The following is a 56243-nucleotide window of genomic DNA, read 5'->3' as shown; positions in this document are numbered from 1 at the left end:
GTGTGGGCGTCGGTGACGACGCTCTGCATCTCGTCGGCCCAGGGCTCGTGGCGCCAGGGGGCGACCAGATGGCCGACCTCTTCGAAGTACGGCGCGAAGCCGAGGCGCTTGTGCGCCACGTTCACGATCCGTACCGCGCCGTCGAACACGGCGCAATCCACGCTGATTTCGGGTCCGGTCAGATACTCCTCCACGATCACCCCGGCCAGCCCGTGGATGCCGGGGAAGGAGGAGCCCAGCGCCTGCTCGTAGGCGTGGGAGACGTGTGCGGGGTCGCCGGCGAGGGTGACGCCGATGCTCCCGGCGAGCGCCCGGGGTTTGACCACGACCGGCAGGCCGAGCGACTCGGCCGCGGCCAGCGCCTCCTCGCGGGTGTGGACCTCGCGGAATCGCGCCGAGGGCACCCGGGCGGCGGCGAGCAGCCGACGGGTGGCGAGCTTGTCGCGGCAGCGGCGGGCGGCCTCGGGGCTCATATGGGGCAGGCCCAGTCGGCGGGCGACCTCCGCGGTGGTCTCCAGGAGCGTCTCGTCCCAGGTCAGTACGGCACCCGGGCCGGGCTGCCCGGCGAGCAGCGCGGCGACGGCGTGGGTGGCGGCGGCGGCGTCCGTGGTGTCCGCGATGCGGAACCGGTCGGCCACGTAAGGGCGTTGCCAGTCGATGTCCGAGCCCTGGACGAGCGCGGTGGTGACCCGGTCGGCGAGGGAGGCCAGCGCATAGGCGCGGTAGGGCGGATTGCCGCAGCCCACGACGACGAGCCTGCCGGGGGCGTGGGGGTCGAGGGGGGTGCTCTCCAGCGTGGCGTCGCGCATGGTGCGGCGGACGGCGGCCTCGACCTCGGCGCTGTCCGACCCGCGGAAGCGGAATCTCGCCCCGGCGTGCTCGTATCCGCCGCCGCTGAGCACGGCGCCGGGTTCCGGGAGGACTTCGGCGTAGGGGCCGGCTCCCCGGTGCGAGGTGACGGTGCGCACCCGGCAGGGCGTCGCCGCCGTGGGCGGTACCAGCAGCCAGCCCGCGACCTGCGGCGGGCCGGCGGCGGGCCGCGCCGAGCGGTCCTCGGTGCCGGTCTGATGGGCGACGGCGGCGGCCATCAGATCGATGCCGTGCACCTCACGCCAGATGAAGGGCACTTCGGCGCCGCCCGGCCGGGCCCCGATCTCCAGGACGGTCAGCTCGCCGGTGTCGCTCGCGAAGAGTTCGAGGTGGAAGACCGAGGGGCCGGTGAAGAGCGCCGCGGTGGCGGCGGCAGTGATCTCGCGGATGCGCGGGAGGAGTTCGCCGTCGTCGATCTCGACGGAGCCGAGGGCGGCGCCGGTGGTGAATTCCAGGCAGGTGTTGAGGTAGCGGGAGGCCCGCCAGGGCCCGAGTCCGTCGCCGGTGAACACTCCGTCGACGTGCAGGACCTGGTGTGGCAGCCAGGTCTGGACGAGCATCTCGGCGTCCGGGGGGAAGTCGTAGTCCCGGATGGCCGTCGCGGTGTCCAGCCGGGTGATGCCGGCGCTGGCGGTGCCGCGCCGCGGTTTGACCAGTACCGGCCGGCCGTGCCGGGCGGCGAAGGCGGCGATGGACTCGTGGTCGGGGGCGGCAGCGGTCGCCGGCACCGCGATGCCCGCGGCGTCGAGCCGCTGCGCCATCAGCAGTTTGTCGCGCAGCGGCAGCAGGTCCGCGGTGCGCTGTCCCGGCAGGTCGAGCTCGCCGCGCAGTTCGGCCGCCAGGTCGAGGTCGGTCTCCTGTAGGGCGACGATCCGGGTGGGCGGACCGACCTGTTGGACCAGTGCGTCGAGGGCGGCGCGGACCGACTTGGCGTTCTCGGTGCTGTCCACCAGCCGTACGGCTGCGGCCTGTTCGGCCGGCAGATGGCGGGCTGCGCGTTCGGTGGTGAGGTAGCTGACGCGGTGCGCCGTGTGGTCGAGGTAGGCGGCGTAGTCGGCGTACCGGTCGGTCCAGCGGTGGATGATCACGACATGTTCGGTCACGGGCGGCCTCCTGGGAGGGGACGAGCACGGGGAAGCGGTCGGTCGGCGGGCGGCGGCCCCGGGGGGCGGCGCGGCGGAGCGTTCGGGGGCGGGCCCGCGCCGCCGAGAAGTCCGGCAACTCGCCGTGGCCGGTGCGGGGTTCACGTACGGGTGGGCGGGGCCCGGCCTCCGTGGCGGGGGCCGGGCGGGCCGGTTCTTCAGCGGCCCTGGGCCGCGGACAGCAGGCTTTCGTGCATGTCCCACAGCAGCTCGGCGCACCGTTCCCGGCCGAGGTCCTTGGCGGTGAGCCGGACGGTGAGGGCGTCCTCGCTCTCCAGGGCGCGGGCGTAACATCGCGGGCCGATGGTGGTGAAGGGGCGCTCCCAAGTGACGGCGGGCGGCGGGCCGGACGCCGGCGAGCGGCGCGGCGCGGCGTCCAGTGGCGCACGCTCCGGTACGGCCACGTAGTTGAAGGCGCATGCCGGTTCGGGGGCTCCGGGCAGCTCGGCGCGCAGCGCCGCGACGGCGGTGACGTCGTGCATGCCGTGGCGGAAGGCGCCGAGGCCGCTCCAGTGCACGGCGTCGGCGAGTTTGACCAGGTCGTCGTTGCGGGCGTCGTCGATCAGCGCCGGGACCCACTGGTTCATCGAGGTCACCAGGTTCTTCCAGCGGCCGGCGAACCGGTTGGCGCTCATCAGTTGCACCAGCAGCCCGTCGGTGCCGCACATCCGGGCGACGCTGCGGGCGTACGCGGCCAGGACGACGCTGGCGACGGAGACGCGTGCGCGTTCGGCGAGGGTGTGCGCGGCGGGGCGGGCGGGCGGTGAGTGCAGCGTGGCCTGGACGACGTCGCCGGCCGCCTCGGCGGGTCGCGGCAGGGCCGCCGTGGGTGCGCGGCCCAGCAGTTGTCTCCAGTGGTCGAGCGCCGCGGCCTGCCGGCGGAGCCCGGCGGCGGAGTGCTGTTCGGCGGCGAGGGCGGCGGGTCCGGGCGGCAGGGGTCCGAGCCGTTCGGGGTCGGTGAGCGCCTGCCGGAATTCCTGGTGGAGCAGCTCTTGCGCCCAGGCGTCCGCGGCGATGTGGTGCTTGACGAAGAGCAGGTGCGAGGGCGCGCCCTCGCGGGTCAACAGCCGTGCCCGCCAGCCGTGTTGGCGGCCGAGATCGAAGGGCTCGGCGGCCGGTGCGGCGGCGAGGTCCACGGGTGCGGTGGCGTCCTCGATGACCGGCAGGGCGTCGTCCCAGTCGGTGTCGGGCGGCAACTGGCCGGGGACGTCGGGGTCCCGGAGGTCGTAACGCGTCCGCAGCGACGGGTGGCGGGCGGCGATCGTACGCACCGCCGTGCACACCTGCTGCGCGTCGACGCCCCGCGGCAGGGGCCAGATCGCCGCGTTGTTCGGTTCGTGCCGGCGGGCGGCCGGCAGGCTCCGGATGTCGTGCCATACCGAGAGCTGTCCCAGCGACAGCGGTCCTGCCTCGGACATACGCTCCCCCATTGGCGCACTTCCATGATGCGGAATGTCAATTCCATGTAGAGCTGACGCTGCCACAATCCGCCGAAGCCTGTCCAGATCCAGCCATGGCCGGACGCCCCCACTCCCCCGCGAACCCGAACCCCCCACGACCGCAGCACCCTTACGGGGCGGCCCTCGAAGGGCACCCGACGGCCACCCCGCAACGAAAACCCGAAGTCGGCAAAAGTGACCCACCTCACATCCCATCGCCATGGCGACCATGAGAGCCTGAGTGCCACTTCCCGGAACTACCTTTCCACGTAACGGAAGTTCAGAAGGGGGCGGGCGGTCGCATCGGCCGAAACGGACGGGCGCCCACACGGGACGACCGTCCCGTACGGCGCCCCGCGGCACGGCCCCGCACTCGGCCCGATCCGCCCCGGACCGGCCCGCCCCGGACCACCGTTCTCGCACACCTCGAGGGGTCTTTGCCACGTGAGTCAGCAGCCGCCCGTCCCGGCCGATGCCGTCGGGGAATTGCTCCACGAGTTCCTGCTCGACCCCGCACGCCACCGCCCCGACGCCCCCGCCGTCATCGAGTCCGCGCAACCCGGCACGATCACCACCACGACCTATGCGGAACTCGGCGTCCTCGTGGACGGCTACGCCGACGGCCTCGACGCCCTCGGCATCGAGACCGGCGCCCGGGTGATCCTGGAGTCCGACACCACCGCCCACTCCCTCGCGCTGCTGCTCGCCTGCTCCCGCGCAGGACTCACCTTCATCCCGGTGAGTCCCGAAATGCCGCACCAGCGGCTGCTGTCCATCGTCGACACCGCCCGGCCGGCCCTCCACCTCCAGACGCAGGACGGCACCCGCACCGACCTTCCGCACCCCGTCGGAACCGCCCGGTTCGGCCCGACCGGCCTGACCGTCGAACGCGCCCCCGAACGACGCAGGCCCCGGCGCCGAGTGCCCTGCGCCACCGACCCCGCGTACGTCATCTTCACCTCCGGCACCACGGGACGCCCCAAGGGCGTCGTCATGAGCCACCGGGCGGTGATCGCCTTCTACCGCGGCATGCTGACGCACCGCATCGCCACGCCCGAGGACCGCATCGCCAGCACCTCGCCCCTGCACTTCGACTTCTCGCTGCTCAACATCGGCCTGGCGCTGGGCAGCGGCGCCGCCGTGGTGCCCGTGCCGCAGGGGCTGGTGCGCTGGCCCCGGCACCTGCTGCGGGTACTGCGGGAGACCGGGGCCACCCAGGTCAACGGCGTACCGTCGATCTGGCGCCAGACGCTGCGGTACGAGCCCGCGCGGCTGGCCGCCCTCGACCGGCTGCGCGGCGTCCTGTTCTGCGGCGAGGAGTTCCCGCTGCCCGAACTGCGCAGACTCCAGCAGCTCCGGCCCGACGCCCGCATCATCAACTGCTACGGCGCCACCGAGTCGATGGCCTGTTCCTTCAAGGACGTGCCCAACCCCCTCCCCGATGCGCTGGAGAGGCTCTCCATCGGGATCGCGCACCCCGGCGCGGAAATCCTCCTCGTCGACGAGAGCGGCGACGTCGTGGCGGAGCCCGGCGTCCTCGGCGAGATCCATCTGCGCAGCCCCGCGCTGTTCTCCGGGTACTGGGACGATCCCGAAGCCACCCGGTCCGCGCTGGTCCCCGACCCGCTGTGCCCGCAGTCCGGCCAGGTCGTGCTGCGCACCGGGGACCTGGCGGTTCAGGAGGAGAACGGCGAGTACACCTTCCGCGGCCGGACCGATTCCCAGGTCCAGATCAACGGCAACCGCGTCGAACTCGGCGAAGTGGAACGGCGTTTGACGGAGTTCCCCGGTGCCACCGCCGCGACCGCCATGGCCCTGCCGCGGCCGGACGGCGGCGCCCGGCTGGCCGCCTTCGTCGTCCTCGCCGCGGACCGGGCCGGGACGGACCCGGCCGAATTCCGCGAGTTCTGCGCGCGCACCCTGCCTCCGTACATGGTCCCGCAGGACATCGAGCTGCTGGACCGGCTGCCCACGACCGCGAACGGCAAGGTCGACCGCGCGGTCCTGGCGAACACCGCGGGGGCGGACCGGCCGGACCCGGCGCCGGCCGGACCCCATGCCCGCTGACCGACCCCGGAGGAGTGAGCCCTTGAGCAGCATCGACACACCCGGCACGCAGGCCGGTGAGCAACCCCAGGGCCGGCTGCGCGCCTACGTGCGGGTCCGGGTGGGCGGGCTGCCGGGCGCGTTCTGGGTGCTGTGGGGCGGATCGCTGGTCAACCGGCTGGGCTCGATGGTCAATCCGTTCCTGAGCCTCTATCTGACCGCGGTCAGGGGCGTCTCACTCGCCGACACCGGACTCGTGCTCGCCGTCGTCGGCGTCGGCTCGGTCCTCTCACAGCCGCTCGGCGGCTTCCTCGCCGACCGCTTCGGCCGCCGGGTGGCCCTGACCGGCGGGATGCTGGCGAACGGCGCGACGCTGCTCGCCCTCGGCCACGCCCAGAGCCTCACGGTGCTCGTCGCGTGCTGCTTCGTGCTCGGCATCACGATCGACCTCTTCCGCCCAGCCGCCCAGGCGCTGGTCGCCGACGCCGTGCCCGCCGGCGACCGGACCCGCGCCTACGGCCTCCTCCTGTGGGCCGTCAACCTCGGGTTCTCGGTCGCCATGGTGATGGGCGGCTTCCTCGCGTCGCACGGATTCCAGCTGATCTTCTGGCTGGACGCCGGGGCCTGCACGGCCTTCGGGGTGCTGGTGTGGCTGGCCATCCCGGAAACCCGCCCGGCCGTCCCGGAAGCGAGCGCGGGCGGCTTTCGCACCGTACTGCGCGACCGCGCGATGCTGGCGTTCGCCGGGATCATCGTGGTCTACGCGATCGTCTTCCAGCAGGCCTTCGCCACCCTGCCACTGGCGATGAAGGCCGCCGCGCTGCCCAGCAGCTCGTACGGAATCGTCATGGGCGTCAACGGCATCGTCGTCATCGCGATGCAGCCCCTGATCGGCCACCGGCTCGCCGCCTTCGACAAGAGCCGGGTGCTCGCCACCGGCTTCGCCGTCGCCGCCTGCGGCAACGCGCTGGCGGCCACCGCCTCGGCGACCGCCGGGTACGCCCTGGCCGTCGCGGTGTCGACGCTGGGGGAGATCCTGGTCTTCGCCACCACCGCATCCGTCGTCGCCGACCTCGCCCCGTCCGCGCTGCGCGGCCGCTACAACGGCCTGATCGGGATGGCCTGGGGCACGGGCTTCCTGATCGCGCCGGTCGTCGGCACCCGCCTCCTCGCCACCGGCGCCACGCCCCTGTGGCTGAGCTGCGCCGCCCTGAGTCTCGTCGCCTCTCTCGGGCAGCTGTCCCTGGCTCCGGCGCTCCGCCGGCGCGCGGTGGGATGAGCGCGGAGAGCGCGGAACGAAGCCGCCGACGCCCAGACCCACCGGCCGCCGTGCCGGCCCGCCGCGCACCGGAAGGAACCTCCACCGTGAAGAGAATCCTGTTGATCGAGGCCGATGTCGCCGCGGGCGAGCATCTGCTGACCGCCGCCGCGGAACTCGGCCTGGAGGCCTATGTGGCCACCCACAAAGAGCTGTTCATGCGCTACGGGCCCGAGTTGCGCTCGAAGATCACCGCCCCCGTCTTCACCGACTTCCGCGATTCCGCGGCGGCCCTGGACGAGCTGGCCGCCTTCTGCCGCACGACGGGCATGGACGCCATCGTCGCCTGCTGGGAGTTCCTCTCCCCGCTCGCCACCCGGCTGGCGGCCGAGCTGGGCCTGCCCGGACATCGGCCCGAACTCGCCGACGCCTGCCGCAACAAGCGGCTCATGGCCGAGGCGTTCGCCGCCCACGGCGTGCCCTGTCCCCGTACGGTCGTCGCGGCCGATCACGCCGCCCTCGTCCGGCGGATCGAGGAGGCCGGGCTGCCCTACCCCCTGGTCGTCAAGCCCGCCGAGAACGCGGCCTCGATCGGGGTGTCCGTCGTCCGGGCGCCGCAGGACCTGGCCCGCGCGACGCTGCTCGCCCGGTCCCAGACCCACAAGTTCCCGCACGGCATCGCGCTGGACACCACCCTGCTCGCCCAGGAGTACGTGGACGGCGACGAGTTCAGCGTCGAGACGATCGTCACCGACGGCGAGGCGCACCATCTGGCCCTCACCGAAAAGTTCACGACCCAGGGCACCAGCCGCGCCGAGCTCGGCCACACCGTGCCGGCCCAACTGCCCCCGCACCTGGGCGCGGCCGTCCGCACGGCGGCCGCCGAAGCCCTCGCCGCACTCGGGCTGCGCAACGGCATCGCGCACACCGAGGTGAAGATCGACCCGCGGGGACGGCCGAAGGTCATCGAGGTGGGCGCCAGGCCCCCCGGCGACCACATCATGAGGCTGGTCAAGGAAGCGCTCGGCATCGACGCCGCGCGCGCCTACCTCCGGGTCATGCTGGGCGAACGCCCCGACCTCACCCCGAAACGCGAGACGGCCGCCGCCATCCGCTTCCTCACCGCTCCCCGTGCCGGCACTCTCGGGAGGATCGGCGGCCTGCCGCAGGGCGAGCACATCGTCGCCGCCGCCATGTCGAAACTGCCCGGCGACGAAGTCGGCGGCCCGGACGACAACCTTGCGCGCATCGGGCAGATCATGCTGCGGGCGGACACCGCCGCGGAGGTCAACACGGCGGCCGCCGCGGCCCTGCGCTCCCTCACCGTGGAGATGGCCCCGCAGGGGTGAGGCGACCGGCTCGCACGGTGGTCGCGCCCCCGCGGCCGCCCGCCGAGTCACGGGAGGCGGGGAGGCAGGGGAGGCGGCCAATCCGGTCCCGCACGCCCGGAGGCGGCAGCCGCGCCGCCTTGTTCGCCACCGTGTACACCGGCTTCTTCGCCGGCTTCCTCGCCGACCCGGACGACGAGAAGCATCGCCACGTCGTCCGCCAGGCGGTCCTGGGTGTGGCGGATCAGTCCCTCGTGCAACTGCTCCAGGAACTCCGGCGGGGTGCGGGCGCGCACCGCTTCCATCGCCTCGGGCAGCGCGAAGAAGTCGTCGTCGAGGTTGCGGGCCTCGGTCACGCCGTCGGTGTGCAGCAGCAGACGGTCGCCGGGTACGAACGGATAGGTCTCCGCCGTGGCGGGAGGGCCGGTGATGAGGTCGTCCAGGCCGAGCGGCGGCACCGGCTCGCTGGGCATCAGGGCCCGCGCCTTGCCCCGGCTCAGCACCAGCGGAGGCGGATGGCCCCGGTTGACCAACTGGACCACGGGGCTCTCCGGCACCTGAGCCACCAGCGCGGTCACGAATCCCTCCAACAGCACCTCGCGATCTACGGCGCCGGGCACGGCGCACTCCCGCCGCAGCGCGGCCGCGCAGTGGTTCATCACCTCGACCAGTTCGCGCTCATAGTGCACGGCCTCCCGGAACGCCCCCAGCACGGCCGCGGCCGCCCGCACCGCAGGCAGTCCCTTGCCCCGGACGTCCCCCACGATCATCCGGACCCCGTACCGGGTCTGCACGGCCTCGTACAGATCGCCGCCGATCTGCGCGCCCGTCTCGGCCGCGAGGTACATGCTGGCCGCCCGCACCGGGCCCAGCCGGGCGGGCACCGGCCGCAACAGGACCTGCTGCGCCGCCTCGGCGATCCGGCGGACCTGGTTGAGCTCGTTCCGCGTGCGGGTTCGCGCGGCGGAGCTCAGGAGGTAACTGGCCACGGATACCAGGACGAGCGCCACGAAGTTGGAATAGACCTGCTGGCCGCCCCACGCCTGGTTGTAGGTGGCGGTGGTCACGCTGACGACCAGGGCCAGGGCCGCCGCCGCGACGGTGCCCCGGGGGCCCGTCGTCACCGCGGCCAGCGCCGGCATCGCGGTGAGGAGAGGGCCGGTATACAGAAAGTGTGCAGGTGAGAGCTCGATACCCACCACGATCAGGGCGATCGCGAAGGGCACACACTGCACGAAGGTGAGAAGGACCCGGCCGTGACCGCCCGCTCTTGGTCGAGGAGATGAGCGGATAGGCGACCGCATAGCTACAGCCTGCCTCCATGGAGCGCAATGTTCCACTTCGTGTTGCGGCCACCGGGCGGCCCTTCGGCCGGGGACGGCGCCGCCGGTGGCTCGTACGTCGTCCGGGGCGTCGGCGCAGCGGCTGCGCGCATTCGACGCGCGGGCCACGATCGACTCATGACCGGCAACTCCAGCGATGCACCGGCTCCCCCACCGGCCGGCGCCGGCAACGGGCCCGCCGTCTCCCGCCGGGAGTTCGACGCGCTGTTCGAGGCGGTCCGTACGTGGGGCCGCTGGACTCCCGCCGACCGCGGCGCCTGGAACCGGGTGACCCCGGAGCGCGTACTGCGGGCGTCCGCCCTGGTCCGGTCGGGAACGGTCGTCCCGATGGGGCGCCCCTGGGACACGGCGGCCGGCCCGGACAACGCCAAGCCCGCCCTGCACTACATGTCCGAGCTCGGCGACATCGACGCCTCCGAACCCTCCGCCCACAAGGACTTCATCGCCGTCGACTACCACGGCAAAGCCGTCAGCCACCTGGACGCGCTCTCCCACATCGCCTACCGCGGCAGGCTCTACGACGGCCACCCGTCGCGCGAGCTCATCGGCTCGGCAGGGGCCCGCTTCGGCGCCGTATCGGCGCTGGGCCCCCTCGTCACCAAAGGCGTGCTCCTGGACCTGCCGGCCGTTTCGGGGTGCGCATGGCTGGAGCCGGGACGGGCCGTGCACGCCGAGGACATCGTGGCGGCGGAGCAGGCGCTCGGGGTGACGATCGGCGAGGGCGATGCGCTGCTGCTGAGGTCCGGAGGCTTGCGCCGTCGCCGGGAACTGGGCGCCTGGAACCTCGACGCGGCGAGCGCGGGCCTCCACGTGGACGCCATGCCCCTGCTGGCCGAGCGCGGTATCACCGTGCTCGGCGGCGACGGCGACAGCGACGTACGGCCCTCGCCGGTCGAGGGCCTGCACTCCCCGGTGCATGCGCTCGCCATCGCCGCGATGGGGGTGCCGCTCCTGGACAACCTCGACCTCGAAGCGCTCGCCGCGGCCTGCGCCGACACCGGCCGTTACGAGTTCCTACTCCTGGTGGCCCCGCTGAACATCCCCGGCGGCACGGGCTCGCCCGTCAATCCGGTCGCGGTCCTGTGAAGCCCAGGTCACCGCCATGATCACGTCGCCGGGTGCGCCCTCTTTCCGCTCGACTCCGCCAAATACTCAAAGCCCTACAATTAGGGCGAAAGGTGCAGCTGCTCCGGCGTACGAGTGGCCATTGCGGCACGTACGGATGTGGAAGTGATGCGGATGGGGCTCATGGGAGACGGTATCGGCCCCGCACGTGCCCGTGAGCAGTTCCTTCGAGGTGAGTCGGTCCAGGGGACCGTGCGAAGCTCGATCTTGAATTCGTGGCAGCGTTCCCAGTCGCTGGGGCTCTCACCGGAAGGATGCGAGCTTCCCTTCCACCAGGATCTCGACCTGGACGGGAGGCTGGTGCGCGCCGCCGTGCCCGTACTGGACCGGCTCCAGTCCAGGTTCACGGGCCGGAACATGAATGTGTCCCTCGCCGACGGACGCGGTGCCGTACTGCAACGCCGTTTCGGTGAGGTGTCCGCGGTCAGGCATCTGGCCGCGATCCAGAGCGTCCCGGGTTTTGTGTTCGCCGAGCAGTTCGGCGGGACCAACGGAATCGGTCTGGCACTCGCGGAAAGACAGCTGATCAACGTTTACGGCGCCGAGCACTTCGCCGAACGCTCTCAGTCCAATGCGTGTTCGGCAATTCCCATCCGTGATCTGCTCAGTGGGCGCATTGAAGGCATCCTCTGCTTCGGCTATCCGCTCACCGAAGCGGATATCGCGCTGAATACCGTGATCCGCAGGGCCGCCGGCGCCATCGAACGACGGATGCTGGAACAGAGTTCGACGCGGGAGCGCGCCCTGCTTCAGGCGTACCTCGACGCCAGGCGCCGCTCGCCCGGCGGAGCGATGACGGGCAACGGCGAGCTGGGCGAGCTCGCCGAGAGCGGGCTGGACTGGCGCGATCAGCTGATCCTCAAGGAGAAGGCCACCGATCTGATCGCCTCCCCCCAACGCGCCGCCGTCGAGGTGCCGCTGCCCGGCGGACGGCGGATCACCCTGCTGAGCCGCCCGGTCACCAGCCCTTGCGGGGTGGAGGGCGTCATCGTCGAAGCGGTCCTCCCGACACGGCATCAGCGCGTCACCGTCCACGCGGAAGCCGAGGCCGCGCCCGCCGCCCTGGCACAGCAGGTCCTCGCCGGCCCAACCGCCGCGCCACCCAGGCGCGTTCCCGGCACCGTGCGCGGCCGAGCGGCCACGGCAGCACGCAGTCCCGGCGCCGCCGAGCCCGTCACCAGTGGGGTGGTGCTGGTGGGCGAGCCGACCGTGGGGAAGTACGCCCTGGCGGCCCGCCGCCGCCTGGAGCTGCTGTCCGAGGCCAGTACCCGCATCGGCACCACCCTCGACGTGAGCCACACCGCCCGGGAACTCGCCGAGATGGCCGTGCCCCGCCTGGCCGACTTCGTCACCATCGACCTCTCCGAGGCGGTGCTGCGCGGCGACGAGCCGACCGACCCCCGCGCCGACCTCCACCGCACGGTGGTCCACGGCTATCGCGAGGACTGCCCCTTCTACCCCGCGGGCGAGCGAGTGGACCTCCGCCCCATCACTCCCCAACTCCGTTGTCTGGCCGCCCGGCAGCCCGTACTCGAGCCCGACCTGAGGGCCGCCCCGGGCTGGATCGCCCAGGACCCCGGGAACGCCCAGCGCCTCCTCGACCACAACATCCACTCCCTCATCGCCGTCCCCCTCGTCGCCCGCGGCATGGCCCTGGGCGTGGCGAGCTTCTACCGCTCGCGGGACCCCGCCCCCTTCACGGACGACGATCGTTCGCTGGCCCAGGAGCTGGGCACGCGCGCCGCCATCTGCATCGACAACGCCCGCCGTTACACCCGCGAGCACACGATGGTCCTCGCTCTGCAGCGCAGCCTGCTGCCGCGCAGCTTCCCGGAGCAGAACGCCGTCGAGGTCGCCTATCGCTATCTGCCCGCCGAGTCCGGGGTCGGCGGCGACTGGTTCGACGTCATCCCCCTCTCCAGCAGCCGCGTCGCCCTCGTCGTCGGGGATGTCGTCGGTCATGGGCTGCACGCCGCCGCCACCATGGGCCGGCTGCGCACCGCCGCCCGCAACTTCGCCGAACTGGACCTCGCCCCGGACGAAGTCCTCACCCACCTCTCCAATCTCGTGGGCCGCCTCGACCAGGACGAGGGCAGCGAGGAACCCGCCGCCAGCAGCGCCGGCATCATCGGCGCCACCTGCCTCTACACCATCTACGACCCCACCTCGCAGCGGTGCGTGATGGCCCGGGCCGGCCACCCCCCACCCGCGCTGGTCCGCCCCGACGGCACCGTCACCTTCGCCGACCTTCCCGCCGGTCCGCCGCTGGGCCTGGGCGGCCTCCCCTTCGAAACCGCCGAGTTCCCCCTCCCCGAAGGCAGCCAGCTCGTCCTCTACACCGACGGGCTCATCGAGGGCCGCGACCGTGACATCGACACCTGCCTCGACCGGCTGGGCCAGGCCCTGGCCCATCCGAGCCGCCCGCCCGAGGACACCTGTGAGGCCGTGATCCGGACCGTGGTGCCCGGCCACCCCGCCGACGACATCGCACTGCTCGTCGCCCGCACCCACGCCCTGGACCCGCACCGGATCGCCACCTGGGAGCTGCCCCCCGACCCGGCGCTCGTCTCCGGCGTCCGCGCCGCCGTCACACGCCGACTGGCCGAATGGGGGCTGGATGAGGTGGTCTTCGCCACGGAACTGCTGCTCAGCGAGCTGGTCACCAATGCCATCCGCTACGGCACCGGCCCCGTCCGGGTGCGCCTGCTGTACGACCGCACGCTGACCTGCGAGGTCGCCGACGCCAGCAGCACCGCCCCGCATCTGCGCCACGCCGCCGCCACCGACGAGGGCGGCCGCGGCCTCTTCCTCGTCGCGCAGCTCGCCCAGGCCTGGGGCACCCGCTACACGGCCAACGGCAAGGTGATCTGGGCCGAATGCACCCTGGAGGTGCCCGGCGGAATGCCCGGCACCGTCGAGAGCTATTTCGACGACATTCCCGCTATCTAATTGCCATCCGGCAGAGAATCCCAAGAGAGCCGTAGCATGCCGAAATGCGGAAGAGCGGCAACAGGTGCCGGTGGGGCGGCGCGAGGGCACCCACATTCGGCGCCCGCACCCACGCGAAGCGTGCAGCAGCATTGCCCCTTCCATCGGGAAGAACAGAGGCCGACCCCCGGAGAAGTCCGTGCCTGACGCTCCTGAAATCACCCCTCCCCCGCACCCCGGCCCAGAGCCTCTCGTCCGCATCAACGGTCTCAGCAAACGGTTCGGCGGCACCCTCGCGCTGGACGCGGTCGACCTCGACATCGATTCCGGCAGCATCCTCGCCCTGCTCGGGCCCAACGGCGCCGGGAAGTCCACCCTCATCCAGGTACTCGCCGGCATCCACCCCGCGGACGAGGGAGAGGTGACCGTCGCCGGGCACCCGCTCGGCACCGAAGCGGCGTCCCGCACCATGTCCTTCATCCACCAGGACCTGGGGCTGGTGGAGTGGATGACCGTCGCCGAAAACATCGCGCTGGGCACCGGCTATCCGCGCCGCGCGGGACTGCTGTCCTGGCGGCTGACCCACCGGCAGTGCACCGAGGCCCTGGGCGTCGTCGCCGCGCACCTCGACCCGCGCACCACCCTCGCCGACCTCCCCCGAGCCGAACGCTCCCTGGTGGCCATCGCCCGCGCCCTGTCCACCCGGGCCGAGCTCATCGTCCTCGACGAGCCGACCGCCAGCCTCCCCGCGGCGGACTGCGTCCGGCTCTTCGACGTACTGCACACCCTGCGCGACCGGGGCCATGCCATCGTCTACGTCACCCACCGTCTCGACGAGGTCTACAAGGTCGCCGATGCCTTCGCCGTCCTGCGCGACGGCCGCCTCATCAGCCGGGGCCCGCTCGCCGACCACAGCCCCGCCCGGCTGGTGCACGACATCGTGGGCCACGAACCGGGCGGCTACCGCTTCGCCCCCGCCACGGGCCCGGCCGTCCTGCGCCTCGAGCGCGTACGGACCGAGAACACCGCCCCGGTCAGCCTGGCACTGCGCGCCGGCGAGATCGTCGGCATGGTGGGCCTCACCGGCGCCGGCCACATGGAACTGGGCCGTGCCCTCGCCGGCTCCCGGCAGCTCCTCGGCGGACGGGCGCTGCTCAACGGCCGCCCGTACCGCCCCAGCACGGTCGCGGCCGCGGTCGACTCCGGCGTCGGCTTCGTGACGAGCAACCATCAGGAAGAGGGCTGCGCCGCCGAGCTGACCGTACGGGAGAACTTCCTGGCCAACCCCCGGGCCGGCGGCATTCGGGCCTGGCACTGGATCGGCCCCCGGCGCGAGCGGGCCGAGGCCACCGCCCTGATCGAGCGGTTTTCGGTGTATCCCCGGGACGGCGAGGCGCCGATCGCCACCCTGTCCGGGGGCAATCAGCAGAAGGTCATGGTCGGCCGGTGGCTGCGGATTCGGCGCAGCCTGCTGATCCTCGAGGAGCCGACCGCCGGGGTCGACGTCGGCGCCAAAACCGCGCTCTACCGCCTGCTCCGGGACGCGCTGGCCGAAGGCCTCGCCGTCCTGCTCATCTCCACCGACTTCGAGGAGATCGCCAACGTGTGCCATCGCGCCCTGGTCTTCGTCCGCGGGGCGGTGACGGTGGAGCTGAGCGGCAAGGCCCTCACCGTCACCGAACTCGCCCGCGCCTCCTCGGCCATGCCCGCGCTCACCGGGACGACGAGACGATGACTCCTCCCCCCGCCCCCCGCCCCGCACTGGGCCGCCGCTTCGGGCACCTCCTCGGCGCCTACGGCCTCCTGGCCCTCACCGCCCTGCTGTTCCTGGCCTTCTCGCTCGCTCTGCCGGACACCTTTCCCACCCTGGACAACATCTCCGCGGTCCTGTCCAACCAGTCGGTCCCCGCCATCCTCGCGCTCGGCGCGATGGTCCCCATCGTCACGGCCAAGTTCGACCTGTCCATCGGCTACGGGCTCGGCCTCGCACACGTCATGACCATGCAGCTCATCGCCACAGAAGGCTGGCCGTGGCCGCTCGCCTGCCTCGTGGTGGTACTCGGCGGGGCGGTCGTCGGCACCTTCAACGGTGTCGTCGTCGAATTCGCGAGGATCGACTCCTTCATCGCCACCCTCGGCACCGGCAGCATCCTGTACGCCCTCACCGGCTGGATCACCAACGGGGCCCGGATCATCCCCGGCCCGCACGGCCTGCCGGCCGCCTTCACCGACATCTACGACTCCAGGTTCCTCGGCCTGCCGGTGTCCGCCTTCTACGTCCTCGCCCTCACGGCCGTGCTGTGGGTGCTCCTGGAGCGGCTGCCGCTCGGCCGGTACCTGTACGTCATCGGTTCCAACCCCCGCGCCGCCGACCTGGTCGGCATCCCCACCCGACGCTATGTCATCTATGCCTTCACCGGATCGGGGCTGATCGTCGGAATCGCCGGTGTCCTGCTCGCCGCGCAGCAGCGCATCGGCAATCCCAGCGTGGGCCTGGACTATCTGCTGCCCGCGTTCGTGGGTGCGCTGCTCGGCTCCACCGCCATCAAGCCCGGCCGCGCAAACGCCCTGGGCACCCTGATCGCCGTCGTCATCCTCGCCATCGGCCTCGCCGGCATCGGCCAGCTGGGCGCCCAATTCTGGGTCACCCCGCTGTTCAACGGCACCACCTTGCTCATCGCCGTCGGTATGGCGGGCTACGCCGCTCGACGTCAGCTGCGCCTGCGCCGAACCCAAGCTCCCCGCACCCCCCACCGCCTTCCCGAAGTCCGTTCATGACCACCGCCGTCTCCCCCGCGCCCTGCCCGCCGCGGGGAACGCCCACGCCCTCGAACCGCACAACCGGCCTGCGCAGCGCGCTCGTACTGGCATTGGCGGCCGTCGTCATCGCCGGCTGTGAGCGCGGCACGTCGACCGGCGCGGCGCCCTCCGCGGCGGAGCCGGCAGGGCCCGGCTGCCCCACCGTTCTGGCCAGGTCCGAGGCGGCCGTCCGGCAGGCCGAGAAGACCGCTTCGGGCAGGAACGGACCTGCCGGTGGCCCCAAGGCGGTCTCCGGCAAAACCATCGTCTATGTCGCCCAGACCATGACCAACCCCGGCGTCGCCGGCGCCGCCAAGGGCGTGACCGAAGCCGCGAAAGTCATCGGCTGGAACGTCCGGGTGATCGACGGCCAGGGCACCCCCGCCGGGATCCAAGCAGCATTCAGCCAAGCCATCGCCCTGCGGCCCTCGGGCATCGTCATCGGCGGTTTCGACCCCGACCTGACGTCGCAGCAGGTCGCGACGGCCGGCGCGGAACACATCCCCCTCATCGGCTGGCATGCGGTCGCCCTCCCCGGCCCGAGCACCCACCCAAGACTCTTCAGCAACATCACCACCAGGGTCGCGGATGTCGCGAGGATCAGCGCGGACTGGGTCATCACCCACTCCCACGGCCACGCCGGAGTCGTCGTGTTCACTGACGCCTCGATCCCGTTCGCCAGAAACAAGTCCGAGCTGATCAAGAAAGAGCTCGCCACCTGCTCCGGCGTGAGGCTTCTGGCAGAAGAGAACATCCCGATCTCCGACACCAGCAGCCGAACACCCCAGGAAGTCTCCTCCCTCCTCTCCCGCTTCCCGGACACCTGGACGCACTCCGTGGCCATCAACGACGTCTACTTCGCCGACGCCGCCCCCGCCCTGCGCGCGGCACGCAGGAAGGGCGCCGGCGCCCCCTACAACATCGGTGCCGGCGACGGCGACCCCTCCGCCTTCCAACGCATCAACAGCAAACAGTTCCAGGCAGCCACCGTCCCCGAACCCTTCGCCCAACAAGGCTGGCAGATCCTCGACGAATTCAACCGCGCCTTCTCCGGCCATCCCGCCAGCGGCTACGTCGCCCCCGTACACATCTCCACCGCCGCCAACAGCAAAGGGGCAACGACCTGGGACCCACCCGGCTACCGCGCGGTGTACCGGAAGATCTGGGGAAGGTAGGCCCATGGCACACACGCAGCGCTCAGGCCCGACACAGGCCCGCTGGTCCCGCCGCTCGGGGATCGTGTGCTGGATCTGCCGTCGCCGCGGGTAGTTACGGTTGCGGCGCGAGCTGTACGCGTTGTCGCCGCACAATGGCCGGCATCGCGAGCGCGCCGCCCGGTATCCGGGCCGGCCGGTGGCGGGCTCCGGCCGCATGGTGTGGCGCTCCGCGAGCCTGGCCAGCTCTCGATTTCCCTGACTTCGCGTCACTGCCCGAAGATGGCCGATCAGCGTTCGTGCCACATCGCGGAGTTGGTAGCCGGTCCGACGTGAAGGAGGCCGAGGAGCGCGGCGGCCGGCGGATTCATATCGTTCATCAAGACCCTCTTGACGCTCCACAGTGGACGTTCCACTATGGACGCTCATGGTGACCTGAGGTCTTTGAACGGGTTCTTCATGAGCGGCTTTCTTCGCCAGGCGAGCAGGGACCTCGTCCGATGCTTGCCGGCCGTCAAACGGGGGTGTCATGGCGGGCATGGAGAAGCAAGGTGTGGCGAGTACCGACAGAATGGGCCGCCGGCGCAGACGCGTGGTCAGCCTTCTGGTCCTGCTCATCGGGTTGGTCGGCCTCGCCGGCCCGTCTCCGGCCGCCACAGGCGCAACATCGAACGCGGCCCCGGCCGCGTACGGCCGGGAGGTGGACCCTCCGTACGGCGATCCGATGTACAAGTACCTCTACGAGGCGCGGATCTTCGACGGGAACGACTCCAAGAACCGCGCGGCTGTGAACTATGCCGTCGCGTGGCTCAAGGTCACTGACTACACGGCCAGGCAACTGCGGATCTTCGACAAGGAACTCTTCTCCCGGTTCGACCGCCACCGCGGCAAGTGGGACGACGCGATCTATCGCAAAGTACGCACGGCAGCTGAGATCAAGCAGGAAGATCCCGGACTCTTCCATCAGCTCGAAGAGCTCGGGCTGCGGCCCGGCGACGTGACGCTGCAGGTGGTGGCCAGGAGCTCTCGGTACCGCGGTGAAGCGGTGGGTCATTCCGAGGAACTCATCCTCCGGCGCCTGGGAGAAATCGAGTACACCTTCAAGCGGCTGAAGGCTCACGCCTCGCTCTCCGAGATCGAGAAGGAACTCCAGACCAAGAACGGACTGGACATCAGACCCAAGCAGCTGATCGACGGTGCGTCCGAACGGGAGCCCTGCGATTACGCGGGCGGACCGCGATGCGCCCGGTACTCCAAGGGCATGAAATTCCTGGTGCCGTACGGGACCAAGGAGGAGCAGAGGAAGGCAACCAGTCGCGTCAAGGAGCTGATTCAGCAGCAGAACGAGTGGCGGGACCGGAACGGAGACGGGCTCTTCGACCCACCACCGACCGGGGCCCCGAGCCGCACGAGCGGTCCGAAGAAAAACCGCAACTCCCTGTCGCCACGGCAGGCGGCGGCCGGAGCCGCAATCGGCGCCCCCGGCGGTATCGACTTCACGACCGTCGAATTGCGGTACCTCTCGACCTATCCGGGAGATCGACTCGGGTTCACCTATGGATTCACCGCACAACGGGGCGCCGGGAAGAATCCTGCCGCCGGCCTGCAGAGTCTGCGTGAGACGTCCGACTCGTTCTACGTCTGGCTGGCTCTCGACCCATCGAGACTCTGGGTGAACCTGAATCCCAATGAGCCCGACAGGATCGTCGACAAGCAGCTTGGCCGTACCGATGCCGGCAAGATCCTCCTTGAGGCCGACCTGCGGTTGAAGACGATCAGCGCAAAGCTTCTCTATCGGGATACCACGGTCGCGGACGAGTACTGGAAAATGCTCCGGAAGTACAACGTTCAATGCCTTGATCAGCGCCTGTGGATCAGCGCCGGAGAGGCAAAGGTCTATACGGAGGGGGACGAACTCTACATCCTCGATGCCCCGTTGAAGGTAGAGGCCGAACCGGACAGCATCGGGAATACCGGGAACCGCAGCCATCCGGGATGTCCCCGTCCATCCGAGGATGCCAAGGCCAGCATTTCCGCTGCCTACGATGCCCACGTGCTGCCCCGGATCGTTAGAGAGGTCAACGAAGGCCCCGAGTTCGCTGCCTTGCGGCGGGTCTACCTCAGCCGGATCGCCGCCGAGTGGATTCGCGACCGGACCGCGGTTCAGGAGACCGGATACGAATCCGTCATCGACAGCGGTAATGTCTCCCGGTGGACGTCGAAACGGCAGTGGTCTCCGCATACCGTCTTCAAACGTTACGCGACGTATTACGAGAAGATGGCGGCCTGCCGTGCCTGCACGAAGGAGAAGCTGTATCGCATCGAGTCCGGTGGCGTCGACTTCGGCAGGGTCGTCAAGCGCAACGTGAGCAAGGCGGAATTCGATGCGAAGTGGCGCCACTTGGCGGCCGGTCGGGCGTACCTGAAAGGTGCCAGCGTGTCCCAGCCTCAGTCCGGCGTCGAAGCCGCGCCCATCAAACTGGATCCGCCGGATTCGTCGAGCCCTTGGGCGCTGATCTCGGACATCACCGGATCCAATCGGCATCTGGGGATCGAGTTGATCGTCGTCGGCGTACTGGCCCTACTCGTCGGCTGGCGGATCGTCGACCGTCGGCGTGCCACGAAGACTGATCCCCCGGTGCGCGACGGTTCAGGGAATTCCTGACGGCCATGGCTGTGGTTCAGGTGGAACGGCCGGCACGGCGCGCCGCCACGGAAGGAGCGCACGCGTGACAACACCATCAGATGCTGGTTCGTCGCCCCCTGCTCGGACACCCATCCTGCGAGATCGGCGCAACTGGATCGCTTTCGTGGTCGGCCTGGCCGTCATCGTGACCGGAGCCGTCCTGGTGTGGCCGAAGGATGGGCCGAAGAACGGGCCGAAGGTGCCGGACGACTTCTGCTCGTTCATCGGCAAGGAGACGCTCTCCAAATACGTCCCGAGCCCCGAGCTGCGCCACAGCAAGGACACGGCGGGTGGCTACGCCAATTGCACCGCCCGTTCAGCATCGGGCGACGTCTACCTCAACTTGTCTCTTTGGCGAGGGCTGCCCCGTGATCACGGCCTCCACACCTTTTCGTGCCGGCAGGAGAGATGGACCTACGACGATGCCCACGTAATAGGACCCACCGAAAAAGCCGACTTCGGCGATCGGATGTGCGGCATCGTCGAAAACCGTCAGTACGAACACGGCCCAACGTTCCATGTCGCCCAGGGTGGTGACCTGCTCGACGTCACCTACACATTCCACAAGGGAGACGGGAAGGGCGCGCTGCCGCGTGCGTTGGAGCTGACGCGGCTGGTACTCGCTAAAGTTCGATAACGGGAGACTTATCTATGGCAACGCCAGCAGGGGCCGGAAATCCGTCCCGGACCGGGACATCCCTCTTCCGTGATCCACGCAAGTGGATCACTCTCGCAGTCGGAGTGGTGGTCGTAGTCGCGGGAATCGTACTCGTGTGGCCGAAAGGCGGGCCGGAAGAGGTACCGGACGATCTTTGCGCTGCTGTCGGTAAGGAGACGCTCGCCAAGTACGTCCCGGACCCCAAGGTGCTACCCGACAAGATCGGGACCAACCTCGCCTATTGCAAAGCCAAATCACCCTCCGATGACTTCAGAATCAACATCGAACTCTCGCGAGACGAAGACAGTGACGAAAGCTTCACCGACCTGTGCCACAAGCTGAAGTCGCGGGAGGAGATGAAACCGGAGGACCTGATAAAGCCGTCCGAAACGGCCGAGTTCGGCAATCAGATGTGCGGCTGGATCTCCGCCGTGCGCAATAAGTCAGGTCTCGGCTCGCTCCCGAACCACAGCACCATCCATGTCATTGACGGCGAAAACGAGCTCTTCATCATGTATGACGGTGGAGCAGGAAGCAGGAGCCACCAACTACGGCGAACGCTGGACCTGACGCGGTCGATCCTCGCGAAGCTCAGATGACTGCGTCGGCGTACATTGCGCCGTCGATTGCGCATGGCGAGCGGATCAGCGGCCCACGCGATCAAAAGGGGGGAGGCCCCGGCACCCTGGCGAAACTCTCACCCGACCGCCACCGGCCGAGCGGCGCGGACCACGGCCCGGCCGCCCAGGGCACCGACCGCCACCGCCGCCAGGGCGCAACCGCACGCCGCGGCGGCGAGTACGCCCCAGGGGACGCTTCCCGCCTGCATCACGGCCACGAGGAACATCGCATGCCAGCCGGTAAGGACAACGGCGACGACCGCTGACATCAGCAGGGGGACGGTCAGGTGCCACCGGGCTGCCGACCTGAAGACGTGGTGACTGCCGGTCAGAACCGCGATCGGCACCAGAGTGTGCCGGACTCTCGCGAACTCCGCGGCCGCGCTCAGGCTGCCGGCCAGCAGCAGGAGGGCCAGTCCCAGGGAGCCGAACAGCAGGAGCCAGTTGTTCAGCCGGAACTTGACTCCGGAGCCGACCAGCCAGCCTTCCCCCAGGGTTTCGACGTTCACGGAGGGGACCAGCGCGTATGCCGCTTTCTCCACGTCGGCACGCTGGCCCGTCGTGCTGGTGATCACGATGAGTGAGCCGTAGAGCCTGTCGTAGCGCAGCGTGGACGGGGCGGCCTGGATGCGCAGGCCCGGCCCGTACCAGTGGCGGATCTCCGTCACGCGCTGGTCGCCACTCGTGGTCGCCCGGGGCGTGGTGGGACACCCGAGGCCCAACAACCTCAGTGCCCGGCAGGACCCCTGCAGCAGCGTTGCCTGTTGTTCGGGGTCGGTGTTCAGGGTGAGCACGTGGGACCCCGCCGGGAGGGAACGGGAGAGCGCCTCGATCACCGGTGGTGTGAGGTCACGGCTCTGGACGCTGATCACGCTGTCGCCGACGACGGCCTGGGAGGCGCGGGCCGCGGCGGCCTTCTCTCCGACGCGGCTGTTCACCACCTGGAGCTGGCAGACGAGCCCGAGGCCGATGACCATGGCGATGGCCAGTCGGACCACTCCCCCGGGGTGTGCGACCGTCCACCGCCCGCCGATCAGCTGTCCCGGACGGCCGTCGCGGAACCCCCGGGCGGCAAGCTTGTCCCCCAGTGCGCGGAGGGCCTCGACGGCCACGGACGGCAGCAGTGCCCACATGACGACCGTGCCGGCGGCAAAGGTGACGAGGCCGGGCGTCCCCATGACGTACTGGCTGAACGCGACGGCGCCAAAGCCCAGGCCACAGCCGATCAGCCGCGGGCGCGGAACCCGGGAGGAGGATGGCCGGGGAGCGACCGCGGTGCCGTGACGTGGGCCGCGGGTGAGAAGGACCGCCACGCCGACGGTGGTCGCGAAGGACAGGACCAGAGCGGTCACCGTCATCGGCCACGCCGAGCGCAGGTCGCTGCTGTCCAGCAGGTAGCCGGTGGGCGGAATCCTGACGTCCGTGGACATCGCCGCGAGCATCGGGAGAATCGCCAGGGCGGTTCCGGCTGCGGCAGGCAGAGCCGCCTCGCCCATGGTGACGAGCGCACGGTGGCGCCGGGCCCCGCCGAGCGCCTTGAGCAGACTGAGGCGCCGGTCGCGGGCGCGCGAGCCCACGCGTGCGGCGACGGCCAGCAGCATCAGCGCCGGTACGCCTGTCAACAACCCCAAAGTGAGCAGTACTTGGGCGAGCGGGCGGGAGTCCAGAACCTCACCCATGGGGTAGCTCTGCCCGAATCCTCGTACGGACCTCCAGGACTGGTCCGCACGGGAGTCGGGCGCCTGCGTGGGCCTGATGTACGCGAGGCGCTCCGAGGGGGAGACGAGTCCGGACGTGCCGATCGTGCCCGCGTAGCGGCCGTACCTGCTGGTGATCCGCTCCTGCTGCCCCTCGCGGACCAGCTCCGGGGACAGCATCACCTCACCGGGGGCCGGCCAGCGGGCCAGGCCCGGTGGCGGCTGCGCGCCGGGCTTCAGCGGCTGGAGGTAGATCACGGTGTGCTGCACCTCGTCGACCGTGTCGAATCCCTCCCGCCACAGCGCGACGGCGTCCTGCTGCCGATCGGTGAAGACCGGTCCCCGTGCCTGGTTCCTCGCCGCGCGCCCGTCGTAGGTGGAGACCGCGGCAACAGCCCCCAGAGCGACGAGGGCGGCCGCGGCCGCGGCGACGAACAGTGCCCAGAATCGCAGCCGGTCACCGGGGCCGCCACGCCCGGCTGCGCACCCTATGCGGATCAGCTGCCACCAGAGCCGTCTGCCGCGCCGCCCCTTCGGGGTGGCGCCATCCGTGCGGGGAGTCCGCTCGCCGACCGTGCTCACGCGGTCACCTCGTCCTCGGCCTCGGTCAGCGCACCGGCCCGGAGCCGCAGCGTCCGCATGGCCCGCACGGCCACCGACCGGTCGTCCGTGACGACCAGCAGGGCACAGCCCCGCTCCCGGGACACCGCGAACAGCAGGTCGGCCACGGCCTCTCCGTCCTGTGGGGCAAGTGCCCCGGTGGGCTCGTCGGCGAGGAGGACGTGGGGGTCCGTGATGAGGGCCCGGGCGAGGGCGGTGCGCCGGCGTTCGCCGCCGGTGAGCATCCCCGTCTGCGTCCCCTCGTCGGGCACGCCCAGCTCGGCCAGCAGTTCTGCCGCGCGTCGGTATGCGTCACGGTGACCGCCGCCGTCCAGCAGTACCGGCAGCGCCACATTCTCCAGCGGTGTGAGTTCGGGCAGCAGCGCTTCGGAGCGGTCGACGAGCCCCACATGCTGTCGGCGGACCTGCGCCCACTGCTGCGCCCGCAGTCCGGTCAGCTCGCGGCCGTTGACCCTGATCGTCCCGTCGTCCGGCTCGATCAGGCCGAGGATGCACCTCAGCAGCGCCGATTTTCCGGAGCCGCTCGGGCCGGTGACCGCCACCGACTCGCCCGGCGCGACGTCCAGGTCGACACCGTCCAGCAGCAGGCGTTCGCCGAGCCGGCAGCGGAGGCCGGCCACCCGCAGGCCGGTCGATTCCCCGGTGGTCACCATCGTTCGCTTCCTCATCCTCGCCCCGGGCTGTCTCGGGGTATCCGTGACAGCGCTACATCGGTGTGGAAAAACGATCCGCCGGGCCGGCCGTCGAACGGCCGGCCCGGCGGACGAGAGCTAGGTCAGCGCTTACGGCGCCTTCCAACCGGAGCAGTCGTCAGCAGAGCCGTAGTTCTCATCGCAGGCCTGGAACTTGATGATGGCGGACCCGTCACCGGAGTAGACGGTCGTGCCGGGACCACTGTGGTTCCACAGGGTCCGCTTGGTACCGGCGCTGTCGTGGCGGTAGTACTCCGCCTTGCCCGGGTCGCCGTCGCGGCTCTCATCCTTCACGGCGATCTTGCCGGAGTCCCCCTGCGCCGGAGTCCACGCGGTAACACCCCCGCCCTTTGCGCTCGTTGCGACCGCGCTGGTGGCAGGAATCACGAGACCGGCGGCAAGGACCGCTGCGGCGACGAACTTGAGTCTGGACATGCCTTTTCCCCTCCTTTGTCGTGTGGCCGAAAATCAGCCCGAGTTGACGGATTTGATCGTTGATCACACGGCATTCCGGATCAAGCATCATTCAACTAGTGTGGCTCACATCACAGAACAGATGTGCGTGCGCCAGAGGTGCGCCAAGCAGGGTTCATGCGGCGTGAGTTGATGCCACCTGTCGCGCCGTCAGGACCCGTGAGTGCCCTCTCCCTGGGCGCGGCAGCCCTGCGCGAAACGTGCACCTGCCCACATGCCACGGCCGGCAGTCGGTCGTGCGCCTACCCTGCCTGTCCGCAGGAACGGATCAACGCGGCGCGTATCCCCGCAGGAGGGCCCGTACGCCCGACTCGATGATCGCGCGCTCCGCCTCCTCCGAGAGCGGCAACGCCCCGTGGAAGCTCTCCTGGTTGATCTCGGCCACCGTGAGCGGCAGCACATGGCGGGCCGCCCACGCCGGATCGTCCGTCGCGAACCTCGTCCCGTTCCGCTGTGGGGTCCACTCGAGTTCGGTACGGGCGCGGGTGGCGTCCAGCAGGGGCAGTCGCAGCTCGCGTCGGACGTGATGACACACGTGCCTGCGCCAATGCACTCCGCACCACCCCTGAGCTGCATAGCCTGGTTGTCATGCGGGTTCTTGTGGTGACGGCGGGGTCGGTCGGGGACGTCATGCCCTACACGGGGCTCGGCGTGCGACTGCGGGAAGCCGGGCACGAGGTGGTGCTGGCAACACACGCGGGATTTGAAACGCTCGTGCTCAGCCGCGGTCTGGGCTTCCGTTCACTGCCGGTCGATCCGCGTGCCCAGTTGGCCTCGGCGTGTGGGCAGCAATTGGCCCGCGCCGGTACCGGGCCGCGGGCGCTGGCCCCTCTTGTCCGCATGGCGCGGGAGATCGTCCCGGAGCTGGGCCGCGGGGTGCTCGCCTCGGTGGAGCAGGGTGCGGACGTGGTCCTGCTGTCCACTTCGGTGGCGCGACTGGGGCATCTGGTGACCCGGGCCTTGGAAGTGCCGAGCATGGGCGTGTACGTACAGCCCTGGGCGCCAACGGGCGACTTCCGTTCTGCGCTGTTCGGCGGAGGCCGCTCGATGGGGCGGTGGGGCAACCGGGCGTCCTCGCGGGCGGTGCTGGCGCTGTCGGACCGCGTGTACGCCGCCGGCATCCGTGAACTGAGGTCCCGTCTCGGCCTGGCGAGGGACGCCGACTGCAGTTCGCTGCGCCGGGAGAGGGGGCCGTGGCCGGTGAACTACGCCTACAGCCCGACTGTGCTGCCGCGCCCGGCGGACTGGCCGCCCACGGCGCAGGTGACCGGGTATCTGTGGCCCGCACGCCCCGAAGGCTGGTGCCCGGAAGCCAAGTTGACCGCCTTCCTCGAATCCGGCCCACCGCCGGTGTTCATCGGCTTCGGCAGCGTCGTCGCCGACCCCGACCGCCTGTCCCGGATTGCGGTGCAAGCCCTGCGCGCCGCGGGTGTGCGTGGCGTCGTCCAGGCGGGCTGGAGCCGCCTGTTGGCATGCGGGGACGACGTACTGACCATTGACGAGGTGCCGCACGACTGGCTGTTCCCGCGGATGTCGGCGCTCGTGCACGCTGCGGGTGCGGGAACGACCGCGGCCGGACTGCGCGCCGGGGTACCGGCGGTCCCGGTGCCGGTCCAGCTGGATCAGCCGTTCTGGGCCGAGAGGCTGACGGCCCTGGGCGTCAGTCCCGGCCCGGTGCCGTTCCGGCGGCTCACGGCCGAGCGGCTGGGCGCCGCAATTCGCCGGACCGTTACGGACCCCCGCTACCGGATGCGCGCCCGCCAGGTCGCCCGGCGCATTGCCACCGAGGACGGAGCCGGCCGTGTGGTGGCAGCCGTCCAACACCTGTGACCGTCGCGGTTGTCGAAGTGCCCGTAGGCCGCCGCGGAGTGAGGGAAAGGGTTCTGGGTAGCCGAGCGCTAACGGCGGGCGACGGGCCCGCCTCGTAGAGAGGGGACCGATGGCCGTCGCCAAGACCAGTGTCCTGGTGCTGGACTGTGCGGAGCCACAGGAACTGGCCGACTTCTACGCCCGCTTCCTCGGTGGCGAGCCACGGGTCGGCAGCAACCCGGACTACATCGAAGTCGTCGAATCCGCGGGAGTCCGTATTGCCATCCGGCGGGACCACGGCGCCGCGCCGCCGAGCTGGCCTCGTCCGGACGCTTCGCAACAGGCTCATCTGCACTTCCTCGTCCCGCAGGATGACATGGACCAGGCAGAACGCGAGGCGATCGGCCTCGGCGCCCGCCCCTTGGAGACGAAGGACAACGGCGGGCCGTTCGACATCCGGCGCTATGCGGATCCGGCAGGCCACCCGTTCGTCCTGGCCGCCGGCGAGGGGCACCAAGCGTTCTGAACGCGCGGCCCCTCGGAGACGTACCAGGCAACAGCCCTGGCACTGGAGTCAGCTTCGCCGGGCCCGTAGTCAGCGGTCGCCGCCTGCGGGGAGCAGCGACCCGAGCGGTCCGAGATCGAGGTTGAGGTCCTCCATCGTCAGTCCGTACCGTCCGCAGAGCTCCGTCATACGGTCCTGGAGGATCATCAGCGTCATACCGATCCGCTCTTCCTGATCCTCGCTCAGGTCGCCTTCGTCGACGCGGTGCAGTGCGGTGCGCTCCATCAGCTGCCGCAGGAGCTCGACGATGGTCAACACCAGCTTGATCAGGTCGCGTTCCACCGTCTCCGGGTCGGTCCGCAGACGCTGGGCGGCGTCACCGCTCGCGGCTGGCTCCTCGGGCCCGGAGGGCAGCAGGTCGAATGCGTGGGCCGCGGCCTGTGCCACCTCCGCGAAGGCGGGGCTGACGGTTTTGGCCGGTGTGTCGGGCATGAGGGCTCCTTGTCTTCCATCATCACGGGACTCCATCACCACGGGGCGGGGCTGTCGGGCGTGATCGAGTGGATGACCGCCCGCAGATTGATGCGGACCAGGTCCACGTCGGCGACGGACAGCACCAGGTCTCCGGTGAGGACCGCGCCGCCGTTCAGAAGGCGGTCCAGGAGGTCGACCAGTGCGATCCCCCGCCCTGGATGGGGCGCCCGTGCCAGGGGCGCCCCATCGGGCCCGTCAAGACCCTCCGTACCCTCATGAGGTGTCATGAGCCGATGCCCGCCGCGGACGGTGTCGCAAAGGAGTACGGCGCCCAGGGCCCGGTGATCTCGACGCGTACGCCGGGGACGTCTTCAGGCAGGTCGGCCAACGCCTGATGGAAGGCCAGGACCCGGCCGGCGGGAACCAGATAGGCGTCGTTGGCGATGTTCTCGCCCGCGCCGGAAGCCAGCTCACCCTGCTGCGGCCGGTGCGCGACCCTGGCCCGGGCCACCTCGGCCGCCCGCACCGCCACGGCCGCGGCGACGGCTTCCGCTGCACGGTAGGCGTCGCGCTGGGCATGGCGCTGGGCCCGGCGCCGCTGCAAATACGCGCGGCCGGCCCCTGCGGCCCCTGCGGCCGGCCCCGCGCACGGAGCGTCCGGCGCGGGTGTCGCCGCCGCGCGCCGATCCGCGAAGACCTTCACCCCCACCTCGACGTGGTTCGCCAGGCAGGAGAGCAGCTCAGCGAACGCCGCCGCCCGCTCCTGGAGCATCGCTCGCACCCTGGCATCGTCCAGGTAGACGGTGGCCAGCCGCATCGGCAGCACCGTCGCGCTGCCATGAGCGGCCTCGACCACCTCGTGATGGGTACGGGCGATGACTTCCAGCTCGGCCAGATTCTCCATGCGGCGCTGGAGGCCGTCGGCACTGTAGGCGTCGGCCGGGACCGAGGACACCAGCGCCATCAGGGTGCCCTCGGTGACCGTCCGCACCGCCCCGTCGCCGAGCCCGGGCAGTCGGCGGGCCGCCTCGGCGAGAGGGGGGTCGGCGTGGCCTACGGCGTAGACGTACGTCATCTCGGGCACCGGAGCCGGCGCGTTGTCGCGGCCGGCCGCCGTCGCGCACGCTTCCTCGGACCCGCTCACCGCACCGCCCCCAGTCACAGTGTCGATCCCGGTCACCGCTTCGGCCCCGTTCACCGTGTCGGTACCTTTCACCTTTCCTCCTCGTGGCTCTGGCGGCGTGTCCTGGCTGCCTCCGGCAGGCCCGCCGCCGCCCGCAGCTCGGCGAGTTCGGCGCGCAGCTGCCGGTTCTCCTCCGCCAGCGGATCGCGGCCGGCCGTCGGGGCCACCGCTTCGGCAGCCTGCTGCGCCGGCCGGGCACGGGAGGAGAGCGAGGGGTCGTGCTCCCACCAGTCGATGCCCATCTCCTTGGCCTTGTCCACGGAGGCGACGAGAAGCCGCAGTTTGATCGTCAGCAGCTCGATGTCGAGCAGGTTGATCTGGATGTCGCCCGCGATGACGACGCCCTTGTCCAGGACGCGTTCCAGGATGTCGGCCAAGTTGGCGGAGGACCCCTGCCCGCCGTACGGGGACGCGTTGGCGGACGGTCCCAGACGGCCGGCCAGTGAATCGGACATGATCAGCCTCGTCTTTGCGTCGGGACGGTCAGCGGGAAGCGGTACGGCGGCGGGTCAGCGGCTCATCGACGTCGCCGGCCGGGTCCTCCTCCTCGTACTCGTCCTCGTCCTCCTCCTCGTCGAAGTCGTCGTCCTCCCCCTCTGCGAATCGTGGGTCATCGACGTAGCCGTTCTCGCCATCGTCGGCGTGCGCCTCGGCCTCGGCTTCCGCCTCGTTCTCCTCCGCCTCGGCGTTCGCGTGGTCGATGACGACTTCGCCGTCCCGGATCTCGCCACGCCAGCCGTCCGTGGCCGCACCGCGCAGCATGATGAACTTGCGGTAGAGCTTGAGGTCCAGCCGGGCGCGGCGGCCCTGGGCACGCCAGATGTTGCCGGTCTTCTCGAACAGGCCCTTGGGGAAGTACTCCAGCACCACCAGCACCCGCGTCAGGGTGTCGGTGATCGCGTGGAAGGTCACCACACCCTTGACCGTGCCCTTGGCGCCTTCGGTGGTCCAGCTGATGCGCTCGTCGGGCACCTGCTCGGTCACGTTCGCCCGCCAACTGCGGGTGGATTTGGCAACCTTCACCTTCCAGTTGCTGCGGGTCTCGTCGGTCTTCTCCACGCTGACGACACCCTTGGCGAAGGTGCTGAACTCCTGGAACTGCGTCCACTGGTCATACGCCTCGCGCACCGGAACACCCACATCGATGTCCTCGACGATCGCCACACTCTTGGACTTGCCGCCGCCGCTCCTGCCACGTGCGCCGAACACGCCCTTGACCTTGGCCTTGACCGTGTCCTTGAGGTGCGAGGCGCCGGCCGTCAGCGCTGCCTGCTGCGGCGTCATGCCTTCGGTGAGCGCTTTACCGCCCTTCGCCAGGCTGTCGACCAGCCCGCCGGTGCCGTTGCCCGGTTCGGCAAGCCTGCCGACGCTCTCCCCCAGCTTGTGGCCGACAGTGGTGACGGCGTGCTGGGCCCGGGCCTGGAGGTAGTTCTGCAGTTCCTCTTTGAGCCGATCGGCCGCCGGGCTCTTGGTGACCTCATCCTTGAACTTGCTGAACGGGGACTCAGCCATCGTCGCCTCCACGGTCGGCGGCCGTCCGGGCCGCGCCCGAAGCCCTCTTCCGGGCACCCGAGGCGGCGTTCCGGGCGGGAGAGGCTGAGGTGCGCCTGCCGCGCGAGGTGGCTTGGTCCTTGCCGGACGGGCCGGACGCGGCACGCCGCGATGCGGTGGACCGACCGCCCTTGGCCTGCTTGGCGGATGACCCGGCGGGCGCCTTGCGGCGCGGTGCCCGCTCCTCGCTCTCGACCTCGGTGCGGGGCTCGGTCTGCCGAGCGGGCTCCTCCTCGTCCGAAGGCCGAGCATCGTTCGAAGGCCGGGCATCGTCCGAAGGCTCGCCATCGTCCGACGGCCCGCCGTCCTCCGAAGGCCCGGCATCGTCCGTCGGGTGCGGTACGGCCTTGAGGACGGTGGTGCGCTCGTGCAGGGAGTCGGCGAGGCCGGACATCCGATGGGTGAGCGCGGAGGTGGCCGCCGATTTCGTGGCGTCCACCAGTTCCTTGCGGGCCTGGTCACCGAGCGGGCCGAGGACGGGTGACTCGGCCGCCAACCGGCCCAGTTCTCGAGGGTCCAGATTCAGCCTCTTGCCCGCCAGGAACATCCCCAGGCCGATGGCCATCTTGGCCTTCTTCGTGCGCCCCAGAAGGTAGCCCCCGACGAGAGCCATCCCTATCTTGGCGTTGATCATCATCGTGCGTACACCTCGTTATCCTCGCTGTCCCCCGCGCTCGTCCAACCGCCGCCGCTGGGCCTCCAGCCACTCCAGCCGGTCCAGCAGCTCGTCCTCCCGGGAGTCGAACTCGTCCTCGCCGATGCGGCCGTCGAGCAACTGCCTTTCCAGGTCGGCCAGTTCCTCGCGGACCGGCTCCGGGTCGTAGTACTCGCGCTCCGCGGTGAGCAGGACTTGTTCCAGGACCCAGACCGTGCCCCGGACTGGGGCCGCCGGCAGGGTCAGAAGCTGCGTGATGAGGCCCATGGCGGATCTCCGCTCGCCGGTCAGACAAAGCTGTACGGCGGCAGCGGCCCGAGCAGGCCGAAGTCGTAGGACTCACCCCGAATCCTGGCCTCCTGATGGACCGCCTCGGCGAAGGCGGCGGCCTTCTCCCGTTCGACGAGGAAGGACACGTTCAGGAAGTGGCGCTTCGACGGCTCGCCTCCCGTGGTGCGCACCGCGGCCGACGAGAGGCGGGACACGATGTCGTTCCGCGCGCGCTCCTCCCAGGCCCGGACCTCCTGGGAGATCAGCTCGCCGAGCGCCACCTTCTCGTCGTAGGCGCCGGGATGTTGCCGGATGGCCTCCTTGAGCCGCCGCACCTCGGCGGACTCCCGCATGACCTCCCGCAGCAGGTCGTCCTCGTCCCGGACGACCTTGAGGTGGTACTCGCGGCAGCCGTCGACCTCCTTGAGGCGCTGGGTGTAGGCGTCGTGGTGCTCCTCCAGGACCGCGGCCACCTGATCGTCATCGGGGCCCACCAGTCCGAAGCGCAACGGCAGGGCGGCGCCGTCGGCCAACAGCCTTTCCTGGACGTCCTGGTGGGCGGCCACGTCCCGGCGCTTGGCCCGCAGCTCGGCCGGCGCGTCGCTGACCACCGCGCACAGCCCCTTCGTCCTGACGGTGCGCAGATGCGCCGCGGGGTTGCCGACGCCGGTGATTCCCGACAGCCGCAGCGGGTGGTCGGCACCGGTGATGGCGTAGACATAGGTCGTCATCGTTCAGTCCTCCCGGTGGCGAGCCGTGCGCCGGCCTGCGGAAGCGGAGGATTTGCGTGCGGGGCGCTCTTCCTCCTCCGCTTCCTCCTGGCCTTTCTGGCCCTTCTGGAAGGAATCGCTGAATGCCTCGACGGCGCCGGTCAGCGCGCCTTTCGATTTTCCTTTGGCGCCGCTCTCGGTTGCCTCACCGACAAGATCGGTGAGCTGGCTCGGCGCCTTGCGGCCGGATTCCAGGTCCAGACGGTTGCACGCCTCGGCGAAGCGCAGATAGGTGTCCACGCTGGCGACGACGACGCGTACGTCGATTTTGAGAATTTCGATGCCGACGAGGGAGACTCGTACGAAGGCGTCGATGACGAGTCCCCGGTCGAGAATCAGCTCGAGAACATCGTAAAGATTTCCCGAGCCGCTTCCGCTGGTCGGCGCGTTGGTTTGCTGAATGGCAGTCACGGTGCATCGTCCCTTCCATGGTGCTGGAGCGGGTCATGGGGCCGATCGGTCCATTGCCGTGCCGAGCAGCGCGCGGCTCACCGGTCGACCTGGCCCCGTGCATAGCGGCGCGTGCGTTCATAGCCCAGAAGCCGGCCCTCGTGATCGAGCTGGACGCGGTAGGACGCCATCACGCTCGTGGTGTCGGGGATTCTTTCGATCTCGACGACTTCCACGTCCGCCGACCAACCGTCGCCCGTCTGCCTGAGCGCCGACACCAGACCGGGCTCACGGCGCAGCATGTGCCCGAGCTGCGCGGACGCCTGATGCATTGCCGCAGGGGCGGCGATACCCCGTGGCTCGCTCCTGCCCGCTTCCCTTCGTTCTTTTCCTTCGTCGGTCGACATGATTCCGCCTGTCGTACGTCGTGGGTTCTGCCGAACGTGCGGTTGCGTGTGAACGGCGATAGCACACCGCGTGCCCTTCGCGGTCGAACGTATGCGTCACTTTGCGACCGGGATCGGTAATCCACCATTCGGAAGGTGGCCGAATCCGCTCGCTCCTGCGCGGGCTTCGTCAATGGCCTGGCACTGCCGGCGTTGTCGGCAGTGAAGGCCGGAGATCGGGGTGCGTGCGCGCCGCGGTAAATCGTCCACAACCGCTCTCATTTACGCGGTCGGCCAGGCCTGGGTCGTATTACTCAGAGCGGCTGACCACGGCGTCAAAGAGGTGGGAGCCGGACTCAACGGCCGGGAGAAGGCTTTGCTGCTTCGTCCACCGCTTCGGAGTCCGTTGCTTCGGGAGGCTGCCGCTCCGGGAGTACGTTGCTTCGGGCGGCTGGTGCTTCGGGAGGCTGCGATCCGTACCCGCCCCGGCAGCAAGGGCCGTTGGTCATCCGCGTGGCCGGGCCTACTCTTCGATGAAGAGGCGCGCGCGAAGGGTGCTGAGGGTACGCGTCAGCAGGCGCGAGACGTGCATCTGTGACAGGCCCAGTTGGTTGCCGATTTCGGCCTGGGTCTTCTCCGCGCCGAAGCGGAGCTCCAGGAGGTTCCGCTCGCGGTCGTCCAGCTCTTCCAGGAGCGGCTTGAGAGCCTGCAGGTTCTCGGCGAGGTCGAGGGCAGGGTCGTCTTGGCCGATGAGGTCGGCGACGAGCCCGGTCTGCTGCTGACCGCCACTGCTCGCTTGTATCGGGCGGTGTATGGAGCCGGCGTCGTAGCCGTTGCAGGCCACCAGCCCGTCGCGGACCTCGCGCTCGGGGAGGTCAAGGTGCCTGGCGAAGTCGGATGCGGTCGGTTCGTTGATGCCGGTGGCTTCCAGCTCCTCGCGGGCGCGGGCGAGCTCGATGCGCAGCTCCTGGAGACGGCGCGGCACATGCACGGCCCAGGCGGTGTCGCGGAAATGCCGCCTGATCTCGCCGGTGATGCAGGGGACGGCGAAGGTGGTGAACTCGTTCCCCCGCGAGATGTCGAACCGGTCGATCGACTTGATCAGGCCGATCGTGCCGACCTGGACGACGTCTTCCATGTCCCGGCCGCTGCTGCGGAATCGGCGGGCCGCGTAGCGCACCAGCGAGAGGTTCATCTCGACGAGCGTGTTCCGCGCGTACTGGTGCTGCGGGGTGCCTTCCTCCAGCTCCTCCAGCCGCTCGAAGAACAGCTTGGACAGACGGCGCGCATCCTTGGGTGCGACCTTGTAGGCCTCCTCGAGGGTTGGCAGACAGGTGTCCGACGAGGAGGGGAGGTCCGCCGATCGCTCCGTACCTGTCGGTTCGCGCGCCGCTGCCATAGTCATGCCGTGTTCCTTCCTGCTGAGCGTCCAGTACTGCCCTACGCCTACCCGCGAATCACACAGGAAACGTGATCGGTCCGTTAACCGATCGACACCAACATGCCCCGGGCATCGTGTAGTTGGAGGGCATCTCCGAAACCCGGACGTCGAAAATGCGACGCGGCCCACGCCACCAAAGAGATCAAAATACGGGCCCGGGGCGCCCCTCGGAGATTCCCGGTGAACCGCGACGGCGGTGAATACGACGACCGGATCCCGCCGGACCAACTGCCGTGCGCAGCAACAGACTTCCCGTCATGCGCGAAACCGACAACGAACTCTTCACCCTCCTCACCACCGCCCACGCCGACTGTGCCGCGCGGATCCGGCTGGTCCGCTCCGCCCAATGGACGGACGGCACGCCGTGTGAGAAGTGGGATGTCCGGCAGCTCGTCGGACACTTGGTCCAGGGCAATCTCGTCTACACGGCGCTGCTGCGCGGCGGCTCGGCCGGCGGGTTCCTCACGGAGCTGGATCAGGATCCGCTCGGCGACGACCCGGTGGCGGATTACGAGCGGGCGTCCGCCGACCTCCTCGCCGGGTTCCGCATTCCGGGCACGCTCGACCGGACGGTCGACTACCCCTTCGCCCCCATCACCGCACGGCAACTGCTCGGGCTGATGGTCACGGACACCCTGATCCACACCTGGGACCTGTCGCGCGCGATCGGCGCCGACGAACGGCTCGCCGCCGGTCTCGTCGACTGGGTCGCCAGGAACGTCGCCTGGATCTACGCGGGCATGACGGAGAGCCCGCTCTCGGCGACCAGGAGCGATCTGTACTACGGCACGCCCGTCACCGATCCGCCGTCCGGCCCGGACTCCCCTCAACACCGCCTGATCCGCCTGATGGGGCGCCGCCCCTAGCCCTAGGTGTGCTGGAACAGCGCACTGGTGAGCGCGGCGCGGTGACCGCCCGGCGCCTCGGCGTCGCGGCCGATGGCGCACCGTCCAGGAGCCTGACGAAGCACCTGGCCGCCCGCATCGGCCCCACCGTGTGAGAGGAGGAAGGGCCGATGCCGACCGAGCAGAGGCCGAACGCGCTGTGCGCCATCAGGGGACCTCGGGGCCGCGGTACTCGCTCATCGCGTCGATGAGCCAGCGCGCCAGGTAGCCGGCGAACGAGGACCGCGGGAACAGCCGGTACGTCGGTGCGCCGTCGACCTGCCAGAGCAGCACCGCGACGGGGCCGACCGTGGTCGACACCGCCTGGCCGGGTCCGAAGGCCCGGGGATGCAGGTCCAGCGGGCAGCCCTTCTCCAGGACCTCCCGGGCGGCCGGGCCGCTCAGCTCCAGCGTGGTCCGGTTCGCCGAGACGTCCACCACCGAGCCGGGGTCTCCTGCGAGTGCCTTCCGCACCTCCGCGGCCACGGCGGTCGCATCGCCGTGGGACAGCACGAGCCACTCGTCGGGGCCGAGCCAGCAGACCGTGTGGGGGCCGGCCGCGGTCGTGTGGCCGCACTGCCGCGGGAGCGGTGCTCCCAGGGCCTTCTCGACGCGGGCGGCCGCTTCGGAAGCGGGGTCGACGCGGAGGTTCACCATGGCGATGAACGGCCACTCGGTCAGCGTGACGCCGCGGGCGCCGGTGACGGCGGCGGCGTGCATCCGCGCCTCCAGATGCGCCAGGGGGCTTCTGCGCAGTGCTACCGGACCCGCGCCCGCGTCGGTCGTCGGCTCAGCCATCTCGCTTGGTCCCTTCGGGGTCGTACAGGACGGGTTCGGTGACCTCGACGGGTACGAGGTCGTCGCCGACGGCGGCGAAGAGCGTGTCGCCGGCGCGGTCCCGGCCGGCCGTGACCAGCGCGAGGGCGAACGGGCGCCCCAGCGCCTGGCTGTGGTAACTGGAGGTGACGTGGCCGAGCATCGGCACCGGCCCGGCCTCGGGGGTGAGGGGCACGTCCGGCGCGACGATCTGCGTGCCCTCCGGCAGCCGGGTCGTGCGGTCGCTCGGCAGCAGGCCGACCAGCTGCTTGCGGTCGGCGCGGGAGGTGTCGGAGCGGGAGTACGACCGCTTTCCCACGAAGTCCTTGAGCTTCGAGACCACCCAGGGCATGCCCGCGTCCTGCGGGGTGACGGTGCCGTCGGTGTCCTGGCCGACGATGATGTAGCCCTTCTCGGCCCGCAGGACGTGCATGGTCTCGGTGCCGTACGGCGTGATGTCGTACGGGCGGCCGATCGCGTCCACCTCCTCCCAGACCGCCAGGCCGTACCACGCGGAGACGTTGATCTCGTAGGCGAGTTCGCCGGAGAAGGAGATCCGGCAGATGCGGGCCGGGATGCCGGAGGCGAGGGTGGTCTCGCGGAAGGCCATGAACGGGAACGCCTCGGCGGAGAGGTCGACGTCCGGCGCGAGCTGGGCGACGACCTCGCGGGAGCGCGGGCCGACGACGGCGATCGTCGACCACTGCTCGGTCACCGAGGTGCAGTGGACGTCGAGTTCGGGCCACTCGGTCTGCAGCCACTCCTCCAGCCAGTCCAGGACCCCGGCTGCGCCGCCGGTCGTGGTGGTCATGAAGTAGCGGTTGTCGTCGAGGCGCAGCGTCACGCCGTCGTCGAAGATCATGCCGTCGGGCTTGCACATGACGCCGTAGCGGGCCGTGCCGGGCTTGAGCTTCTTGAAGGCGTTGGTGTAGATGCGGTTGAGGAACTCGCCCGCGTCCGCTCCCCAGATCTCAATCTTGCCGAGGGTGGAGGCGTCCATGAACGCCACGCCCTCACGGGCCGCCCGGCATTCGCGGGCCACGGCCGTGTCCATGTCCTCGCCGGGCAGGGGGTAGTACCGGGGGCGCTTCCACTGCCCGACGTCCTCGAACTCCGCGCCGTGTGCGACGTGCCGGCTGTGGAGGGACGTCGTGCGCTCCGGGTCGAACAGCTCGCCGCGCTCGCGCCCGGCCAGGGCGGCGAAGGCCACCGGCGTGTACGGCGCCCGGTAGGCCGTGGTGCCGATCTCTCCTGGTGAGGCGCCCGCGCCGAGGGCCTCGGAGATCACCCCGATCGCATTGACGCCGGACGTCTTGCCCTGGTCGTTGGCCGTGCCGAGCGAGGTGTAGCGCTTGACGTGCTCGACACCGCGCATGCCGGCGCCGGTGGACCGCCAGACGTCGGCGACGGTGACGTCGCGCTGCAGGTCGACGAAGTGGGTGTCCCACGTACCGGGGTCGCCTTCCGGTGCGGGTACCAGCCACAGTGCACGCATCGGGCCGGCTCCGGACCGCCCATCGCCGCCCGACGGCACCGGCACCGGGAACCCGGCGTCCGTCGCGGCCCGCGCACCGGCCCGCGCCCCTTCGGCCCGACAGCGGTCAAGGTCGTACGTCCCGCGGGCGGCACCGACGACGTGCTGGTCCCGCACGGTGCCGTCGGGGACGAAGGCGACCAGGTCCTCGTCCCAGCGCAGCCGGCCCTGGCGCTGGCTGTGCAGGTGCACCACCGGGCTCCAGCCGCCCGAGACGGCTAGCAGGTCGCAGTCGAAGGACTCCGGGGCACCGGTGAGTTGACCGCCGTCATCGAGGGCCTGGACGGTGATGCCGGCGAGCCGCCCACCGCCCGCGGTGTCGACCACGGCGCTGCCCGTCAGCACCCGCACCCCGGTCGCCCCGGCGACCTCGGCGGCCCGGTCGGACAGCGCGGGCCGCGCGTCCACGACGGCGGCGATGTCGATCCCCGCGGCATGGAGATCGACGACCGTGTCATAGGCACTGTCGTTGGTCGTGCTCACCACGGCCCGCGAGCCCGGAGCCACGCCGTAGCGGTTGACGTACGAGCGCACGGCCGCGGCGAGCATCACCCCGGGCCGGTCATTGCCGGCGAAGACCAGCGGACGTTCGTGCGCGCCGGTCGCCAGAACCACCTGGCGGGCGCGGAGGTGCCACAGCCGCTGGCGCGAGACGCCTTCGGACGGCGCGGGTGCGTCGGCTCCGAGGTGGTCGGTGCGCCGCTGGAGGGCGAGGACGTAGTTGTCGTCGTACGAACCGAACGCCGTGGTGCGCCGCAGAACCGTGACCTCGGGGGCGGCGTCGAGCGCGGCAAGGATTTCGGCGACCCAGGCGAGGGCGGGCCCCGCGCCGACCGTCTCGGTGCGTCCGGAGAGCAGCGAACCGCCGGGCTCGGGCTGGTCGTCGAGGAGGATCACACGGGCACCGGAGTCGGCGGCAGCGGCGGCGGCCGCCAGCCCGGCCGGTCCCGCACCGACGACCAGCACGTCGGTGTGTACGTACTTCTTGTCGTAGACGGCGGTATCGGGGGCCGGGTCGAGCCTGCCCATCCCCGACAAGGTCGTCGCGGACAGTCCGTCGCACAGCTCGACGGCGGTGGCCGGCAGCATTCCTTCCGAGCACGGTCCGGCGATCTGGAGCAGCGCGTTGGGCTCCTCGACGCCGGCGGCGATGATGCCGCGCGGGCGGCCGCGGTAGAGGGACGGCGCGACCTCGGTGATGCCGTTGGCGAGCAGCGCGGAGGCGACGGTGTCACCGGGGTGACCGGTCAGCTCGCGGCCGTCGACGGTGAAGCGCAGGGTGGTGGTGCGGTCGATGCGGCCGGCGTGCGGCAGCCGGCGGATCTGGTCGGTCATCGGTTCCCTCCGGCCGCTTCGGCGGTCTGGTGGCGATCGCGCGGGGCGGGGAGCTCGGGACGGGGTTCGTCGAGCCGGTAGACGGCGAGAACCTCGTAACTGACGGTGTCGCGCAGGACGTTGAACCAACGGCGGCAGCCGAGGCTGTGCATCCACCGCTCGGCGAAGGGGCCCTTGGGGTTGTCGCGGTAGAAGACGTACTCGGCCCATTGCCGGTCGTCGAGGTCCGCGGGGTTCTCGGGGTACGGCACGTGGGCCTGTCCCCCGTAGTGATATTCGGTCTCGTTACGCGGACCGCACCATGGGCAGGTGAGGAGCAGCACGGTGTCCTTCTCTCGGCGGGCTCTCGGCGGGCTTTCGGCGGGCTCGGAGCGAGCTCTCGACGGGGCGGTCAGTGGGCCACGGCCGCGGCGCCGTGTTCGTCGACCAGTGCGCCCGTGGTGAAGCGTTCGAGGGCGAAGGGGGCGTTGAGCGGATGGGGTTCGCCGGTGGCGAGGGTGTGGGCGAAGGTCAGTCCGGCGGCCGGGGTGGCCTTGAAACCGCCGGTGCCCCAGCCGCAGTTGACGTAGAGGTTCTCGATCGGGGTGGTGCCGATGATGGGGGACGCGTCGGGCGTGACGTCGACGATGCCGCCCCAGGTGCGCAGCACGTGGGCGCGGGCGAAGACCGGGAAGAGCTCGACGGCGGCCGCCATCTGCTGCTCGATCACATGGAAGGAGCCGCGCTGGCCGTACCCGTTGTACGCGTCGACACCCGCGCCCATCACCAGCTCGCCCTTGTGCGCCTGGGAGACGTAGACGTGCACGTGGTTGGACATCACCACGGTGGGGTGCACCGGCTCGTGCAGTTCGGAGACCAGCGCCTGGAGGGGATGGGACTGTACCGGCAGCCGGAAGCCCGCCCGCTGCGCCAGCACGCTGCTGTGCCCGGCGGCCGCGAGACCGACCCGGCCGGCGAGGATGCGGCCGCGGCTGGTCTCGACGCCGGTGATCCGGTCGCCGTCCTTCAGGAAGCCGGTGACCTCGCACCCCTGGATCAGGTCGACACCCATCTCGTCGGCCCGGCGGGCGAGCGCCCAGGCGACGTGGTCGTGCTTGGCGATGCCGGCCCGCGGTTGGTAGGTGCCGCCGAGGACCGGATACCGGGTGTCGGCCGAGACGTTGAGGATCGGACAGACCTTGGCGACCTCGTCCGGTTCGAGCCACTGGGCGTCGACGCCGTTGAGGCGGTTGGCGTTGACTCGCCGGACGCCTTCGCGGACGTCCTGGAGGGTGTGCGCGAGGTTGAGCACGCCGCGCTGGCTGAACAGGAAGTCGTAGTCCAGTTCTTCCGGCAGCTGCTCCCACAGCTTGAGCGCGCGTTCGTAGATCGCGGCGCTCTCGTCCCACAGGTAGTTGGAGCGGATGATCGTGGTGTTGCGCGCCATGTTGCCGCCGGCCAGCCAGCCCTTCTCCAGGACGGCGACATGGGTGATGCCGTGGTGCTTGGCGAGGTAGTAGGCGGTGGCCAGGCCGTGACCGCCACCGCCGATGATGATGACGTCGTACGAGGCACGCGGCTCGGGGTTGCGCCAGAGCCGGTCGGGGTGTTCCGGGAGGGGTGTGGTGGTCATCCGGCGAATCCGTTCCGGTCGGCGTAGAGGGGGAACTTCTCGGCGAGCGCGGTGACGCGGCCGCGCAGCAGGGCGGCACGCCCGTCGGTGAGTTCTTCCTTGAGGGCGAGCGCGATGATGTCGGCGACCTCGCGGAACTCCCCGGCACCGAAGCCCCGGGTGGCCAGCGCCGGGGTGCCGATCCGCAGCCCCGAGGAGATCATCGGCGGGCGCGGGTCGAACGGCACCGCGTTGCGGTTGACGGTGATGCCGATGGGGTGCAGCCGGTCCTCGGCCTGCTGCCCGTCGAGAGCGGAGTTGCGCAGGTCGACGAGGACCAGGTGGACTTCGGTGCCGCCGGTCAGCACCGTGATCCCGGCCTCGGCCACATCGTCGGCCAGCAGCCGTCCGGCGAGGATCCGGGCGCCGTCAAGGGTGCGCTGCTGGCGCTCCTTGAACGCCTCGCTCGCCGCCACCTTGAAGGACACCGCTTTCGCCGCGATGACGTGCTCCAGCGGGCCGCCCTGCTGGCCCGGGAAGACCGCGGAGTTGATCTTCTTGGCGAGGTCGGCGCGGCTGAGGATCACACCGCCGCGCGGGCCGCCGAGGGTCTTGTGCGTGGTGGTCGTGACGACATCGGCGTACGGCACCGGGTTCGGGTGCAGGCCCGCCGCCACCAGGCCGGCGAAGTGCGCCATGTCCACCATCAGATACGCGCCCACCTTGTCGGCGATCCGCCGGAACGCGGCGAAGTCCAGGCGCCGGGGATAGGCCGACCAGCCGGCGACGATCATCTTGGGCCGGTGCGCGAGGGCGAGCCGCTCGACCTCGTCCATGTCGATGCGCAGGTCGGACTCGCGCACGTGGTACGGCACGACGTTGTACAGCTTGCCGGAGTAGTTGAGGCGCATGCCGTGGGTCAGGTGACCGCCGTGCGCCAGGTCGAGGCCGAGGATCGTGTCGCCGGGCCGGAGCAGCGCGAACATCGCGGCCGCGTTCGCCTGGGCACCCGAGTGCGGCTGCACGTTCGCGGCCTCGGCGCCGAACAGTTCCGTCACCCGGGCGATGGCCAGCCGCTCGATGACGTCGACGTGCTCGCAGCCGCCGTAGTAGCGGCGGCCCGGGTAACCCTCGGCGTATTTGTTGGTCAGTACCGAGCCCTGGGCCTCCATGACGGCGGCCGGGGCGAAGTTCTCCGAGGCGATCATCTCGAGGGTCGACTGCTGGCGGTGAAGCTCGGCGTCGACCGCTGCGGCGACATCGGGGTCGAGTTTGCCGAGCGGGAGGGAGAGGGGGGAGGTGACCGTGGTGATCGACGGGTTCGTTGCCATCTGCGCACCATCCTGAGAGCCAACTAAAGAGCAACTGATATATCAGCTTGTGCGGTAAGGTATGGGAGCTCGCTGATCAAGTCAAGGGGGCCTCATGCGGCACGTGGCGACCGAGCCTGGGAGCGAGGAACTCTCCCTCGCCGAGCGCGCCTACCGCGCCCTCCGCGACCGGCTGGTCATGCTCGAGATCCGCCCGGGCGCACCGATCAACGAGGACCAGCTGGCACAGTCCCTCGGCGTCGGACGGACGCCGGTGCGCGAGGCACTCAAGCGGCTCCAGTACGAGCGGCTGATCACGACCTACCCCCGGCGCGGCACCTTCGCCACCGACGTCAACATCACCGACCTGGCCCATATCTCCGAGGTGCGCCAGGAGCTGGAGCCCTTGGCCGCCGCCCAGGCCGCGCGGCGCGCCACGGCCGCGGACCGCGCGGCCCTGACGGCAGTACGGCACGAGCTGGAGAGCGTGGATTCCCGTCAGCGCGACGCCGCCGAGCTGATGCGCCTGGACCTTCAGGTCCACCGCGCCATCTACGCCGCCACGCACAACCCGTACCTGGAGGACACCCTCGTCCGCCACGACAACCTGGCCACCCGCATCTGGTGCCTGTTCGTCGAGCACATGTCAGACATGGCCGGTCACGTCGAAGAGCACGGACCGTTGATCGAAGCGATCGTCGCCGGTGACCCCGACAAGGCGGCACAGCTCGCCCGCGATCACGTCGAAGGCTTCGAACGGGCGATCCGCGAGGCCATCTGAGGCGCCAACCGACAGCCCCCGGGGCGTCGGCGGGATACCGCGGGCATGAGTTCCAAAACCCGCCGGCTCGCTTCCCTGGCGCTGTCGGGCTCTTTGCGTACGCCCAGTACGAGGCCGCCCCTCCGCCTTATGACCTAGTTCCACCGCCGGATGTGACGGAGCGCCGCACGCCATAGCCTCCGCACATGACGGCAGTTGACTCTCACCCCAGCGGACCCCGGAGCCGCGAGCAGCGCAAGCGCGAGGCGCTTGAACGGCTCGCGCGGGACAACGACGTATGGGCCGCCACGGCCGACGCCACCGGCGAGCCGTGCCTCGTTCCGCTGGCCTTCTGGTGGGACGGCGAGGCGGTGTGGCTGGCCACCCGTGACACCAACCCGACCGGGCGCAACCTGTGCGCCTCGGGCCGGATCCGGCTCAGCTTCGGTCACACCCGGGACGTGGTCCTGGTCCACGGCACCGCACGCATGCTGACCCGCGAGGAGCTTCCGGCCGAGGTGGGCGACGCCTTCGCCGCCAAGGATGGCTGGGACCCCCGCAAGGACCACCCCTCGTACGTCTGGTTCCAGGTCACCCCGCAGGTACTCCAGGCGTGGGGCACCGTTCCCGAGATGCCCGGCCGGACCCTGATGCGCGACGGGGAGTGGCTGGTCTAGGGCGCGCCCGGGATCGAGGTCCCCGACAGGGCCGACGGCACCCCGGTCCCGCCCCGGATCTGCGCGCGTCCGGGACGGGAGAGGGTTCAGGGCGCGTTCAGCACGAGGGAAGGCCGTCGAACTGCGCAGCGAGCCCGCGCTTGGTCTTGAAGCCCTGCCCCGGCTTGAGGGTGTTGCAGCCGGAGTCGGGGGCGAACGACCACCTGACCTTGACCCGCTTGGTCGACGAGCACCCGTTCTTGACGTAGGCCGTCTGCGAGATGATGCCCTTGTCGACCTTGACCTTGACGCACGAGGGAGCCGCCGCGAGCGCCCGGCCGCTCCCTCCTGTTCCTGCCGCTCGTGCCGTACCGGCCGAGGCGACGACGGCCAAGGTGATGGTTGCCATGGCGGCCGACCGTCTCAAGAGTGAGTGCCCGCGCAACTGGAGTCTCCGTCCGGTGAATTACTCAACTGAATTACTCAACCCATTTCCTGCGCGATGATCGCACGATGACGAGCGGCGACCGCCGGCCAGGGCGACTCGGCCGACGCCGGAGCCTCCGCCCGCCGGCCGCGCGTCCCGCGGGGGCGGCGGCCCCAGCGGCTACCTGATCAGTTTGCACCGGCCGTCCTCGCAGGACCGCTGCAGGCGGCCCCGGGAAATGGTCTGCAGCAGCCCCACCGTCCAGCACATCGGGCATCCGCGTAACGGGAGCAGGCCAACGGGCAGGAGCACCAGGCTGACCGGGCCGGTGACCGGCAGGAGTGCGACCGAGCCGACCAGCATGCCGAATCCCACCGCGCCGCGCACCAGATGCCGGGGCAGGGAGGCGCTTGCGAAGTCGGGGCCGTCAACCTTCGTTCCGGTCATGATTTCCTCCAGGAGCTGACCCGGGTGCGGCAGTGAGCGTGTGTTGGACCGCTGCGCGGGCTCGGTGCAGACGGGACTTCATCGCCGCCGTACTGAGGCCGAGCGCATCGGCGACCGTCCGTCCGCTGTGGCCCTGAATGTCCCGCATGATCAGCACCCGGCGCTGGCCGGACGGCAGGGCGGCGACCGCCGCCGCCACCCTGCGCGCGTCCAGACGTCGCAGCGCCTCATCCTCGGCCGAGTCCACGGGAGTCTCCGCGGTGTCCGGCAACGGGAGGCGGTCCCGCATCATCGTCCGTGCGCGCCGTAGACACTCGTTGCGGACGATGCGGAACATCCACGACGCCAGCGCGCCGGAGGCCCGCAGCATCCCGATCTTGCGGTACAGGATGATCAGGGCTTCCTGCGTCGCGTCCTCGGCGTCCTCCGGGGTGGCGCAGAGAGAGTGGGCGAAGCGCTGCACGTTCGGGTGTGAGCCCGACACCAACGCGGCGATCGAATCGACGTCACCGCTCTGCGCGGCGACGATCAGCCGTTCGCTGGGCCAGGTCGAGTCAGCCACGCTCGGCTCGCTTGCGCTTCATGACGAACATGCACGTGCAGAACAGCACCACGCCCACCGCGATACCGATGCCAATGATCACGAAAACCTCCAGGTCCTGGCCCAACGTTTTCCGGTACAGGTATAAGAGGCGCGGGCCCCTCGAAAGGATTCGGCCCATGCCCCCCGCATCATTCGAGGCAGGTCCCCAGGCGGGAGATCGCTGGGGTGCTGGGGGCGCGCGTCCAGGGCGACGACTGTGAGTTGTATGACGAGTGAACGCCGCCCGCCCGCAGCGGGATCGGCCACCGCTTGATCATCTCCGGCTCCGCGCAGGCTGTGGGCCGCGGCGTACGCAGGCTGCCGCACCGGTCCGCCTTTCTTCCATATTCCTTACCTGCAGCGGAAGTTGAACTCGCGACGGGCCGACGGAAATCCGCAGGGCGGGCGAGGCGTGGAAATCCCGGCTCGGTAAGATCTACGACATGCCCAAACACTTGTTATTCGTAGCCCTTTTCGGACATGGGCACGTCAATCCCACACTGCCCTTGGTCGAGGAACTCGTGCGGCGGGGGCACCGGGTCGACTACGCCACCAGCGCGGAGCACGCCGATGCGGTAACCAAGGCCGGAGCGCGCTGGGTGGAGCTCCAGGCGTCGCCCGACCTGCTCGCCGCCCCGCCACGGGAGTTCGGCCCCGAAGCCATCACCGCCTGGATGCGTCTCCTCTTCGCCGACATGAGTAACGCCGTGTACCCGGTGCTGCGGGACCACTGCGCCGCCGAGCCGCCGGACGCGATCTGTTACGACGGCTTCAACTGGCCGGGCCGAATCGTCGCCCAGCAACTGGGCCTTCCCGCCGTACGGTGCATTCCCAACTTCGCCTCGAACGAAGAGTTTTCGCTGTTCGATGCCATCAAGAAGGGACACGGCGACGAGAACCCCATCCTGACCCAACTCGCCGCCAGCTGTGCGGAATTCTCCGCCCATCACGGTGTCGTGCTCGACCCGGCGAGCGTCCTGGACGCCACCGAAGATCTGAACCTTGTGTTCATACCCAGGGAGTTCCAGCCGGCCGGCGACACCTTCGACGAACGGTTCCAGTTCATCGGCCCCTCGGTGGGCAACCGGGAGCACGCCGAGCCATGGTCGCCTGCCGACCCCGAGGCACCCGTGCTGTTCATCTCGCTCGGAACGGTCTTCAACGACCGGCCCGATTTCTACCGCACCTGCATCGACGCCTTCGGTGACGGCCACTATCAAGTGGCCATGACCGTGGGCGGTCTGGACCCGGACCGGCTCGGAGAAATACCGCCGACCATCGATGTCCGATCGCATTTCCCGCAGCTGGCCGTGCTCCAGCATGCCGACGCTTTCGTCTCGCACACCGGAATGAACTCCACCATGGAGGCCCTGTATTACGGGGTGGGACTGATCGCCGTTCCACAGATGCCCGAGCAGGCGGCCAATGCCGGGCGGGTGCAGGAACTGGGACTCGGCGAGCGGCTGGACCCGGACACGGTGACCGCCGAGTCGCTGCGTGCCGCGGTCGACCGCATCGTGGCCGACGACACGGTGCGCGCCAATCTCGACCGGATGCGCAAGGTCGTCAGGGAGAGCGGCGGAGCGGTCCGCGGCGCGGAACTGATCGAGGGATATCTCCGCTGAAGGCTGCCGCAGGACGCCGGGGCGCGGTAGCCGCGCCCCGGCCACCGGCAGTTCGCCAGGCTCCCGGGCGTACAGCGTCTGACGACTGACGACCGCCCTCGTCATGAAGCACGTCGAGGCGATCCGGAAAGCGTGGCGGGCCGATCTGGACCCGAAGATCCAGGTCGTGCGCGAGCTCGCCCGGGGCCCGGTGTGCCTCAAGGGCAGCTCGGCCCGGCTCGCCGAGCCGGGTGGCGACGGCGCCGAGGGCCTTTGGTGAGAGCCCGCGATCGGTGACGGTGCGCCGGCGCGGGTGCAGGGCCCGGAAGGCGTAACCGTCGGGCGAGCCCTCCGCCTTGGGCCGGCAGGTACGCCGCGGTGCAGAGCCCCGGGACCCCCGCGAACGTGGCTCTGGAGCCGGTCAGGTGGCGGGCTGCGTCCGGTTGCCCCCCAGCCGATGCACCAGGGGTTCGGTGCGCGACCTTACCCAGTCGCCCGGGAATGTCCGAAAAATAGCTCTGATCACTACGGGTGTATATGATCATGTCCGGCTCGATTCGCGGTGACTTCGTCCGGGGCGGGGACGGGACGCTCCTGCGTGCTTCTGCAGGCGCCGCTGGGCCATCCGGCGATCCCGCGCCCTCGCGGTCATCCGATCCGCCGTTCTGCACCCGACACCGCAAAAGGGATCATGAACCACCGCTGGTGGAGCGCCTGAAAAGGTATGCGGGGACACCGAACGCCACGATGGCCGGAAAACTTCAGCTGGAAAGCCTCCAGGCGGCGGTAGCCAAGGCCACCGCAAACGGCATGGAGCTCAACAAGCGCATGACGGTGGGCGGATGGCAGCTTGAATTCCGCAAGGGCACGGGAGATGAGCTGCCTGTCCTCATTCACGCCCGCCAGATAGATAGGCTAAGGCAATGAAAATCACCGGGACTTCCCTCACAGCCGCGCCTGAAGAGCGGTCCGGCGGTTACATGCCGCTAGCCCCCAGGTGGCCCAACAGTACTCCCGCAGAGGGCGTGTACTGAGATATCACGGGACACGAGGGCGGGCATATTGAACTCAAATTCAACATGCCAGACGGCGCGTTGGAAGAGGTTACGGTTCTGGATGTGCCGTCCACGGCTGACGAATCGGCAGCAGGACTACCCATCCGGGCGGACAGCCCCGGGGAAGTGCCCCATATTTCCCTGGAACCTTGGAATCCGGGACCGGACCTGGAGCCGCGTGAGCATGTTCTCGAGCAGCAACTGCCGATGCGTATGGCATGTCACCCTGATGGCATGGTCTCGGTCACTCTGGGAACTGACCCGGTCCGCTGGCACTCCTACGCAGGTATCACCATCGGTCTGACCGAAGAGGGCGACCTCTCAGGGGTTGCCTGGCACCCCGGCATCATCGACGAGTCACCCCAATGGCGCCGGCACAAGCGGACTGGCTGACTCCGGTGACCTACACGCGAGGCGGCGCCCGGGCTCACCTTCCTGACTCCCTTTACCCCTAGGGAACAGCCTTTCTCGACGGGTTCCGGAGTCAGTTGGTGACCACCCGGTCCACGAGTGTCGACCATGAATGACGGCGTTGCCGTGGGCGCGGCGAAAAGGGAATGCGGGTGCCAACCGGCCGTTGGCAGGATGTCCGCGCTCACCACTCGATGCGAAAGGACCGACGACCGTGGCTCGTGCCATCACTCTGATCCGCTCCGCCGCCCTGTCCGACGTCGCCGAGTACGCCTACGCAGCCACGGCACCCGCCGACTCCCGCCTGATCTTCCTCGCCGGGGCGTGTCCCCTCAACGATGACGGCTCGACGGCAGCGATCGGGGACTACGCGGGTCAGGCGCGGAAAGCCGTCGAGAACATGCAGGCTGCTCTCGCGGCCTCCGGCGCGTCACTCCAGGACGTCATCAGTACAAGGGTCCTCGTCGCATCGGCCCGACGGGAGGATCTGGTGGCTGCCTGGGAGGTGGTCCGGGACTCGTTCGCTGACCATGACGTCCCCAGCACCTTGATGGGCGTCACCGTCCTCGGCTATGAGGACCAGCTGGTCGAGATCGAGGCCGTCGCCGCCGTGCTCGACTCTTGAGGTCCACTGCCACAATGCGGCGGCCGAGCGCAGCCGGGACCGGAAGCGCCTGGCGGTAGCACCGCGGATGCGGGGCATTGCCGGCCGCCTGTCAGAGCGGCCGGCAATCCAGGCAGGAAACCCTCTGAGGTCAGCCGGTCTTGGCCGGCTCCTCGGCCTCACGCCCGGGTGCAGGCAAGGCGGGTAGGAGTCGGTACCGGTCTCGATGACGGCGCCATGGAAGGTCAGGCGGCCGACGGTGGCCGCGCAAAGCCGCGGGTCGGCAATCGTCTTCGCCCAGCCGCCGAAAGACCCTTGGCCCACAGCATGTTCCGCAACGGATGCCCGACAGCCTGGTGGGCTGTGCGGGCGGTCGAACCGTTCGTCAGCGCGTGCGCCGTGCCGGCTGCGTAACCACCTGTGGCGGTGCGCCGGTGTCGCCGGCTGGGTCGGAGCGGGGCCGCTGCATTCCGGTGGCAGGGGCTGATGTGACTGCCCGGGCGCCGGTTGGTGAGCCTCTCGTGCCATCCCCCGCGGCGCGCTCTCCGTCCCCACGAGACCTGCCGGCAGGGACAGTTCGGCCCGAGCGGCCTGACCGGCCCAGCCGCAGGAGCAGGCGGCGCCACGGCCGCCGCTTCACGCCGCCGCGTTCGGAGGATCCGACGAGGAATATTTGCCTCCACCGCTAGCAGTTCATACGAAATAGCACTATCGGGTGACCCGTCGGCGAGGAAAGATCATTCACGAGCTAGCTCGCAGCCGCTGCGGAGCTGCCGGGATCGCGATCAGCGATACCGCTGGTTCAATCCGCGCGGTTTTCTGGAAGACCGAATAAAAGGAGAGCGTCATGGCCGAGAACATCGAGGGCACGGAAATCGCCGCCGTCAACTGGGACGAGCTCGAGCGCGACTGGACCGAAGCTTCGGACCGCGCGGTCGTCGTCTGTAACAGCCGCTGACATTCCGTTCAAGGCCCACCCGGAACCAGGATTGACCCGGCCCTGGGTGGGCCTCAGGGAGAAGCAGTGACTGCCCACCTCAATCGCTCGCGGCCCGTGCAGCGGGTCGCCACGATGTCGCGACCTGTGGTCGTCGAGGTGTGCGGGCCGTGCTTCCAGCGAGTTGTATAACTCCACTCAAAAAAAGGGGCGATCCAGCCCCGGGCATGGAGTTGCGTTCCGTGCCCAGAGTGCACCTGTTGCTGCCGGCCCGTACAAGCCGGCAGCAACAGGTGACAACCCAAAGCGGCACACTACCGCCGGTGTGCCGGTCTCGTACATCGCGGATCGGGATTCTCGGTATGCGCAGATCGGTCCCCGAAGCATACGAGCGCCCTGATCCGTCCTCCTATTAGGCGTGATGACGATGCTTCTGACCACAGACCACCCACCCCGTATCAGCGAGATTCTGAACGGCGCGGAAACCGACAAAGTCATCTATGCGGGAACGCACCGCGTGCGAACGCTCTCCGAAACGGTGGAGCTGGCTTGGGAGGCACGTGCGCTGGTTGGCGTCTCCCGCGTCGCGGACGTCACCGGCCTGGACACTCTGGGCATTCCGGTGTTCAACACGCTGCGGCCGCGGGCCGCTAGCGGAAACCTCACCGTGACCTGCGGTAAGGGCATTACCCGGCCGGCTGCTCTGGCATCAGCCCTCATGGAAGCCGTCGAAAGCCACTGTGGCGAGCAGCACGGTCGCAGCGGCCCCGTCCGTTCGCTCCACGAGCTGTCGCAGAGCGGGAAAGTTCTGCATCCGCGCGCGCTCATCCTGGACAGGGAAACGTCGTGGACCGAGGAGACCCCCATCGAGTGGTGGCCGTACCGCAGCCTCGCCACCGACGAAATGGTCATGCTTCCGGCGGCGACCGCCTTCACGCCGTACGCGTCGCCCCAACCCCGCCTCACCGGCTCCATATCCGACGGCCTGGCCGCGGGGAACAGCCTGGCCGAGGCGACGCTGCACGCCCTGTACGAACTGGTCGAGCGGGATTGCACGGCCTTCGGTGAAGTGCTCAAGATGGGGCATCGAGTACCCCTCGACAGCCTTCCGCCGGCGCACAGCGAGCTGGTGGAGCGATTCCACAGCAACGGCATCGCCGTGCGGGTGTTCTCGTTCTCCAACGACATCGGCATCCCGGTCTTCTACGTGACGATCGACGACCGGCAAGCGGATGATCCCCTGCTCTTCAATGGCGGGGCCGGTTGTCATCTGTCGCCGGAGGTGGCGTTGTACCGGGCGCTCACGGAGGCCGCGCAGTCACGGCTGAGCATCATCTCCGGGGGACGCGAGGACATCGCCCGGCATGTGGCCCGCCGCGAAGAAGGCTACGAACTGGCGCGGGAACGAGCGGACCGCTGGGCGCACGGCTGGCCCGTCCGGCCCTTCCCCGATCACTCGGACCTCAGTACCGGCAGCCTCGCCGAGGACCTGAACGTGCTCCGCACACACCTGTCCCACGCGGGTCTGGACCGGATCTACGTCACCGACCTGACTCTCCCCGGCATTCCGTTCTCAGTAGTACGGGTGGTCGTCCCGGGGCTGGAGTTCTTCAACCAGGAGCCCGGACGGCTCGGTCCCCGACTCCATGCCGCGATGAAGAAGCGCACGCATGCCGGGCAAGCCCTCACAAGGAACTAAAGCTTCTCTCCCATGGATCCATACAAGATCGCTGTCTTTGCCGGCCCCAGTCTGGTTGGCTCACCCTTCCTGGAACTCATCGCCGGGGTGCTGCACCCTCCCGTACGCGCCGGAGACCTCCCCGGCATGGCGCAAAACCTCAAGCCCGGGGCCGAACTCCTGGTCATTGACGGGGAGTTCGGCCAGGCGCAGGCCGTCACCCTGACCGAGATCCGTGAAGTCGCCGAGGCCGGGTTCCGGATCTACGGTGCGTCCAGCATGGGGGCATTGCGTGCCGTGGAGTGCGCTCCCGTGGGGATGGTCGGGATCGGCCGGATCTGGGCCGACTACGCCGCAGGGCGTTTGGTGGCCGACGACGAGGTCGCTCTCACCTATGACGCCGAGACCTACGCCCCGTTCACCGTGCCGTTGGTCAGCGTCCGGCGGCTCACCGAGCTGTTGGCCGGCTTCGGTGCCTCCCCCGAGGCATGTTCCCGGCTCCTGGCAGAAGCGCGCGCGGTCCATTTCCGGGAGCGTTCGTTCTCCTTGCTGAAACGGATCGCGGAAACCGTGTTGCCTCCGGCTTCGGCAGAAGCGGCCCACCGCTTGCTGCAAGCCCCTGCGCGACGACTGTGGGATGCCAAGCTCGCGGACGCCGAAGCCGCGCTCTCCATGGTGCTGTCGGGAACGGTCCCACAGCCCCGTACGGACATGGTGCCGGCGCCGTACGAGTACGCGGCGCTCCTGGCGCCGGCCGGAGAAGCGGGCGGCGCACCGGTACGGGAGGCGGTATGAAGGCCGCCGCTTCCACTCCTCAGGCCTCCCTGGCGTCTCCCAGGTTCGGTGCCTCCTTCTACCGCCTGTTCACGGCAGCGGTGTCGACGCGTTTCGCCGACGCCAGCAGGACCACCGCGTTCGCGCTGTTGGCGGCTTCCTTGTCCGACGACCCCCGGGTCATATCTGCCGTGACGGCGGCTTCGTTCCTGCCGTGGCTCCTCTTCGGGCTGCCCGTGGGGGTGCTCGTGGACCGTTACGACAAGCGCCGCGCCTTCTTCGCCGCCGACCTTTCTCGTTGTCTGATCGCCATCGGCCTCACCGTCGCCGTGTTCACGGGGCACATCACCGTCGTGGCGGTGCTGGTGTGCGCGTTCGCGCTGACCACCTTGCAGACCGTCTCCGACAGCTGCTTCCACAGCCTGCTGCCGGCCGTGGTGAGCAAGGAGTCGCTGGGTCAGGCCAACGCGCGGCTGAACATGGCGCAGTCCGGGCTGGGGCAATTCGCGGGGGCGCCTGCGGGAAGCGCGCTGTACACATGGCATCCGTACGTGCCGTTCCTGGGAAACGTACTGTGCTTCCTGACCGCCGCCGCTGCGGTCCGCGGACTGCCCAAGGCCCTTCCTTCCACCGAGGCCGAGACGGACTCCGAGCTTGCTCCGGAGGAACCGTCGCCGAAGACCTCTTCCTTGCTGGGCGACCTCAAGACGGGTCTGCGCTGGATCGCGTCCACTCCGCTCATTCGCGCGCTGGCTTCCACCGTGGGCATGATGAACCTCGCGGCCGGGCTTTACCTGGGCATCCTGCCCTTCTACGCCCTGCACACGCTGCACATGCCGGCTGCCATTTACGGTTTGCTGTCCGGTCTGACGGCTGCCGCAATGCTCTGCGGCAACTTCACCGCGGGAAAGCTGATATCAACCGTCCGGCCGGCCGTGATCTGCCGCTGGGCGGTCCTCATCCAGATCGTCGGCTTCATCGGCTTGGCCACTGCCCCTTCTTACTGGGCGGCTCTTCCCTGGGTGCTTCTGGACGGGTTCACCGCCGGATTGTGGAATGTCCCGGGGATGACCCTCCTGATGGAGCACGCCCCGGCAGAAATACGGGGTCGCGTGATGTCCGCCTACAACACCTTGGCCGTGAGCGCGGTGCCACTGGGAACCGTCCTCGCCGGCGTTCTCGCCCACTGGTCCGGCAACCGCACACCCATCGTCGCCGGAACCGTGTGCCTGGTGTTGGCCGCAGGACTGTTCATCTGGACATTGCGTGGTGCGGACGACGACACGGCCGACGCCGAAGAAAACCCTCCTCTGGTGGAGTCGTGACCTGAGGAGATCCGATTTCCGTGGGGAGAGCGGCACGTCCGCGGCCGAGTTGGCCCGGGATCTGAAGGTCAACGAGACCAGGGCGGCGCCACCGGCGGCCCAACGAGACATCTCCACGGTTTCAGGATTGCTCTATGGCGAAAAGACCGGCCGCTTACCTGGCCGTCTCACCGCTTTCCCTACAAGGACCTAGGAGATAGTGCTCGTGTCTGATTCCGAGATCGCGGTGGACGTCGACGCGAAAAACGGCGAGAGCCGTCCGGTGACGCTGATATTCCCTCCGCTCATCGAATCCAATTTCGGTAGCTTCTTCCCGTCCACGGCGGTGCTTTCCGCCTTCCTCGAGGAGAACGGCATCGGCTGCTCCCAGGAGGACCTCAATGAGGAGTTCGCCCTCTTCCTGCTGAAGGACGAACTTCTGGGCCAGCTCGGCACGGGACATGTGGACGGGGTCCCGGAAGACTCCCTCGTCGCTGCTGCGGCGCGGTGGGCCGCGAAGAACCGCGATCGCCTGATCGATGCGCAGGGACGTCACTGCTTCGGCACGGATCGCTACGGCGCCGACAGCAAGTCCGCCTATGTGATGGAGCTGATCGCTCGCCCGTTCAGCCTGGATCCGGGCCCTGAAGTGCTGCGCGCAGTGAGCAGAGACCGGCATCCGCTGGACGCCTTCGATCAGTTCTACAGGGAATCGGGCATCGCTGAGCGGATCTCCACGGGAACCTCGCTGATCGGTATATCCGTGCCCATGGGGCCACAGCTGGAGCCTTCCCTCATGCTGGCTGCCCTGCTGAAGAAGAGCCACCCCGAAACCCCGATCGTGCTGGGCGGGCCGACGCTCAGCTTGATGGAACCGGATGATCTGGCGACCCTGCTCCGGCACCACCCCGCGGTCGACTGTGTGGTGCGTTTCGACGGTGAGCACCCGCTGCTGACCCTGGCCCGGCGCGCTGTTGCCGGCAGCTTCTCGCCGGCCGGGATTCCCGGCGTCTCGTACAAGGAAGGAGACGAAGTGGTCCACGCGGCTCCGGCACCGGGACCGAACATCAACAAGCTGCCGGTTCCCGCATACCCCGCGGATGCGCTCGACCGGCTGGCGGATCCGGCTCTGGCCATCACCCAAGCCCGTGGCTGCTATTGGGGGAAGTGCGACTACTGCGACTTCATCGAGCTGTACGACGGCAGCCCCGCGTTCCGCGGACGACAGCCGAACAATTTCGTGGACGAGATCCAGGAATTGGTTGAGAAGTTTGGCGTACAGCGGTTCAAGTTCATCACGGAATCCATCCCGCCGGCCTTCGCCCGGCGGATGAGCCAGGCGATCATCGACCGTGGGCTGAACATCAGCTGGAACTCCTTCGCAATGGTCGATCGGCGTTTCGACAAGGAAGTTCTCGGGCTGATGGTGGAGTCCGGGTGCGAGTTCCTGATCATCGGCATGGAGACCACAAGCACACGAGTGCTCAAACTGGTCAACAAGTCGGCCGACAGGGAGGAAAACCTGCGCTTCTTGCAGGACGCCCGTGACGTCGGTATGAGGCTGAGGATCAACCTCATACCGAACCTTCCGTCGACGACCTTCCAAGAAGCCATCGACACCCTTGATGACATCAAGGGCCTGGCGGACTGCATCGAAACCCTCACCGTCTTCCCCTTCGAGGCCACCCGCTCCTCGAACGTGGGGCGCAACCCCGAACGTTTCGGTCTGGTCAGCACCGCCCCCACCGAGGTGAGCGCCCAGGCGCAGTACGCCCTGAACCACTTCCACAGCGTCGATCCGGCGATGACTCGGGAGGAACTCGCCGAAGCCGTCCGGTTGTACCGGGCGTTCGCCGACGAAGTGTCCCGCCGGCAGACCATCGACGTCAGCGGTCCCGATGTGGCGGGGGCTCTCCGCATACCCGTCGAAGACATCGACTTCCTCGACAGGGACGGGCACGTGGTGTGCACCCACATCGGGAACCGGGAGCGCGCCCGGATCCCGGCGCAGGCCGCCGAGTTCCTCGAGCCCTACCTCACCGGAGAGTCGTTCACCATGACGGACCTGCAGAACAAGGTGGGCGAGAGAGGGGCGACGGTTCTCGTCCGCAACCTCCTGAAGGCCAACCTGCTGGTGTCCGCGAAGGCGCCCGCAACGTCGGCATCCCGGTCGTCCTCCCCGGCATCTGCGAGCTGATTGTCGAGCCCGTACGACGCCTCCGCACCTGGGGCGAGGACCATGCGTGAGACGTTCGGAAGGGGTGGGACAAGGCGGCGAAGTAAGGACGCCTAATAGTTCTTGACAGTCTGAATGCCCACGCGACAGCATCCGGCCGGTGGAGATCACCGACCTGACCCCAGCGGAACATCGTGTCTGGCAAGCGTTCCCCGTGGGCGAGGGAGTCGACTTCCGGGAGAACGCCGACGACGACCCCGCCACCGGCGCCACCTGGGGCCCCGAGCGGACGGTGCGCGCCTCCGTGCTCAGGGCGCTGCTGCTCAACGGGCCGTCACGGGACGGCGAGGTAGCGGGACTGAAGCTGTGGGGCGCCCGGATCACCGGCGAGCTGAACCTCAAGTACGGCGGGGTCGAGCACCCGATACGCCTGCGGTCCTGCTACTTCGAGAAGGCCCCGGACTTATACGGCGCACGGCTCCGCATCCTGGCCCTGAACGATTCGGTACTCCCGGGGCTCACGGCCGGGCATCTTCACGTCGACGGGGTGCTCCGCATCACCTGTTGCCGTTTCCAAGGTCCGGTGCGGCTGGCCGGGGCGCAGATATCCGGTGCGGTCTTCGCCAACGGGGCCCACTTCGGCGATCCGACCGTCAGGGAGCAGCCCGAGGAACCGGTTCTCCAGCTCAATCACGCCGAGATCGGTACCGACATCTGGGCCCCCGACCTGGTCGCCCACGGCCAGATCCGGCTGAACGGCGCCACCGTCCGCGGACAGGTCACTCTGAACGACGCGCAGCTCAACGCCCCCGGCGGCCACGCGCTGCAGGCCGAGACGCTCAGCGTGGGCACGGACGTGCACGCGATGCGGCTGCGCGCCCACGGCAGGGTCGACCTGCGCGGGGCCAGGATCGGCGGCCAGCTCAACCTCGCCTATGCCGACCTCGCCAACCCGGGCGGCGTCGCGCTCCGTGTCAGCAGCTGCATCGCGGGCGAGATGTGGCTGCGCGAGGCGAAGCCCGTCGTGGGCACGGTCAATCTGC

The 56243-nt window shown here is 69.6% G+C and carries 53 protein-coding genes and 2 pseudogenes (2 of these 55 only partly in view); 26 read left to right on the top strand and 29 right to left on the bottom strand.

The features are described 5' to 3' along the window. Together ACIRPT_RS06085 and ACIRPT_RS06080 are read right to left on the bottom strand one after the other, a co-directional pair. Nucleotides 1–1973, bottom strand: partial view of an ATP-grasp domain-containing protein gene (locus tag ACIRPT_RS06085; RefSeq protein WP_403822906.1) — the 5' portion only. 460 nt of this gene lie to the left of the window's left edge; only the first 1973 of its 2433 coding nucleotides appear in the window; its start codon is at nucleotides 1971–1973; the stop codon falls past the left edge of the window. Nucleotides 1974–2170: 197 nt separating this feature from the next. Next, a complete protein-coding gene (locus ACIRPT_RS06080) occupies nucleotides 2171–3430 on the bottom strand; it encodes a condensation domain-containing protein (protein WP_403822903.1) in 1260 nt (419 codons plus the stop codon). Between the two features lie 465 nt (nucleotides 3431–3895). On the opposite strand from ACIRPT_RS06080, the gene ACIRPT_RS06075 reads away from it, so the two are divergent. From ACIRPT_RS06075 to ACIRPT_RS06065, 3 genes are all read left to right on the top strand, one after another. After that, nucleotides 3896–5518 (top strand): AMP-binding protein, encoded by a 1623-nt coding sequence (locus tag ACIRPT_RS06075; protein ID WP_403822900.1) that lies wholly within the window; start codon nucleotides 3896–3898, stop codon nucleotides 5516–5518. A gap of 22 nt (nucleotides 5519–5540) precedes the next feature. Beyond that, on the top strand, nucleotides 5541–6776 hold the full coding sequence (locus tag ACIRPT_RS06070) for an MDR family MFS transporter (RefSeq protein WP_403822897.1): 1236 nt from the start codon (nucleotides 5541–5543) through the stop codon (nucleotides 6774–6776). Between the two features lie 86 nt (nucleotides 6777–6862). Continuing rightward, nucleotides 6863–8104 carry an ATP-grasp domain-containing protein gene (locus tag ACIRPT_RS06065; RefSeq protein WP_403822894.1) on the top strand — a complete coding sequence of 414 codons (1242 nt, stop codon included), beginning with the start codon at nucleotides 6863–6865 and terminating at the stop codon, nucleotides 8102–8104. Between the two features lie 47 nt (nucleotides 8105–8151). On the opposite strand, the gene ACIRPT_RS06060 is transcribed toward ACIRPT_RS06065, so the two are convergent. Then, nucleotides 8152–9309 (bottom strand): PP2C family protein-serine/threonine phosphatase, encoded by a 1158-nt coding sequence (locus ACIRPT_RS06060; protein ID WP_403822890.1) that lies wholly within the window; start codon nucleotides 9307–9309, stop codon nucleotides 8152–8154. A 234-nt stretch (nucleotides 9310–9543) separates the two neighbouring features. On the opposite strand from ACIRPT_RS06060, the gene ACIRPT_RS06055 reads away from it, so the two are divergent. The 5 genes from ACIRPT_RS06055 to ACIRPT_RS06035 all read left to right on the top strand — a co-directional run bounded on the left by ACIRPT_RS06055 (nucleotide 9544) and on the right by ACIRPT_RS06035 (nucleotide 17453). After that, nucleotides 9544–10512 carry a cyclase family protein gene (locus tag ACIRPT_RS06055; RefSeq protein ID WP_403822887.1) on the top strand — a complete coding sequence of 323 codons (969 nt, stop codon included), beginning with the start codon at nucleotides 9544–9546 and terminating at the stop codon, nucleotides 10510–10512. 153 nt (nucleotides 10513–10665) lie between these two features. Continuing rightward, nucleotides 10666–13500, top strand: a complete 2835-nt coding sequence (locus tag ACIRPT_RS06050) for a SpoIIE family protein phosphatase (protein WP_403822884.1) — start codon at nucleotides 10666–10668, stop codon at nucleotides 13498–13500. A 178-nt stretch (nucleotides 13501–13678) separates the two neighbouring features. Beyond that, nucleotides 13679–15214: a sugar ABC transporter ATP-binding protein gene (locus ACIRPT_RS06045; RefSeq protein WP_403822881.1), complete on the top strand. Its 1536-nt coding sequence runs from the start codon at nucleotides 13679–13681 to the stop codon at nucleotides 15212–15214. Continuing rightward, complete coding sequence (locus tag ACIRPT_RS06040) at nucleotides 15211–16257, top strand: ABC transporter permease (RefSeq protein ID WP_403822878.1); 1047 nt, start codon at nucleotides 15211–15213, stop codon at nucleotides 16255–16257. Before ACIRPT_RS06045 ends, ACIRPT_RS06040 begins: the two co-directional genes overlap by 4 nt. Beyond that, nucleotides 16254–17453 (top strand): substrate-binding domain-containing protein, encoded by a 1200-nt coding sequence (locus ACIRPT_RS06035; protein ID WP_403822875.1) that lies wholly within the window; start codon nucleotides 16254–16256, stop codon nucleotides 17451–17453. Before ACIRPT_RS06040 ends, ACIRPT_RS06035 begins: the two co-directional genes overlap by 4 nt. Nucleotides 17454–17489: 36 nt before the next feature. On the opposite strand, the pseudogene ACIRPT_RS06030 reads toward ACIRPT_RS06035, so the two are convergent. After that, nucleotides 17490–17645, bottom strand: a pseudogene (locus ACIRPT_RS06030) (IS5/IS1182 family transposase); the annotation flags it as partial. Nucleotides 17646–17961: 316 nt separating this feature from the next. Here ACIRPT_RS06030 and ACIRPT_RS06025 point away from each other — a divergent pair. The 3 genes from ACIRPT_RS06025 (at nucleotide 17962) to ACIRPT_RS06015 (ending at nucleotide 21375) form a co-directional block, all read left to right on the top strand. Continuing rightward, a complete protein-coding gene (locus ACIRPT_RS06025) occupies nucleotides 17962–20097 on the top strand; it encodes a hypothetical protein (protein WP_403822871.1) in 2136 nt (711 codons plus the stop codon). A gap of 64 nt (nucleotides 20098–20161) precedes the next feature. Then, nucleotides 20162–20755, top strand: coding sequence for a hypothetical protein (locus ACIRPT_RS06020; protein WP_403822868.1), 594 nt, complete (start codon nucleotides 20162–20164; stop codon nucleotides 20753–20755). Nucleotides 20756–20769: 14 nt separating this feature from the next. Beyond that, nucleotides 20770–21375, top strand: coding sequence for a hypothetical protein (locus ACIRPT_RS06015; protein WP_403822865.1), 606 nt, complete (start codon nucleotides 20770–20772; stop codon nucleotides 21373–21375). 98 nt (nucleotides 21376–21473) lie between these two features. Here ACIRPT_RS06015 and ACIRPT_RS06010 read toward each other — a convergent pair whose 3' ends face one another. From ACIRPT_RS06010 to ACIRPT_RS05995, 4 genes are all read right to left on the bottom strand, one after another. Then, the gene (locus tag ACIRPT_RS06010) at nucleotides 21474–23675 is read right to left on the bottom strand and encodes a permease (protein ID WP_403822862.1); all 2202 of its coding nucleotides are present in this window, start codon (nucleotides 23673–23675) and stop codon (nucleotides 21474–21476) included. After that, the gene (locus ACIRPT_RS06005) at nucleotides 23672–24367 is read right to left on the bottom strand and encodes an ABC transporter ATP-binding protein (RefSeq protein WP_403822859.1); all 696 of its coding nucleotides are present in this window, start codon (nucleotides 24365–24367) and stop codon (nucleotides 23672–23674) included. Before ACIRPT_RS06005 ends, ACIRPT_RS06010 begins: the two co-directional genes overlap by 4 nt. A 129-nt stretch (nucleotides 24368–24496) precedes the next feature. Further along, on the bottom strand, nucleotides 24497–24841 hold the full coding sequence (locus ACIRPT_RS06000; protein WP_403822856.1) for a hypothetical protein: 345 nt from the start codon (nucleotides 24839–24841) through the stop codon (nucleotides 24497–24499). A 307-nt stretch (nucleotides 24842–25148) separates the two neighbouring features. Further along, entirely contained in the window at nucleotides 25149–25415 is a 267-nt protein-coding gene (locus tag ACIRPT_RS05995) for a hypothetical protein (RefSeq protein WP_403822853.1), read from the bottom strand. A 53-nt stretch (nucleotides 25416–25468) separates the two neighbouring features. Here ACIRPT_RS05995 and ACIRPT_RS05990 point away from each other — a divergent pair, with 53 nt between their 5' ends. Then, a complete protein-coding gene (locus tag ACIRPT_RS05990) occupies nucleotides 25469–26710 on the top strand; it encodes a glycosyltransferase (RefSeq protein ID WP_403822850.1) in 1242 nt (413 codons plus the stop codon). A 109-nt stretch (nucleotides 26711–26819) separates the two neighbouring features. Further along, a complete protein-coding gene (locus tag ACIRPT_RS05985; RefSeq protein ID WP_403822847.1) occupies nucleotides 26820–27215 on the top strand; it encodes a VOC family protein in 396 nt (131 codons plus the stop codon). A gap of 69 nt (nucleotides 27216–27284) precedes the next feature. Here the strand turns inward: ACIRPT_RS05985 and ACIRPT_RS05980 are convergent, their stop codons facing one another. From ACIRPT_RS05980 to ACIRPT_RS05930, 11 genes are all read right to left on the bottom strand, one after another. Next, on the bottom strand, nucleotides 27285–27686 hold the full coding sequence (locus tag ACIRPT_RS05980) for a gas vesicle protein K (protein WP_403822844.1): 402 nt from the start codon (nucleotides 27684–27686) through the stop codon (nucleotides 27285–27287). Nucleotides 27687–27721: 35 nt separating this feature from the next. Then, a complete protein-coding gene (locus tag ACIRPT_RS05975; RefSeq protein WP_403822841.1) occupies nucleotides 27722–27955 on the bottom strand; it encodes a gas vesicle protein in 234 nt (77 codons plus the stop codon). Next, nucleotides 27952–28884, bottom strand: coding sequence for a GvpL/GvpF family gas vesicle protein (locus ACIRPT_RS05970; RefSeq protein WP_403822838.1), 933 nt, complete (start codon nucleotides 28882–28884; stop codon nucleotides 27952–27954). Before ACIRPT_RS05970 ends, ACIRPT_RS05975 begins: the two co-directional genes overlap by 4 nt. Next, nucleotides 28881–29306 (bottom strand): gas vesicle protein, encoded by a 426-nt coding sequence (locus ACIRPT_RS05965; RefSeq protein WP_403822835.1) that lies wholly within the window; start codon nucleotides 29304–29306, stop codon nucleotides 28881–28883. Before ACIRPT_RS05965 ends, ACIRPT_RS05970 begins: the two co-directional genes overlap by 4 nt. A gap of 28 nt (nucleotides 29307–29334) precedes the next feature. After that, the gene (locus ACIRPT_RS05960; RefSeq protein ID WP_403822832.1) at nucleotides 29335–30363 is read right to left on the bottom strand and encodes an SRPBCC family protein; all 1029 of its coding nucleotides are present in this window, start codon (nucleotides 30361–30363) and stop codon (nucleotides 29335–29337) included. Further along, nucleotides 30356–31039 carry a hypothetical protein gene (locus ACIRPT_RS05955; RefSeq protein WP_403822829.1) on the bottom strand — a complete coding sequence of 228 codons (684 nt, stop codon included), beginning with the start codon at nucleotides 31037–31039 and terminating at the stop codon, nucleotides 30356–30358. Before ACIRPT_RS05955 ends, ACIRPT_RS05960 begins: the two co-directional genes overlap by 8 nt. Nucleotides 31040–31054: 15 nt before the next feature. Further along, the gene (locus tag ACIRPT_RS05950; protein WP_403822826.1) at nucleotides 31055–31324 is read right to left on the bottom strand and encodes a gas vesicle protein GvpG; all 270 of its coding nucleotides are present in this window, start codon (nucleotides 31322–31324) and stop codon (nucleotides 31055–31057) included. Nucleotides 31325–31344: 20 nt separating this feature from the next. Continuing rightward, the gene (locus ACIRPT_RS05945) at nucleotides 31345–32058 is read right to left on the bottom strand and encodes a GvpL/GvpF family gas vesicle protein (RefSeq protein ID WP_403822823.1); all 714 of its coding nucleotides are present in this window, start codon (nucleotides 32056–32058) and stop codon (nucleotides 31345–31347) included. A 3-nt stretch (nucleotides 32059–32061) separates the two neighbouring features. Next, nucleotides 32062–32508, bottom strand: a complete 447-nt coding sequence (locus ACIRPT_RS05940; protein ID WP_403822820.1) for a gas vesicle structural protein GvpA — start codon at nucleotides 32506–32508, stop codon at nucleotides 32062–32064. A gap of 77 nt (nucleotides 32509–32585) precedes the next feature. Then, the gene (locus ACIRPT_RS05935) at nucleotides 32586–32894 is read right to left on the bottom strand and encodes a gas vesicle protein (RefSeq protein ID WP_403822817.1); all 309 of its coding nucleotides are present in this window, start codon (nucleotides 32892–32894) and stop codon (nucleotides 32586–32588) included. A 502-nt stretch (nucleotides 32895–33396) separates the two neighbouring features. Beyond that, entirely contained in the window at nucleotides 33397–34278 is an 882-nt protein-coding gene (locus ACIRPT_RS05930; protein ID WP_403822814.1) for a SigB/SigF/SigG family RNA polymerase sigma factor, read from the bottom strand. Between the two features lie 293 nt (nucleotides 34279–34571). Here ACIRPT_RS05930 and ACIRPT_RS05925 point away from each other — a divergent pair, with 293 nt between their 5' ends. Beyond that, nucleotides 34572–35180: a TIGR03086 family metal-binding protein gene (locus tag ACIRPT_RS05925; protein ID WP_403822811.1), complete on the top strand. Its 609-nt coding sequence runs from the start codon at nucleotides 34572–34574 to the stop codon at nucleotides 35178–35180. On the opposite strand, the gene ACIRPT_RS05920 is transcribed toward ACIRPT_RS05925, so the two are convergent. The 6 genes from ACIRPT_RS05920 to glyA form a co-directional block, all read right to left on the bottom strand. Then, the gene (locus ACIRPT_RS05920) at nucleotides 35110–35367 is read right to left on the bottom strand and encodes a serine dehydratase beta chain (RefSeq protein WP_403822808.1); all 258 of its coding nucleotides are present in this window, start codon (nucleotides 35365–35367) and stop codon (nucleotides 35110–35112) included. The genes ACIRPT_RS05925 and ACIRPT_RS05920 overlap by 71 nt on opposite strands. Next, the gene (locus tag ACIRPT_RS05915; RefSeq protein ID WP_403822805.1) at nucleotides 35367–35996 is read right to left on the bottom strand and encodes a sarcosine oxidase subunit gamma; all 630 of its coding nucleotides are present in this window, start codon (nucleotides 35994–35996) and stop codon (nucleotides 35367–35369) included. Before ACIRPT_RS05915 ends, ACIRPT_RS05920 begins: the two co-directional genes overlap by 1 nt. Continuing rightward, nucleotides 35989–38883, bottom strand: coding sequence for a sarcosine oxidase subunit alpha family protein (locus tag ACIRPT_RS05910; RefSeq protein WP_403822802.1), 2895 nt, complete (start codon nucleotides 38881–38883; stop codon nucleotides 35989–35991). The genes ACIRPT_RS05915 and ACIRPT_RS05910 overlap by 8 nt, the downstream gene beginning before the upstream one ends. Further along, nucleotides 38880–39206 (bottom strand): sarcosine oxidase subunit delta, encoded by a 327-nt coding sequence (locus tag ACIRPT_RS05905; RefSeq protein ID WP_403822799.1) that lies wholly within the window; start codon nucleotides 39204–39206, stop codon nucleotides 38880–38882. Before ACIRPT_RS05905 ends, ACIRPT_RS05910 begins: the two co-directional genes overlap by 4 nt. Nucleotides 39207–39274: 68 nt before the next feature. Beyond that, entirely contained in the window at nucleotides 39275–40495 is a 1221-nt protein-coding gene (locus ACIRPT_RS05900) for a sarcosine oxidase subunit beta family protein (protein WP_403822796.1), read from the bottom strand. Beyond that, a complete protein-coding gene (gene glyA / locus ACIRPT_RS05895) occupies nucleotides 40492–41805 on the bottom strand; it encodes a serine hydroxymethyltransferase (protein ID WP_403822793.1) in 1314 nt (437 codons plus the stop codon). Before glyA ends, ACIRPT_RS05900 begins: the two co-directional genes overlap by 4 nt. Before the next feature lie 94 nt (nucleotides 41806–41899). Here glyA and ACIRPT_RS05890 point away from each other — a divergent pair, with 94 nt between their 5' ends. Next, nucleotides 41900–42565: a GntR family transcriptional regulator gene (locus ACIRPT_RS05890; RefSeq protein ID WP_403822790.1), complete on the top strand. Its 666-nt coding sequence runs from the start codon at nucleotides 41900–41902 to the stop codon at nucleotides 42563–42565. Between the two features lie 185 nt (nucleotides 42566–42750). Beyond that, complete coding sequence (locus ACIRPT_RS05885; protein WP_403822787.1) at nucleotides 42751–43221, top strand: pyridoxamine 5'-phosphate oxidase family protein; 471 nt, start codon at nucleotides 42751–42753, stop codon at nucleotides 43219–43221. Between the two features lie 97 nt (nucleotides 43222–43318). On the opposite strand, the gene ACIRPT_RS05880 is transcribed toward ACIRPT_RS05885, so the two are convergent. The 3 genes from ACIRPT_RS05880 to ACIRPT_RS05870 all read right to left on the bottom strand — a co-directional run bounded on the left by ACIRPT_RS05880 (nucleotide 43319) and on the right by ACIRPT_RS05870 (nucleotide 44636). Beyond that, the gene (locus ACIRPT_RS05880) at nucleotides 43319–43609 is read right to left on the bottom strand and encodes a hypothetical protein (protein ID WP_403822784.1); all 291 of its coding nucleotides are present in this window, start codon (nucleotides 43607–43609) and stop codon (nucleotides 43319–43321) included. Between the two features lie 198 nt (nucleotides 43610–43807). After that, a complete protein-coding gene (locus tag ACIRPT_RS05875) occupies nucleotides 43808–44074 on the bottom strand; it encodes a hypothetical protein (protein WP_403822781.1) in 267 nt (88 codons plus the stop codon). Then, a complete protein-coding gene (locus ACIRPT_RS05870; RefSeq protein WP_403822778.1) occupies nucleotides 44055–44636 on the bottom strand; it encodes an RNA polymerase sigma factor in 582 nt (193 codons plus the stop codon). Before ACIRPT_RS05870 ends, ACIRPT_RS05875 begins: the two co-directional genes overlap by 20 nt. Nucleotides 44637–45100: 464 nt before the next feature. Between ACIRPT_RS05870 and ACIRPT_RS05865 the strand changes: the two genes are divergently transcribed. From ACIRPT_RS05865 to ACIRPT_RS05845, 5 genes are all read left to right on the top strand, one after another. Continuing rightward, nucleotides 45101–46282 carry a macrolide family glycosyltransferase gene (locus tag ACIRPT_RS05865; RefSeq protein ID WP_403822775.1) on the top strand — a complete coding sequence of 394 codons (1182 nt, stop codon included), beginning with the start codon at nucleotides 45101–45103 and terminating at the stop codon, nucleotides 46280–46282. A 103-nt stretch (nucleotides 46283–46385) separates the two neighbouring features. Next, nucleotides 46386–46541 (top strand): hypothetical protein, encoded by a 156-nt coding sequence (locus ACIRPT_RS05860; protein ID WP_403822772.1) that lies wholly within the window; start codon nucleotides 46386–46388, stop codon nucleotides 46539–46541. Between the two features lie 251 nt (nucleotides 46542–46792). Continuing rightward, nucleotides 46793–47188: a hypothetical protein gene (locus ACIRPT_RS05855; protein ID WP_403822770.1), complete on the top strand. Its 396-nt coding sequence runs from the start codon at nucleotides 46793–46795 to the stop codon at nucleotides 47186–47188. Between the two features lie 362 nt (nucleotides 47189–47550). Further along, complete coding sequence (locus ACIRPT_RS05850) at nucleotides 47551–47709, top strand: hypothetical protein (protein ID WP_403822768.1); 159 nt, start codon at nucleotides 47551–47553, stop codon at nucleotides 47707–47709. Between the two features lie 232 nt (nucleotides 47710–47941). After that, the gene (locus tag ACIRPT_RS05845) at nucleotides 47942–48352 is read left to right on the top strand and encodes a RidA family protein (protein WP_403822765.1); all 411 of its coding nucleotides are present in this window, start codon (nucleotides 47942–47944) and stop codon (nucleotides 48350–48352) included. 158 nt (nucleotides 48353–48510) lie between these two features. Here ACIRPT_RS05845 and ACIRPT_RS05840 read toward each other — a convergent pair. Further along, nucleotides 48511–48643, bottom strand: a pseudogene (locus ACIRPT_RS05840) (ATP-binding protein); the annotation flags it as partial. A gap of 1046 nt (nucleotides 48644–49689) precedes the next feature. Between ACIRPT_RS05840 and ACIRPT_RS05835 the strand changes: the two are divergent. The 5 genes from ACIRPT_RS05835 to ACIRPT_RS05815 form a co-directional block, all read left to right on the top strand. Further along, a complete protein-coding gene (locus tag ACIRPT_RS05835; RefSeq protein ID WP_403822762.1) occupies nucleotides 49690–50967 on the top strand; it encodes a YcaO-like family protein in 1278 nt (425 codons plus the stop codon). Nucleotides 50968–50979: 12 nt separating this feature from the next. Then, nucleotides 50980–51741, top strand: a complete 762-nt coding sequence (locus ACIRPT_RS05830; RefSeq protein ID WP_403822759.1) for a TfuA-like protein — start codon at nucleotides 50980–50982, stop codon at nucleotides 51739–51741. Next, nucleotides 51738–53045 carry an MFS transporter gene (locus ACIRPT_RS05825; protein ID WP_403822756.1) on the top strand — a complete coding sequence of 436 codons (1308 nt, stop codon included), beginning with the start codon at nucleotides 51738–51740 and terminating at the stop codon, nucleotides 53043–53045. The genes ACIRPT_RS05830 and ACIRPT_RS05825 overlap by 4 nt, the downstream gene beginning before the upstream one ends. 205 nt (nucleotides 53046–53250) lie before the next feature. Further along, a complete protein-coding gene (locus ACIRPT_RS05820; RefSeq protein ID WP_403822753.1) occupies nucleotides 53251–55221 on the top strand; it encodes a B12-binding domain-containing radical SAM protein in 1971 nt (656 codons plus the stop codon). Nucleotides 55222–55360: 139 nt separating this feature from the next. After that, a protein-coding gene (locus tag ACIRPT_RS05815; RefSeq protein ID WP_403822750.1) for a membrane-associated oxidoreductase crosses the window boundary here: on the top strand, nucleotides 55361–56243 show its 5' portion. Its footprint extends 593 nt past the window's final position; 883 of the gene's 1476 nt are visible here — the first part of the coding sequence; it begins with the start codon at nucleotides 55361–55363; its stop codon lies beyond the right edge, outside the window.

It is taken from the genome of Streptomyces sp. NPDC101227, from assembly GCF_044767545.1.
Lineage (GTDB): Bacteria > Actinomycetota > Actinomycetes > Streptomycetales > Streptomycetaceae > Streptomyces.
The sequence above is the reverse complement of the archived record's forward strand: the minus strand, read 5'-3'. Positions and strand labels throughout refer to the sequence as shown.

Bases quoted from the DNA above. Each gene is read 5' to 3' on its own strand.
- ACIRPT_RS05950 (WP_403822826.1), bottom strand. From the start codon at position 31,324: ATGGGCCTCATCACGCAGCTTCTGACCCTGCCGGCGGCCCCAGTCCGG.
- ACIRPT_RS05875 (WP_403822781.1), bottom strand. From the start codon at position 44,074: ATGACCGGAACGAAGGTTGACGGCCCCGACTTCGCAAGCGCCTCCCTG.
- ACIRPT_RS05830 (WP_403822759.1), top strand. From the start codon at position 50,980: ATGGATCCATACAAGATCGCTGTCTTTGCCGGCCCCAGTCTGGTTGGC.
- ACIRPT_RS05975 (WP_403822841.1), bottom strand. From the start codon at position 27,955: ATGACACCTCATGAGGGTACGGAGGGTCTTGACGGGCCCGATGGGGCG.
- ACIRPT_RS06080 (WP_403822903.1), bottom strand. From the start codon at position 3,430: ATGTCCGAGGCAGGACCGCTGTCGCTGGGACAGCTCTCGGTATGGCAC.
- ACIRPT_RS06025 (WP_403822871.1), top strand. From the start codon at position 17,962: ATGGCGGGCATGGAGAAGCAAGGTGTGGCGAGTACCGACAGAATGGGC.
- ACIRPT_RS06000 (WP_403822856.1), bottom strand. From the start codon at position 24,841: ATGTCCAGACTCAAGTTCGTCGCCGCAGCGGTCCTTGCCGCCGGTCTC.
- ACIRPT_RS05835 (WP_403822762.1), top strand. From the start codon at position 49,690: ATGACGATGCTTCTGACCACAGACCACCCACCCCGTATCAGCGAGATT.
- glyA (WP_403822793.1), bottom strand. From the start codon at position 41,805: ATGGCAACGAACCCGTCGATCACCACGGTCACCTCCCCCCTCTCCCTC.
- ACIRPT_RS05825 (WP_403822756.1), top strand. From the start codon at position 51,738: ATGAAGGCCGCCGCTTCCACTCCTCAGGCCTCCCTGGCGTCTCCCAGG.
- ACIRPT_RS05885 (WP_403822787.1), top strand. From the start codon at position 42,751: ATGACGGCAGTTGACTCTCACCCCAGCGGACCCCGGAGCCGCGAGCAG.
- ACIRPT_RS05980 (WP_403822844.1), bottom strand. From the start codon at position 27,686: ATGCCCGACACACCGGCCAAAACCGTCAGCCCCGCCTTCGCGGAGGTG.
- ACIRPT_RS05945 (WP_403822823.1), bottom strand. From the start codon at position 32,058: ATGACGACCTATGTCTACGCCATCACCGGTGCCGACCACCCGCTGCGG.
- ACIRPT_RS06035 (WP_403822875.1), top strand. From the start codon at position 16,254: ATGACCACCGCCGTCTCCCCCGCGCCCTGCCCGCCGCGGGGAACGCCC.
- ACIRPT_RS06040 (WP_403822878.1), top strand. From the start codon at position 15,211: ATGACTCCTCCCCCCGCCCCCCGCCCCGCACTGGGCCGCCGCTTCGGG.
- ACIRPT_RS05860 (WP_403822772.1), top strand. From the start codon at position 46,386: ATGAAGCACGTCGAGGCGATCCGGAAAGCGTGGCGGGCCGATCTGGAC.
- ACIRPT_RS05915 (WP_403822805.1), bottom strand. From the start codon at position 35,996: ATGGCTGAGCCGACGACCGACGCGGGCGCGGGTCCGGTAGCACTGCGC.
- ACIRPT_RS05890 (WP_403822790.1), top strand. From the start codon at position 41,900: ATGCGGCACGTGGCGACCGAGCCTGGGAGCGAGGAACTCTCCCTCGCC.
- ACIRPT_RS05955 (WP_403822829.1), bottom strand. From the start codon at position 31,039: ATGATGATCAACGCCAAGATAGGGATGGCTCTCGTCGGGGGCTACCTT.
- ACIRPT_RS06005 (WP_403822859.1), bottom strand. From the start codon at position 24,367: ATGGTGACCACCGGGGAATCGACCGGCCTGCGGGTGGCCGGCCTCCGC.
- ACIRPT_RS06050 (WP_403822884.1), top strand. From the start codon at position 10,666: ATGGGGCTCATGGGAGACGGTATCGGCCCCGCACGTGCCCGTGAGCAG.
- ACIRPT_RS05880 (WP_403822784.1), bottom strand. From the start codon at position 43,609: ATGGCAACCATCACCTTGGCCGTCGTCGCCTCGGCCGGTACGGCACGA.
- ACIRPT_RS05930 (WP_403822814.1), bottom strand. From the start codon at position 34,278: ATGACTATGGCAGCGGCGCGCGAACCGACAGGTACGGAGCGATCGGCG.
- ACIRPT_RS05850 (WP_403822768.1), top strand. From the start codon at position 47,551: ATGGTCTCGGTCACTCTGGGAACTGACCCGGTCCGCTGGCACTCCTAC.
- ACIRPT_RS05925 (WP_403822811.1), top strand. From the start codon at position 34,572: ATGCGCGAAACCGACAACGAACTCTTCACCCTCCTCACCACCGCCCAC.
- ACIRPT_RS05990 (WP_403822850.1), top strand. From the start codon at position 25,469: ATGCGGGTTCTTGTGGTGACGGCGGGGTCGGTCGGGGACGTCATGCCC.
- ACIRPT_RS05910 (WP_403822802.1), bottom strand. From the start codon at position 38,883: ATGACCGACCAGATCCGCCGGCTGCCGCACGCCGGCCGCATCGACCGC.
- ACIRPT_RS05935 (WP_403822817.1), bottom strand. From the start codon at position 32,894: ATGTCGACCGACGAAGGAAAAGAACGAAGGGAAGCGGGCAGGAGCGAG.
- ACIRPT_RS05865 (WP_403822775.1), top strand. From the start codon at position 45,101: ATGCCCAAACACTTGTTATTCGTAGCCCTTTTCGGACATGGGCACGTC.
- ACIRPT_RS05960 (WP_403822832.1), bottom strand. From the start codon at position 30,363: ATGGCTGAGTCCCCGTTCAGCAAGTTCAAGGATGAGGTCACCAAGAGC.
- ACIRPT_RS05985 (WP_403822847.1), top strand. From the start codon at position 26,820: ATGGCCGTCGCCAAGACCAGTGTCCTGGTGCTGGACTGTGCGGAGCCA.
- ACIRPT_RS05920 (WP_403822808.1), bottom strand. From the start codon at position 35,367: ATGGCGCACAGCGCGTTCGGCCTCTGCTCGGTCGGCATCGGCCCTTCC.
- ACIRPT_RS06015 (WP_403822865.1), top strand. From the start codon at position 20,770: ATGGCAACGCCAGCAGGGGCCGGAAATCCGTCCCGGACCGGGACATCC.
- ACIRPT_RS05965 (WP_403822835.1), bottom strand. From the start codon at position 29,306: ATGTCCGATTCACTGGCCGGCCGTCTGGGACCGTCCGCCAACGCGTCC.
- ACIRPT_RS05900 (WP_403822796.1), bottom strand. From the start codon at position 40,495: ATGACCACCACACCCCTCCCGGAACACCCCGACCGGCTCTGGCGCAAC.
- ACIRPT_RS06055 (WP_403822887.1), top strand. From the start codon at position 9,544: ATGACCGGCAACTCCAGCGATGCACCGGCTCCCCCACCGGCCGGCGCC.